53 protein-coding genes and 1 other annotated feature (2 of these 54 running past the window's edge) are annotated in these 57,671 nt (G+C 36.1%); of the genes, 3 read left to right on the top strand and 50 right to left on the bottom strand.

The window, feature by feature from the left end:
- The 4 genes from sdaAA to D8M06_RS01165 all read right to left on the bottom strand — a co-directional run.
- On the bottom strand, positions 1-441 hold the 5' portion of the coding sequence (gene sdaAA / locus D8M06_RS01180) for an L-serine ammonia-lyase, iron-sulfur-dependent, subunit alpha (protein WP_121202527.1). 438 nt of this gene lie to the left of the window's left edge; only the first 441 of its 879 coding nucleotides appear in the window; its start codon is at positions 439-441; the stop codon falls past the left edge of the window.
- A gap of 32 nt (positions 442-473) precedes the next feature.
- Positions 474-1,136 (bottom strand): L-serine ammonia-lyase, iron-sulfur-dependent subunit beta, encoded by a 663-nt coding sequence (gene sdaAB, locus D8M06_RS01175; RefSeq protein WP_121202526.1) that lies wholly within the window; start codon positions 1,134-1,136, stop codon positions 474-476.
- Between the two features lie 196 nt (positions 1,137-1,332).
- Positions 1,333-2,994, bottom strand: a complete 1,662-nt coding sequence (locus D8M06_RS01170; RefSeq protein WP_121202525.1) for a DAK2 domain-containing protein — start codon at positions 2,992-2,994, stop codon at positions 1,333-1,335.
- A gap of 31 nt (positions 2,995-3,025) precedes the next feature.
- The gene (locus tag D8M06_RS01165; protein WP_121202524.1) at positions 3,026-3,388 is read right to left on the bottom strand and encodes an Asp23/Gls24 family envelope stress response protein; all 363 of its coding nucleotides are present in this window, start codon (positions 3,386-3,388) and stop codon (positions 3,026-3,028) included.
- Between the two features lie 313 nt (positions 3,389-3,701).
- On the opposite strand from D8M06_RS01165, the gene rpmB reads away from it, so the two are divergent.
- On the top strand, positions 3,702-3,890 hold the full coding sequence (gene rpmB, locus D8M06_RS01160; protein WP_121202523.1) for a 50S ribosomal protein L28: 189 nt from the start codon (positions 3,702-3,704) through the stop codon (positions 3,888-3,890).
- 665 nt (positions 3,891-4,555) lie between these two features.
- Here the strand turns inward: rpmB and spoVM are convergent.
- The 15 genes from spoVM to D8M06_RS01080 all read right to left on the bottom strand — a co-directional run bounded on the left by spoVM (position 4,556) and on the right by D8M06_RS01080 (position 21,425).
- The gene (gene spoVM / locus D8M06_RS01150) at positions 4,556-4,639 is read right to left on the bottom strand and encodes a stage V sporulation protein SpoVM (protein ID WP_121202521.1); all 84 of its coding nucleotides are present in this window, start codon (positions 4,637-4,639) and stop codon (positions 4,556-4,558) included.
- A 28-nt stretch (positions 4,640-4,667) separates the two neighbouring features.
- Complete coding sequence (locus D8M06_RS01145; RefSeq protein ID WP_121202520.1) at positions 4,668-5,321, bottom strand: thiamine diphosphokinase; 654 nt, start codon at positions 5,319-5,321, stop codon at positions 4,668-4,670.
- Between the two features lie 6 nt (positions 5,322-5,327).
- A complete protein-coding gene (gene rpe, locus D8M06_RS01140) occupies positions 5,328-5,984 on the bottom strand; it encodes a ribulose-phosphate 3-epimerase (RefSeq protein WP_121202519.1) in 657 nt (218 codons plus the stop codon).
- A gap of 2 nt (positions 5,985-5,986) precedes the next feature.
- Positions 5,987-6,868, bottom strand: coding sequence for a ribosome small subunit-dependent GTPase A (gene rsgA, locus D8M06_RS01135; protein WP_121202518.1), 882 nt, complete (start codon positions 6,866-6,868; stop codon positions 5,987-5,989).
- The gene (pknB, locus tag D8M06_RS01130) at positions 6,869-8,950 is read right to left on the bottom strand and encodes a Stk1 family PASTA domain-containing Ser/Thr kinase (RefSeq protein ID WP_121202517.1); all 2,082 of its coding nucleotides are present in this window, start codon (positions 8,948-8,950) and stop codon (positions 6,869-6,871) included.
- Positions 8,947-9,708: a Stp1/IreP family PP2C-type Ser/Thr phosphatase gene (locus tag D8M06_RS01125; protein ID WP_121202516.1), complete on the bottom strand. Its 762-nt coding sequence runs from the start codon at positions 9,706-9,708 to the stop codon at positions 8,947-8,949. The genes pknB and D8M06_RS01125 overlap by 4 nt, the downstream gene beginning before the upstream one ends.
- A gap of 83 nt (positions 9,709-9,791) precedes the next feature.
- Entirely contained in the window at positions 9,792-11,141 is a 1,350-nt protein-coding gene (rsmB, locus tag D8M06_RS01120; protein WP_121202515.1) for a 16S rRNA (cytosine(967)-C(5))-methyltransferase RsmB, read from the bottom strand.
- Position 11,142: 1 nt separating this feature from the next.
- Positions 11,143-12,081, bottom strand: coding sequence for a methionyl-tRNA formyltransferase (fmt, locus tag D8M06_RS01115; protein WP_121202514.1), 939 nt, complete (start codon positions 12,079-12,081; stop codon positions 11,143-11,145).
- Between the two features lie 83 nt (positions 12,082-12,164).
- Positions 12,165-14,573 carry a primosomal protein N' gene (gene priA / locus D8M06_RS01110; RefSeq protein ID WP_121202513.1) on the bottom strand — a complete coding sequence of 803 codons (2,409 nt, stop codon included), beginning with the start codon at positions 14,571-14,573 and terminating at the stop codon, positions 12,165-12,167.
- Positions 14,570-15,778, bottom strand: a complete 1,209-nt coding sequence (gene coaBC / locus D8M06_RS01105; protein WP_121202512.1) for a bifunctional phosphopantothenoylcysteine decarboxylase/phosphopantothenate--cysteine ligase CoaBC — start codon at positions 15,776-15,778, stop codon at positions 14,570-14,572. The genes priA and coaBC overlap by 4 nt, the downstream gene beginning before the upstream one ends.
- Before the next feature lie 196 nt (positions 15,779-15,974).
- Positions 15,975-16,175, bottom strand: coding sequence for a DNA-directed RNA polymerase subunit omega (gene rpoZ, locus D8M06_RS01100; RefSeq protein ID WP_121202511.1), 201 nt, complete (start codon positions 16,173-16,175; stop codon positions 15,975-15,977).
- Entirely contained in the window at positions 16,172-16,792 is a 621-nt protein-coding gene (gmk, locus tag D8M06_RS01095) for a guanylate kinase (protein WP_121202510.1), read from the bottom strand. The genes rpoZ and gmk overlap by 4 nt, the downstream gene beginning before the upstream one ends.
- A 32-nt stretch (positions 16,793-16,824) precedes the next feature.
- On the bottom strand, positions 16,825-17,085 hold the full coding sequence (gene remA, locus D8M06_RS01090; RefSeq protein ID WP_121202509.1) for an extracellular matrix/biofilm regulator RemA: 261 nt from the start codon (positions 17,083-17,085) through the stop codon (positions 16,825-16,827).
- A 131-nt stretch (positions 17,086-17,216) separates the two neighbouring features.
- Positions 17,217-18,098 carry a YicC/YloC family endoribonuclease gene (locus tag D8M06_RS01085; RefSeq protein WP_121202508.1) on the bottom strand — a complete coding sequence of 294 codons (882 nt, stop codon included), beginning with the start codon at positions 18,096-18,098 and terminating at the stop codon, positions 17,217-17,219.
- 675 nt (positions 18,099-18,773) lie between these two features.
- Positions 18,774-21,425: a calcium-translocating P-type ATPase, SERCA-type gene (locus D8M06_RS01080; protein WP_121202507.1), complete on the bottom strand. Its 2,652-nt coding sequence runs from the start codon at positions 21,423-21,425 to the stop codon at positions 18,774-18,776.
- 93 nt (positions 21,426-21,518) lie between these two features.
- On the opposite strand from D8M06_RS01080, the gene D8M06_RS01075 reads away from it, so the two are divergent.
- Positions 21,519-23,225 carry an Rqc2 family fibronectin-binding protein gene (locus D8M06_RS01075; RefSeq protein WP_121202506.1) on the top strand — a complete coding sequence of 569 codons (1,707 nt, stop codon included), beginning with the start codon at positions 21,519-21,521 and terminating at the stop codon, positions 23,223-23,225.
- Positions 23,226-23,377: 152 nt separating this feature from the next.
- On the opposite strand, the gene proC is transcribed toward D8M06_RS01075, so the two are convergent.
- Both proC and D8M06_RS01065 read right to left on the bottom strand, forming a co-directional pair.
- The gene (gene proC / locus D8M06_RS01070; protein WP_121202505.1) at positions 23,378-24,175 is read right to left on the bottom strand and encodes a pyrroline-5-carboxylate reductase; all 798 of its coding nucleotides are present in this window, start codon (positions 24,173-24,175) and stop codon (positions 23,378-23,380) included.
- 967 nt (positions 24,176-25,142) lie between these two features.
- Positions 25,143-26,003 (bottom strand): LysR family transcriptional regulator, encoded by an 861-nt coding sequence (locus tag D8M06_RS01065; protein ID WP_121202504.1) that lies wholly within the window; start codon positions 26,001-26,003, stop codon positions 25,143-25,145.
- A gap of 106 nt (positions 26,004-26,109) precedes the next feature.
- On the opposite strand from D8M06_RS01065, the gene D8M06_RS01060 reads away from it, so the two are divergent.
- Complete coding sequence (locus D8M06_RS01060) at positions 26,110-26,883, top strand: class I SAM-dependent methyltransferase (protein ID WP_121202503.1); 774 nt, start codon at positions 26,110-26,112, stop codon at positions 26,881-26,883.
- Positions 26,884-27,098: 215 nt separating this feature from the next.
- On the opposite strand, the gene pyrE is transcribed toward D8M06_RS01060, so the two are convergent.
- The 29 genes from pyrE to D8M06_RS00915 all read right to left on the bottom strand — a co-directional run.
- Positions 27,099-27,713, bottom strand: coding sequence for an orotate phosphoribosyltransferase (gene pyrE, locus D8M06_RS01055; RefSeq protein ID WP_121202502.1), 615 nt, complete (start codon positions 27,711-27,713; stop codon positions 27,099-27,101).
- The gene (pyrF, locus tag D8M06_RS01050) at positions 27,713-28,411 is read right to left on the bottom strand and encodes an orotidine-5'-phosphate decarboxylase (RefSeq protein ID WP_121202501.1); all 699 of its coding nucleotides are present in this window, start codon (positions 28,409-28,411) and stop codon (positions 27,713-27,715) included. The genes pyrE and pyrF overlap by 1 nt, the downstream gene beginning before the upstream one ends.
- Positions 28,411-29,319 carry a dihydroorotate dehydrogenase gene (locus D8M06_RS01045; protein ID WP_121203068.1) on the bottom strand — a complete coding sequence of 303 codons (909 nt, stop codon included), beginning with the start codon at positions 29,317-29,319 and terminating at the stop codon, positions 28,411-28,413. Before D8M06_RS01045 ends, pyrF begins: the two co-directional genes overlap by 1 nt.
- Positions 29,319-30,074, bottom strand: coding sequence for a dihydroorotate dehydrogenase electron transfer subunit (locus D8M06_RS01040; RefSeq protein WP_121202500.1), 756 nt, complete (start codon positions 30,072-30,074; stop codon positions 29,319-29,321). The genes D8M06_RS01045 and D8M06_RS01040 overlap by 1 nt, the downstream gene beginning before the upstream one ends.
- Positions 30,071-33,280, bottom strand: coding sequence for a carbamoyl-phosphate synthase large subunit (gene carB / locus D8M06_RS01035; RefSeq protein ID WP_121202499.1), 3,210 nt, complete (start codon positions 33,278-33,280; stop codon positions 30,071-30,073). Before carB ends, D8M06_RS01040 begins: the two co-directional genes overlap by 4 nt.
- Positions 33,273-34,373, bottom strand: coding sequence for a carbamoyl phosphate synthase small subunit (locus tag D8M06_RS01030; RefSeq protein ID WP_121202498.1), 1,101 nt, complete (start codon positions 34,371-34,373; stop codon positions 33,273-33,275). Before D8M06_RS01030 ends, carB begins: the two co-directional genes overlap by 8 nt.
- Positions 34,366-35,655 (bottom strand): dihydroorotase, encoded by a 1,290-nt coding sequence (locus tag D8M06_RS01025; protein ID WP_121202497.1) that lies wholly within the window; start codon positions 35,653-35,655, stop codon positions 34,366-34,368. Before D8M06_RS01025 ends, D8M06_RS01030 begins: the two co-directional genes overlap by 8 nt.
- Complete coding sequence (locus D8M06_RS01020) at positions 35,609-36,535, bottom strand: aspartate carbamoyltransferase catalytic subunit (RefSeq protein WP_121202496.1); 927 nt, start codon at positions 36,533-36,535, stop codon at positions 35,609-35,611. Before D8M06_RS01020 ends, D8M06_RS01025 begins: the two co-directional genes overlap by 47 nt.
- 151 nt (positions 36,536-36,686) lie before the next feature.
- Positions 36,687-37,229, bottom strand: coding sequence for a bifunctional pyr operon transcriptional regulator/uracil phosphoribosyltransferase PyrR (gene pyrR, locus D8M06_RS01015; protein WP_121202495.1), 543 nt, complete (start codon positions 37,227-37,229; stop codon positions 36,687-36,689).
- A gap of 183 nt (positions 37,230-37,412) precedes the next feature.
- A complete protein-coding gene (locus D8M06_RS01010; protein ID WP_121202494.1) occupies positions 37,413-38,324 on the bottom strand; it encodes an RluA family pseudouridine synthase in 912 nt (303 codons plus the stop codon).
- The gene (lspA, locus tag D8M06_RS01005) at positions 38,321-38,791 is read right to left on the bottom strand and encodes a signal peptidase II (RefSeq protein ID WP_121202493.1); all 471 of its coding nucleotides are present in this window, start codon (positions 38,789-38,791) and stop codon (positions 38,321-38,323) included. Before lspA ends, D8M06_RS01010 begins: the two co-directional genes overlap by 4 nt.
- Before the next feature lie 644 nt (positions 38,792-39,435).
- Entirely contained in the window at positions 39,436-42,186 is a 2,751-nt protein-coding gene (ileS, locus tag D8M06_RS01000; RefSeq protein ID WP_121202492.1) for an isoleucine--tRNA ligase, read from the bottom strand.
- 55 nt (positions 42,187-42,241) lie between these two features.
- Positions 42,242-42,467 (bottom strand) — a binding site (T-box leader).
- 57 nt (positions 42,468-42,524) lie between these two features.
- Positions 42,525-43,028 carry a DivIVA domain-containing protein gene (locus D8M06_RS00995; protein ID WP_121202491.1) on the bottom strand — a complete coding sequence of 168 codons (504 nt, stop codon included), beginning with the start codon at positions 43,026-43,028 and terminating at the stop codon, positions 42,525-42,527.
- A gap of 93 nt (positions 43,029-43,121) precedes the next feature.
- Complete coding sequence (locus D8M06_RS00990; protein WP_121202490.1) at positions 43,122-43,898, bottom strand: YlmH family RNA-binding protein; 777 nt, start codon at positions 43,896-43,898, stop codon at positions 43,122-43,124.
- Positions 43,899-43,935: 37 nt separating this feature from the next.
- Positions 43,936-44,202, bottom strand: coding sequence for a YggT family protein (locus D8M06_RS00985; RefSeq protein WP_121202489.1), 267 nt, complete (start codon positions 44,200-44,202; stop codon positions 43,936-43,938).
- Between the two features lie 3 nt (positions 44,203-44,205).
- Positions 44,206-44,637 (bottom strand): cell division protein SepF, encoded by a 432-nt coding sequence (locus D8M06_RS00980; protein WP_121202488.1) that lies wholly within the window; start codon positions 44,635-44,637, stop codon positions 44,206-44,208.
- 30 nt (positions 44,638-44,667) lie between these two features.
- Positions 44,668-45,339, bottom strand: coding sequence for a YggS family pyridoxal phosphate-dependent enzyme (locus tag D8M06_RS00975; protein WP_121202487.1), 672 nt, complete (start codon positions 45,337-45,339; stop codon positions 44,668-44,670).
- A 24-nt stretch (positions 45,340-45,363) separates the two neighbouring features.
- Entirely contained in the window at positions 45,364-46,173 is an 810-nt protein-coding gene (gene pgeF, locus D8M06_RS00970) for a peptidoglycan editing factor PgeF (RefSeq protein ID WP_121202486.1), read from the bottom strand.
- 63 nt (positions 46,174-46,236) lie between these two features.
- Positions 46,237-46,518, bottom strand: a complete 282-nt coding sequence (locus tag D8M06_RS00965) for a YlmC/YmxH family sporulation protein (RefSeq protein ID WP_338322938.1) — start codon at positions 46,516-46,518, stop codon at positions 46,237-46,239.
- Positions 46,519-46,633: 115 nt separating this feature from the next.
- Positions 46,634-47,419 carry an RNA polymerase sporulation sigma factor SigG gene (sigG, locus tag D8M06_RS00960; protein ID WP_121202485.1) on the bottom strand — a complete coding sequence of 262 codons (786 nt, stop codon included), beginning with the start codon at positions 47,417-47,419 and terminating at the stop codon, positions 46,634-46,636.
- A gap of 122 nt (positions 47,420-47,541) precedes the next feature.
- A complete protein-coding gene (sigE, locus tag D8M06_RS00955) occupies positions 47,542-48,267 on the bottom strand; it encodes an RNA polymerase sporulation sigma factor SigE (RefSeq protein ID WP_121202484.1) in 726 nt (241 codons plus the stop codon).
- A gap of 15 nt (positions 48,268-48,282) precedes the next feature.
- A complete protein-coding gene (gene spoIIGA / locus D8M06_RS00950; RefSeq protein ID WP_121202483.1) occupies positions 48,283-49,203 on the bottom strand; it encodes a sigma-E processing peptidase SpoIIGA in 921 nt (306 codons plus the stop codon).
- A 737-nt stretch (positions 49,204-49,940) separates the two neighbouring features.
- A complete protein-coding gene (gene ftsZ, locus D8M06_RS00945; protein WP_121202482.1) occupies positions 49,941-51,086 on the bottom strand; it encodes a cell division protein FtsZ in 1,146 nt (381 codons plus the stop codon).
- Positions 51,087-51,164: 78 nt separating this feature from the next.
- On the bottom strand, positions 51,165-52,448 hold the full coding sequence (gene ftsA / locus D8M06_RS00940) for a cell division protein FtsA (RefSeq protein WP_121202481.1): 1,284 nt from the start codon (positions 52,446-52,448) through the stop codon (positions 51,165-51,167).
- A gap of 396 nt (positions 52,449-52,844) precedes the next feature.
- Positions 52,845-53,645, bottom strand: coding sequence for a cell division protein FtsQ/DivIB (locus D8M06_RS00935; RefSeq protein WP_121202480.1), 801 nt, complete (start codon positions 53,643-53,645; stop codon positions 52,845-52,847).
- Between the two features lie 172 nt (positions 53,646-53,817).
- Positions 53,818-54,930 carry a stage V sporulation protein E gene (gene spoVE, locus D8M06_RS00930; protein WP_194074604.1) on the bottom strand — a complete coding sequence of 371 codons (1,113 nt, stop codon included), beginning with the start codon at positions 54,928-54,930 and terminating at the stop codon, positions 53,818-53,820.
- 74 nt (positions 54,931-55,004) lie between these two features.
- Positions 55,005-56,354, bottom strand: coding sequence for a UDP-N-acetylmuramoyl-L-alanine--D-glutamate ligase (gene murD, locus D8M06_RS00925; RefSeq protein WP_121202479.1), 1,350 nt, complete (start codon positions 56,352-56,354; stop codon positions 55,005-55,007).
- A complete protein-coding gene (gene mraY / locus D8M06_RS00920; RefSeq protein ID WP_121202478.1) occupies positions 56,351-57,337 on the bottom strand; it encodes a phospho-N-acetylmuramoyl-pentapeptide-transferase in 987 nt (328 codons plus the stop codon). The genes murD and mraY overlap by 4 nt, the downstream gene beginning before the upstream one ends.
- A gap of 42 nt (positions 57,338-57,379) precedes the next feature.
- Positions 57,380-57,671 carry the 3' portion of a UDP-N-acetylmuramoyl-tripeptide--D-alanyl-D-alanine ligase gene (locus tag D8M06_RS00915; RefSeq protein ID WP_121202477.1) on the bottom strand. Its footprint extends 1,067 nt past the window's final position, so 292 of the gene's 1,359 nt are visible here — the last part of the coding sequence; its start codon lies off the right edge, out of view — the gene reads right to left on this strand; it ends in the stop codon at positions 57,380-57,382.

The following is a 57,671-nucleotide window of genomic DNA, read 5'->3' as shown; positions in this document are numbered from 1 at the left end:
AGCCGTAAACAAGTAGCGTATCATTTGCTCACGAGTAGGGTTTAACTGATTTTTCACAGCAAAAAGCGTACCTGGAACACAACCAGCACTTCCAGCAGTCGGAGTAGCACAAATAGTACCCATTGCCGCATTTACTTCGTTTGTACCCATGGCTTTACTAACTGCATCCAATAACAAATTACCGGACAAAGGAGTTTTCTGTTCCATATAGTTCTGAATTAAAACCGCATCACCTCCAGTTAAACCTGTAACGGACTGCACTCCTTTTAAAGAATCACTAATAGCACTTTCCATAACCTGCAAGTTTTTTTCCATTTCATCATATAGTTCTTTTCTAGTTTTTTCTTTTACATCTATTTCCTGTCGTATCATCACTTCAGAAATCGAAATACCATCCTTTTCAGCAATCTCTACTAGCTCAGAAACTGTTCGAAATAACATATTAGTCTCCTCCTTATTAACCTTTTTAGTGGTTAACTCACAATCTTCGTAATTCGATTAATATGGTCAGCTTCCTGCAATTCTCTTAAAATGGTATCATCGATATTTTGATCTACTTCAATAACCATGAGTGCTTCTTTTCCCACATCTTTTCGATTTACTTCCATATGTCCAATATTAATTTGATATTTTGCTAAGATTTTAGTCACAGAGGCAATTGCCCCAAATCTATCATTATGCATGATTAAAATAGCAGGATGATTTCCAGATAATCGCAGGTCAAAACCATTTAATTCTGTTATTTCAACCTTTCCGCCACCAATAGAAATTCCTACTAATTCTAGTTTTTCATTGTCATCACCAACAATGAGCCGTGCAGTATTTGGATGATTACTTGAGGCGCTATCCTCAATAAACTCTATTTGTAATCCTTTTTCATTCGCTAAGTTTAAAGCATTGTTCATTCTTGAGTCATCCGTAGCAAAACCTAATAATCCTCCAGCTAATGCAAAGTCAGTTCCATGGCCTTTATAGGTTTTTGCAAATGACTCGTAAAGATGAATTTTTGCCCATTTTGGCTGTTTTCCAAAAAGAGTGCGAGCAGCTAATCCTATTCTTGCAGCTCCAGCTGTATGTGAACTTGATGGCCCTATCATTACCGGACCAATAATATCAAAAACAGAATTATATTTCATGATTAAAACACCTCTTTTCTTACTAGCCTTTTGATTATAAAGGCTAGTTATTGTAAATTATATCAAAAAGTATTGTAATAAGCATTTATAGATTTGGTTAATTAATCCTTGTTTAACTATATGCACATTTCCTCCGTAAAATAAAAAATTCGTCTTTCTTTTTAGAAGGACGAATTTTTCATTGGAAATACAAGGCTTATTCAACTGAAAATATATAGGAATATATTGGCTGATTTCCACTATGAACTTCAATTTCTACATCTTCATAGTTCTCTTCAACAAAACTTACAAGTTCTTCAACTTCTTCTGAATCAGCATCTTCTCCATATAAGATGGTTAAGATCTCATCATCTTCGGTGATCATTTCTTGTAGTAATAATTTGACTGCTTCTTTTTGATCAGCATGTGTAGCTTTAATATTTCCATCTACAATACCCATGTAATTCCCTTTTTCTATAGTTATTCCTTCGATTTGTGTATCTCGAACTGCATAAGTTACCTGACCAGTTTTAACGTGTTTTCTAGCTTCATCCATTGCTTGTTGATTAGAAGATAAATCCGCATCAGGATGGAATGCTAGCATAGCGCTTATCCCTTGGGGAATAGTTGTTGTTGGGACAACCGCTACATTATCCTCTGCAATTTCTGCAGCTTGATCTGCGGCCATACGAATGTTTTTATTGTTTGGTAAGACAATAACATTATGCGCATTTGCTTGCTTAATAGCATCTGCAATATCTTGGGTACTTGGATTCATCGTTTGACCACCTTCAATTACAACCGATGCACCAAGGCTTTCAAGCAAACCTTTAATCCCTTTACCCATGGCCACTGTAACAATCGCATAATCTTTCTTTTCTTTTGGAGTTGCTTTGGTTGGTTTATCGCCTACAATTGCCGTGTGTTGCTCACGCATATTTTCAATCTTCATATTTATCAAACTCCCGAAACGCTGACCTAGAGTCAAACAAGTCCCAGGTGTTTCTGAATGCACGTGTACCTTCACAATATCTTCATCAGATACAACTAATAGAGAATCGCCTAATTCACTTAATTCATTACGAAACTCTTGTTCATTAAAAGGATTATTAGCAAGTTTATCCTCTTCAAATTTGACCATAAACTCTGTACAATAACCATAGACAATTTCAGAAGTATCCATAAAGTCTTGCGTAACTTTATGATGTTCTGCATTGACCATGTCTTCCATATCAATATCGGAAGTATCTTCAGGAAGCTCTTCCCCTTTTAATGCAGCTAAGAAACCTTCATAAATAGTTACTAGGCCTTGTCCACCAGAATCGACAACACCCACTTCTTTAAGAACTGGCAATAGATCCGGAGTTCTTTTTAATGAAGCTTTTGCTTCTGTTAGAATTTTTTCCATTAAAACAATTATATCTTTTTCCGATTTGGCCGCATTAACTGCTTCTTTCCCAGCATCTTTTGCAACCGTCAAAATGGTTCCTTCCACTGGCTTCATTACTGCTTTATAAGCAGTATTAACACCAGATTGTACTGCTTCAGCAAAGTCCTCAGCAGTTAAACTTTCTTTTTTATCCATTCCTTTTGCAAACCCTCGAAATATTTGGGATAAAATAACACCAGAGTTTCCTCTAGCTCCCATCAGCAAACCTTTTGAAAATGCATTTGCAACATCCGAAGCATGGTCACTATTTATTTTTTTTACTTCACCAGCTCCTGAAGTCATGGATAAATTCATATTAGTCCCTGTATCACCATCAGGAACCGGAAAGACATTTAAAGCATCTATTTTTTTGGCGTTATTGGTTAAATGGTGTGCACCAGTTAAAATCATTTGTGTTAATACAACGCCGTTAATCTTTTCAACCGTCACAATACTTCCTCCTCAAATTACGTAAAAGAAACTAATCCCTCGCTACTCGAACTCCTTGAATATATATATTAACAGAGTCAATAGCTAAACCAAGTGATTGATTCAATGCGTATTTCACTTGAGATTGTACATTACTTGCTACTTCGGAAATCTTTGTACCATAGCTTACGATAATATACATATCTATATGTAATTTTTCTTCTTCTTGTCGTACAATAATACCTTTTGAGTAATTTTCTTTTCTTAAAATTTCAGCAATACCATCTCTAATTTGACTTTTTGAAGCCATACCGACGATACCATAACATTCTACTGCAGTACCCCCAGCTATGGTAGCTATTACATCATTCGTAATGGTAACTTGACCATCATTTGTATTTAACTCAATGGACATTATAATCCTCCTTGAACACCTACTATTAATATAAGCAAATTATACTATAGGCTAAACATTTTTAAAAGAATTAGAAGCAAATTGGCAACAACTTGCACTACGTGAAATATAAATCTGCAATAAATCCCCTTATAACAATGGACGATTTGTATAAATCTGTCAAGTATTTATGCTTTATCATTACTATGGTTAATCTTACGTTATATTTTATCCTATTTTGGCATATTAATGAAAGATTCGATTGCATTCTTCCCCTACTTGTGATAAATTGTATAAGTAATAATGACATTTGTTAGAGTTAGGAGGGAATAACATGGCTAGAAAATGTGTTGTAACTGGACGTAAAACAAACAGTGGTAACCAACGTTCTCACGCTATGAATTCCAATAAGCGTAAATGGAAAGCTAATGTACAAAAAGTACGTATTATGGTAGATGGAAAACCTAAAAAAGTTTATGTATCTGCACGTGCACTTAAATCAGGAAAAGTAGAACGCGTTTAATATACGTTAACATTAGTTATTGGACAAAGAAACACTCTAATTGAAGAGTGTTTTTTTGTTGTTATCATTTAAAAGGTTCTTTGTATAATTACAGTTTGTTTTAGAAGTTGTTAGAAACCCCTGATCTATTTAATTAAGAATAGTTTGCTCTCGCTTACACTGATGAAAGTTTTGTGCTTGGATTCGCTCCGGCAGAATACTTCGCTTTCCGCGGGCACGGCCTCAGCCTCCTCGCGGAAAAACCATAACGCGGAGTCTTCGTAATCTGCCACCCCGCTATATTACTTGCTATAGATATTTATAAGCTATGTCACGTTTGGGGTTGTTGTTCCTCCTGAAAACCAATTTTTCTAGTTAAAATCAAGTAGAGCAGGAACTTAGCGGAGGAAATACACGGAGACTCCTTGAAAAAAGAAAACCACTTTTTTCTGCGTGCGATGTAACCCTGCCGAAGCGTTCCTTGTCCTGCGGGAAGAAGAGCATCGGTGAGACTGCTGAGTGCGTCAGCACGGAGGAGGCTTACCAACTCCCCGCGGAAAGCGTAGTTTATTTCCGTAGCGGACATATAGCAGTATTCTTAATTAAAGTAATCAATAGTCTATACATATTACGGCACAAACAAAAAAGCACTCTTGCCATTTTCCTCAGACAAGAGCACAATGTTATTACTTATCCTTTTTAAAAACACCAATCACAATCTTTACGAATCCACCTATAAATTTCGGGAGTTTAATAGTATAAAATTTCATAAGTGCCCTCCTCTTTAAGTAATTCCGATTATCCAGGAATTACACTGCGACTCTTTACAACTAATAATATGCCTTTCCTATAAAAAAAAGTACCATAATTTGAAATAAGCTTATTAGAAATACATTGAGTAGAGCCCCAAGAGATTGTCTTATCAGTAAGAGGATAGTAAAAATTAGTTAATGTGATACCTTCTACTTTCTCTGAAAAAGGTATAAAAGAAATATACGGATAGCTTTCATCCTTTAGAACCCTATGCTCACCAGGAAATGTCAATTCCATCTGGTTCATTGAATCCATTAATATCGCATTAATCCCTCTTTTTCTAATTAAATAAAGAAGTTGAATATTAGCAAGTTCATGGTCCAGTCTACCGCCTGTTACACCTAATAAGTAAATAGTTGACACTTCAGATTCATATGCCTTTTGTATGGCAAGCTCTAAATCCGTTTCATCTTTTTCTGGGGGATGTTCTTCAAAGACCTTCGTATTTTCTTTTATTTTATTCTTTTCCACTTCATTAATGGAATCGAAATCACCAACAGCATAGTCAATAGGAATATTACTCTCAGCTAGATATAGCGCTCCACGATCGGCACCAATCCATATATCTATGTCTACATCCAGCTTACGTAAATCAAGCAGCTGCTCATAAGGACCGTTCCCAATAATTGCGCACTTCATGCATTATTACCTTTTCGTCGCATGGAGAATGTTTTGAATAGCCTCTCGTCTATTTTCCGCATTAAATACAGCACTACCAGCAACTAATACGTCCGCACCTGCATCCGTACATAATTTTGCCGTATCAACATTAACTCCACCATCGACTTCGATTTCAAAGTCTAAATTAAAGTCTTCTCGCCATTTAGCTACTCTCTCTATCTTAGATAAAGTACTTTTGATAAATGACTGACCTCCAAAACCTGGATTCACGGTCATAATTAGTACCATATCTATATCAGGTAATATAGGCAATAACACGTCGGCAGGTGTTGCTGGATTGATGACAACTCCTGCCTTTACACCGTTTAATTTAATAAGTTGAATGGTCCTGTGTAAGTGTTTCGTAGTTTCCTGATGTACCGTAATAATTGAAGCACCGCTTTCAGCAAATACTGGTATATATTTATCAGGGTCTTCAATCATTAGATGTACATCTAGAGGAAGTTTTGTAACAGGTTTAATCGCCTCTACGATTAATGGCCCTATGGTAATATTAGGAACAAAATGGCCATCCATTACGTCTACGTGGATGTAATCCGCTCCCCCTTTTTCTACATCTTTAATTTCTTCTCCAAGCTTTGAAAAATCAGCTGATAATATGGAGGGTGCAATTTTTGTCATATCTAATACCTCGGCTTTCTGGATTGTATTTCTTCTAAGAAACTTATATAGTGATTATATCGAAATTTCTCTAATTCGCCATTACTTAACGCTTCTTTAATGGCACACTTCGGCTCCTTATGATGTAGACAGCCTCTAAATTTACAATCCTCACGTCGCTCTCGCATTTCCGGAAAATATCCAGTTAAATCTTCTGCTTGAATTTCTGTAAAATCCAATGCACTAAAACCAGGGGTATCCGCAACTAACCCACCATGAACTTTAAGTAGTTCTACATGTCTAGTTGTATGTTTTCCTCTTCCCAAGCTTTCTGAGATTTCTGCAGTTTCTAAGAGAAGAGTCGGTTGAAGAGCGTTAATGAGTGAAGATTTTCCTACACCAGACTGCCCTGCAATAACAGTGACATTATCTTTAAAATAGGAGATTAAGTCTGGAAAATACTTTGAATCCTTTGTCGAAAGAAGCTCAACCTGATAACCAATGTTTTGATAAATCTTTTTATAATTACCCATTTCTGCTTTCTTGTCTTCAGATATTGCATCCATCTTGGTGATAAAGATAATGGGTTCTATATTTTTTGATTCGATTAATACTAGGAATCGGTCAAGCAATTTGGTGCTGAAATCAGGTGAAATGGCAGAACTGACGATGATTGCTTGATTGATATTAGCAATCGGCGGTCGAACTAGTTCATTTTCTCTCGGCTCAATTTCCATAATATATCCTTCATTTGTATCTTTAATATCGAATTCAACAAAATCCCCGACAAGAGGAGTAATCTTTTGATTACGAAAAACTCCTCTTCCGCGGCACTGGTAAATTTTATTTTCCGACTCGACATAGTAAAACCCACTTAATGCTTTTATAATTCTGCCTTCTGCCATTTATTCACCTTCCTTATACTCAATAGTTTCTTCTTCAATGGTTTCCCCATCACGAGTTACTCTATACCTTGCACTACTGTCCGGTGCAATTGTTAATGTAAACGATACTTCATCATCGCTCGTTATAGTCTTCCCATAATCTTCAGCCGGAACAGAAAAATCATGATTCATATCATCAATATATACTTGAACAACCTGTTCGATTGGTTCCTGATTTTCCTGTTGCTCCCCATTTTCCCCATCCGAAACTTCTTGTTCGGGTGGATCATAAGGAATAGGAACTGTTATGGTTTTATTCATTGGTGGCAATTCTTCTGGTCCTCTGGAAATAATCACATTTACTGTGTCACCCGTTTGTAGTTTAGTTCCAGTTGCAGGACTATGACTAATCACCCGTCCCTCTGCTACAGAATCAGAATGCTTGGTTTCTTTATTCATTTGTAGATTATTCTCTTCTAAATAGGATTTAGCATCTTCCTCTAACATATTTGCCAAGTTGTTAAGTTCAATTGGTTCAGGACCCTTACTAACAACGAAACTTACTCTAGTTTCACTAGGTACCACTAAACTGCCAGGGCTAGGAGAAATCTGAGTAATAATTTCACCTTCACTTTCATCCGAATACTCTTCTCTAGGATAAAAATCTGTAAATCCTTCTATCTCGAGTTTATGTTTAACCTGACTGTAGTCCTGGCCTTCATAGTCACCAAACTCTATTTTTTCCTTTCCTGAGCTCACATACAAAGTTACGGTCGATTCTTCTTTTACCGTTCTTCCAGCTCTTGGTTCTGTCCTTACAACGAAGCCTTCCTCAATTTCCTCTGAAGGAATTTCTTCTTCTTCAACGACTAATTTTAAGTCCTCTAATAGATCTGCTGCCTCATCAGCTTCCATTTCAATGATTTCAGAAGGAATTGTAACCTCTTTAGGCTGTAATATTCCTGGAATAGCAAATAATGCTACTATACCCGCAACCAAAAGGAGCAAAATAACAGACACAATAATGGGCCATTTTCTTTTCTTCGTTTTTTTCTGCTTTTTAACTTTCTTGTTTTTTTTCTTTTTGCCTTCATTTGTATTAGTGCTTGGTTGACCATCTTCCAGATTATCTTCTGGATAATTTTTCGTTACTCCGTTGGTATGGTGTACCAACGTTTCTTGATTATAGTCGTTGTTCATTTGATTATCGGTAATAATCGGAATCGCTTTTGTCTCTTCTCCAACTTCTATAGGTGGAGTATAAGGAGCCTCATTTATTTTATCCGGATGCAAAGCAGTCTCAATGGCATCTTCCAAATCATAAATGGTTTCATAACGATGAAATGGATCCTTAGCAGTTGCTTTTAAAACAATATTCTCAACACTCTGTGGTATATCCTGATTAAACCGCCTGACAGAAGGGGTTTCACTCTGTAAATGTTTTAATGCTATAGACACTGGTGACTGCCCCGAAAATGGTAATCTACCCGTCAACATTTCAAAAAGAACAATACCTAAAGAATAAATATCTGATTTTTTGGTAGCCATCCCACCTCTTGCTTGCTCAGGAGACAAATAATGTACAGAACCTAATATAGAATTTGTTTGTGTTAAAGCAGTAGCACTTAGAGCAATGGCAATGCCAAAATCTGTTACTTTAACTTGACCAAAGTTATTTATTAAAATATTTTGTGGCTTTATATCGCGATGAACAAGTTCGTTGGCATGGGCATGGGCAATTGCAGACGTAATTTGTTTTATAATGTCCAAAGATTCCTGGACCCCTAGCGGACCATAACTCTGTATGTATTCTTTTAATGTCATGCCATCTATGTATTCCATAACCATATATAGTAAATGGTCTTCTTCCCCAACGTCATAAATACTTACAATATTAGGGTGAGAGAGGCTTGTTGCAGATTGTGCCTCTCGGTCAAACCGAGCAATAAACTCTTGATCATTGGCATATTCCATTCTCAACGCCTTGACAGCAACATCGCGTTCTAGAATAACGTCCCTAGCCAAGAAAACGTCTGCCATTCCACCACTACCAATTTTGGTTTTTATTTTATAGCGTTCATTTAACAGGTGACCTTTCCTCACTCCGAATCACCTTCTTTCCAAAATCCTCCATTTTTCGATAATAATATTAAAGAAATATTATCTTCTCCACCTCTATTATTTGCCAACTGTACCAATTCTTTACTTGCTTTCTCTAAGTCCTCATTCTGTTTGATTATTTCTAATAACTCTTCATCTAATAACTTATCTGTGAGTCCATCTGAACAAAGAAGTAAGATATCTCCTTCTTCTACAGTAATAGTCTTTATGTCTGTGTCCACTTCAGCTTCGGAACCTAGTGCTCTCAATACTACATTTTTTCTTGGGTGATGGACGGCATCTTCTTTCGAGAGTTGTCCTGACCGTACAAGTGCATTAACCAGAGAATGATCTTCTGTGATTTGTTTAAATCCATCCTGGTTTAATAAATAACAACGACTATCTCCTATATGGCCAACTGTAAGAAAATCATCCACATAGATAGTTACAACAATAGTTGTGCCCATCCCTTCACATTCTTTATTTTCTTGTGCATGAAGGAATAATTTTTCATTGATTTCATCCATTGTTGCCCGTAACCATTCTTCTATTTTTTCAGGTTTATCGAAGGCACTGGTTTTTTCCCATTTTTCTTGAAGTAAGGAAATAGCCATTTGACTTGCTACGTCACCTGCTTGATGGCCGCCCATTCCGTCAGCTATTACAGCAAGCATATGATTATGGGAATTATAATAGATGCCACCAGCATCTTCATTATGGCTTCTTACCTTACCTCTATCAGTTAGGAATGTTCCTTTCATGTTATCCCCCCTCAAATCTTACATTTACGGTAATACAATTTCTAAAACAAGTATTACACAAAATCCGTTATAAAAGTACATAATTATCCAATTTTTTTGAAACGGGTCAAGAAAAAACCGTCTGTTTGATAATCCTGAGGAAATATCTGGAACCCTAACTCTGTTATCCCAGTAGCTTGCCTGAAACTTGTAGGTAAATTTTCAAAGAATGATGAATCAATTTCATAATCCTTGTGGCTTTCTAAAAATCTTTGAACGACTTTTTCATTTTCTTCTACATCAACGGTACAAGTACTATAAATTAATAACCCACCTTTTCGAAGCAACGGTGCAATACTGTGTAATATCTCTAGTTGAATCTTTGAAAGATTTTCAATATCAGACTCCCGCTTGTTATATTTTATTTCAGGTTTCCCACGAATGACTCCTAAACCTGAACAAGGAGCATCTACTAAAATGCGATCAAAACTTGCTACTTCATGAACATCCTTCAAATTTCTTGCATCAGATGGATTAGTATCGATAATTGTTAAGCCCAATTCCTTTGCTTTCTTATCAATTAAATTTACTTTCTTTTTATGCAAGTCATATGCATGTATAACCCCTTTATTCTCCATCTTTTCTGCTATATGGGTTGCCTTGCCACCTGGGGCACTACATGCATCTAGTACTTTCATGTTAGGTTCTGCTTCAAGCATTTCCCCTACCAACATCGAACTTTGATCTTGTATAGTTAACATACCTTTTTTAAACAAATCAGTAGTAAGAATATTCCCTTCTTCGACAATTATTCCTTGATCGGAAAAGTCGGAAGTTTTCACTTTAAAACCAAGTTCCCCTAACTGTTCCATCGCCTTTTCCCGGCTGATTTTCAGTGGTTGTACGCGAACTACTTGAACCTTTCTAGTTATATTGGCTTCACACATTTCTTTTGTTGTTTCATAACCATATTCCGATATCCAACGTTTGACCAGCCATTCAGGATGGCTAGTCTCGATGGAAAGTCTCTTGGCATTGTCCTTTATAGAGGACGTATCAGGGACACCTTTACGCTGTACATTTCGTAAAATCCCATTAACAAAACTTGCAATTCCTTTATGACCGCGTTTTTTGGCAATTTCCACTGCTTCATGTATGACAGCATGATCAGGAACCTTGTCCAAATATACCATCTGGTAAATAGACATACGTAAAAGCATTCTTACCCATAAGTCGATTTTCTTCTTAGAACTTAAGAAGCTGTCAATATAAAAGTCTAATGTTAATTTTCGTTGAAGAGTTCCATATACTATTTCTGTTAATAGCTTTTCGTCTTTATGTTCTATCCGCTTTGATTTGATTTCATTATCAATTAGTAGATGACTGAACCCTGCATCTTTTTCCGTTCTAATTAATAGATCCAGTATAGAACTTCGTAGTTGATAATTTTTCATATTAATCACCTAAAATAATGCCAGTTTTAATTCGATCACTTGACCCGCGCAAATAATCTTTTACAAGCATCCTTTTTTTACCAGCTGGTTGTATTTCTGTTATTCTAATACCTTTATTATCTCCACATACTACGACAAATGCATCCTCTTCAACTTTAACAATTTCCCCTGCTTCCCCTGTATAGGTAGAATTATCGGGTATACCCCACCATATTTTCATATTCTTTCCTCCATAAGTAGTGAAAGCAACAGGCCAGGGATGTAATCCTCGTATGTGATTGTAAATTTCTCTATGCGATTTTTTCCAGTCAATTTTTTCTTGTTCCCGTTTAATATTAGAAGCAAAAGTTGCCTTGGAATTATCCTGTTTTACGGATGATACTTCCCCTGTGAAAATCTTTGGTAAAGTATCAAGTAATAAATCTGCACCAGCTGCAGATAGTTTATCATGCATTGTTCCAACATGATCGGCCTCTTCTATTGGTACTTTTACTTGGGAAAGGATATCTCCAGCATCCAATTTTTCTACCATATACATGATAGTAATACCAGTTTCTTTCTTCCCTTGCATAATTGCATAATGAATGGGCGCTCCTCCACGAAGTTCTGGAAGTAAGGAAGCATGTACATTAATACATCCATACTTTGGAGTATCTAATAGTTCAGTAGGTAGCAATTGACCATATGCCGCTGTAACAATCAGGTCTGGTTCAAAGGAAAGGATCTTCTTGTACTCATTTCTTAATTTCTCGGGTTGAAATACAGGTATTTGGTGCTTCTCGGCTTCGACCTTAACAGGGGGAGGAGTAATTTCTTTCTTTCTCCCTTTAGGTCTATCAGGTTGCGTTACCGCTAATACCACTTCATATTCGGATTCAATTAAAGCTTGTAATACGGGCACGGAAAAATCAGGTGTCCCCATAAATACGATTCTTTTCATTTAATTACCTTCTTTCTTAATGAGAACGTGTTTGATCAATCTGCTTCTATTATTACTAACAGATTTTAACCTAGTTGGATTTCTTACATTAAATGATATGGTTGTAAATCTACAGAGATTATAAGATTGTTCTTGCGTACATCATCTGAGAATTGATCTAAAATTTTATTAAGATAAACCCGCAAATCCGGCTCATTTCTATATTTAATCATACACTGGTAACGGTACCTATCCTTAATACGAGGGATTGGAGAAGGGGTCGGTCCTAATACCACCGTGTTTTGATTTACTTTTTGCAAGAGTAAATGGACAATTCTTTGGGCTGTTTGAATTACTTTAACTTTATTTTCGTGAGTTATAGTAATCAGTGCCAAGAAATAATATGGTGGGTATTGAAACTTCTTTCTCATTCCCATTTCCTTTTTATAAAACTCTAAGAAATTATATTCACTAGCAAGTTTTACACTATAATGTTCCGGAGTATACGTTTGAACTAATACCTGGCCAGTTAACTCATGTCTTCCAGCACGGCCACTAACCTGTGTCAGCAATTGGAAGGTCTTTTCACTGGATCTAAAATCTGGTAAATTTAACATTGAATCTGCTGTAAGCACACCAACTAATGTAACATTTTCAAAATCAAGTCCTTTTGCAATCATTTGTGTTCCTAGTAATATATCAGCTTTTCCTTCACCAAATTCTTTTAATATTTTCTCATGAGATCCTTTTCTACGAGTAGTATCTACATCCATTCTCAAGAGACTTGCCTCTGGAATTAGCTCAGTTATAGCTTCTTCCACTCGTTGTGTTCCAGTTCCAAAATAACGGATTAAATCACTATTACATTCTGGACAAATGGAAGGAACTATTTCTTCATAGGAACAATAATGACATTTTAGACGATTTGTATTTTTATGATAGGTCAACGCAATGTCACAATGAGGACAATCATTTACATGACCACAATCTCTGCACATAACAAATGTTGAGTATCCTCTTCGATTTAATAACAGAACTACTTGTTCCTTATTCCTTATACAATGTTCGATACTTTCTTTTAGTTTCCTAGAAAACATGGTACGATTCCCAGCATGGAGTTCTGCTCGCATATCAATAATGTCTACGTGTGGCATTGGCTGGTCATTTGTCCGTTTGTTTAAAGTAGCTAGACTGTAAACTCCTTTCATAGCTCTAGCATAGGACTCTAAGGTTGGGGTGGCACTCCCTAGTACAACAGGACAGTTATGATTTTGTCCACGTTGAATAGCAACATCCCGTGCATGATATCGAGGTTGGTCCTCCTGCTTATAGGTCGTTTCATGCTCTTCATCGATAATTATAATTCCCAGATTCTCAAAGGGGGCAAAAATTGCAGATCTAGCACCGACCACAACTTGTACTTCTTTTCGGTGAATCCTGCGCCATTCATCATATTTTTCTCCCGCAGAAAGTGCACTATGCATAACCGCCACACTTTTGCCAAATCTGCCTTTAAAACGATTGACCATTTGTGGAGTTAAAGCAATTTCTGGAACTAGCACAATGGCTTCTTCACCTTTGTCAATTACATCTTGAATTGATTGCAAATAGATTTCTGTCTTACCACTTCCAGTTACACCATGCAACAAAAACACATCATGTGTATTATTTTTAATTGATGCTAGGATTGGTTTAATTGCTTGCTGCTGTTCCTCTGTTAGTTCTAATGCTGTTGTCCGCTCAATTTCTTCATCATTGTATGGATTACGATATACTTCTTCTTTGTATGTTTCCAACAACCCTTTATCTACTAAACTCTTCACTGTTTGATTCGTCGTTTGAAACTGTTTTAACACTTCTTTTTGGGGAATTGGATGAGTATTTTCAATAAAATAGCCCAATACTTGCTTTTGCTTTTTAGCATTTTTGGGAAAGTCGATGAACGCTTCCTCCATCATATGGGTTTCTCGTGCAGGCTTTACCATTAGTACTTCTTTTTTAGTTACCTTTGATTGAACTTGATAATGAACAGATAGGTCACCAGCTTGAACAGCCTTTTGTAATTGATAGTAACTTAAATTTGCATTCTCAAATTCTTCGTAAGCTATAAAATCTCTACCTGCAAATAAATATTCCAATGGATCTGGCAACTTCTCATCAGTCATTCGAACAAGCTCTTTTTTGTACTTAGATTTAAGAACTTGCGGTAACATAGCCTGTAGTGCAACGATTGACAAACTAAGTGTTTCATTAGCTACCCATTTACCTAGGTCCAGTAGCTCCTTTGTCAATACAGGTGTTAAATCCAATACATCAATGATATTCTTTAGCCGTTCAAACGATGATTCAGAAACTCTATCTACCACGAATCCCATAATTTTTCTGGGTCCAAAAGGAACAATAACCCTCATGCCCGGTTTAAGTATTTCCTGAAATCGTTCAGGAATAGAATAATCAAATGTTTGATTAATAGAACTTGCAGGAACGTCTACAATCACTTTTGCTATATTCACTGCTTATCATCCTTCATGTCCCGATGAATAAAGTTTATTAATTGCTTAGCTACATTCCTTTTGGATGCTATGGCAATATTTTCTTGTTTGTTTGAGGCATTGATGTAAGTAACTATATTCGTATCTCCACCAAAGCCAGCACCTTCTTGGGCCACGTTATTGATAACAATAGCGTCTAAATTTTTCTTTTTTAACTTTGCTAGTCCATATTCAATTGGATTGGTTGTTTCGGCAGCAAACCCAACTAAAAATTGATGATTTTTTTCTTCACCTAGTGATTTTAATATGTCTTTCGTTCTTTCCATTTCAAATTGCCAGTCACCAGGTTGTTTTTTTAGTTTTTCATTATGTACTATTTTCGGCCGGTAGTCTGCAACTGCAGCTGCTTTAATAACAATATCACTAGATGGAAAGAATCGATGCATGGCTTTGTACATATCCTCCGCAGACTCAACATCTATCCTACTTATATGTTTATTTTCAGTTTTTTGATCAGTAGGTCCCGTTACTAACACTACATCTGCTCCTAGTTCAGCTGCAGCTTCTGCAATGGCAAACCCCATTTTCCCTGTAGAACGATTGGTAAAGAAACGGACTGGATCGATTTTTTCACGAGTTGGTCCTGCTGAAACCAGCACCGTTTTACCAGTTAATAATTTATTTGTGTTTTGATGCCCTTCAATTACCTTAATTATCGTTTCTGGTTCTTCTAATCTTCCCTTGCCAACATAACCACAAGCTAGATAACCTGCTCCAGGTTCAATGAAATGATAGCCCCACTCTTCCAGTTGCTTCATATTCTTTATTACAGCTGGGTGTGCATACATATGTACATTCATTGCTGGAGCTATATAAACCGTAGCTTCTGTGGCAAGTAAAGTGGTTGAAAGCATATCATCAGCAAGCCCACTAGCGAGTTTTCCTATAATATTTGCTGTCGCAGGGGCGATAATCACTAAATCCGCCCAATCAGCCAAATCAATATGTGCGATTTTCTGCGGATCTTTCTCATCGAATGTATCTGTATAAACTGGATTTCTTGACAGTGCTTGAAAAGTTAGGGGTGATACGAATTGCGTAGCGTTCTCTGTCATAATAACTTTGACATTTGCACCTTTTTGAACTAGTTTACTGGTCAACGCGCATGCCTTATAGGCAGCAATTCCTCCTGATACACCGATTAAAACATTTTTTTGATATACCATTTTTATCCCCTCTCCGAACGTTACGACATTCTCTAGTATATTTATACCATAAATTAACCATTAATTTAAGAAATGCTCTTCTAAAGGTTAAATGTTATTGACAATAAGAACTGAAAGATACCTTAAACCGATAAGAAAGCAACTGGCTCTTTATAAACAATAAAACCCCCGCAGTTGAATTAGCGAGGGCAATCATTTAATTATTTTCTTCTAAATATAGTTTTCCAGCCACTACTTCTTCAAGAGCCTGCCCTACATATTTAGCAGACTGGGGATTCTCTACTTGCAAATCCTTTGTTTCGCTAAGTTGTCTTGCACGCTTGGCTGACAGAATTACAAGGGTATACTTTGATTTTATTTTCTCTTGTAGAACATCAATGGAAGGTTCTAACATCATAATTGATCATCCTCCAATATCTTTTTATATTGCTTAGCAATACGTTCCCGTTTCAAATGCTCACTTTGAATGATGGATTCAATTTTGGATACAGCATGATCCACCTGATCATTTACCACAACATAATCATAAGCATCCATCATTTCAATCTCTTTCCTTGCTTCCTTTAAGCGGTTTAGAACTAAATCATTTGATTCTGTACCACGACCTAATATCCGATTTTTCAATTCTTCTAAACTTGGTGGAAAGAGGAAAATAAATACGCCTTCAGGAAAATTCTTCTTTACCTGCATAGCTCCTTGAACTTCTATTTCAAGAAACACATCATACCCCTTTGCTAATGTTTCCTCTACATACTTTCGAGGGGTACCATAGTAATTATTAACATATTTGGCGTATTCTAAAAGTTCATTTTCTTCTATTAGCTGTTCGAACTCTTCTTTAGATTTATAAAAATAATCTACTCCGTCTTCCTCACCTGGTCTTCTGTCTCTCGTTGTCATGGAAATAGAGTATTGCAAATCCGTAGCTTTTTCAAATAATCTTTTTCTTACCGTTCCTTTTCCTACTCCAGATGGTCCAGAAAGAATAAATAGAATACCTTTCTCATCAATCACACATTTTTCCTCCTAGTAAATGGGTTTCAGTATTACTCTTCGCTAATCTCGTCATTACTTATCACACGTTGTCCGACCGTTTCTGGCTGAACCGCCGATAACACAACATGATCACTGTCGGTAATAATAACCGCTCTAGTTCTTCTTCCGTATGTTGCGTCAATTAGTTTATTATTATCTCTAGCTACTGTAATGATACGTTTTATCGGTGCAGATTCAGGTGATACAATTGAAATGATTCGATTAGCTGAAACAACATTACCGAAACCAATATTTATCAAACTTAAACTCAAATTCCTTCCCCCTAGACCTTCATTTATGTAACTTAAATATACTTGTTAACTAAATAAAGAAATTATGTTTTCATACCAATTAATAATTATACAACAAATTATAATTAAAAAGATAGGTGTAATTCAACTATTTACTCCAAATTTTGAACTTGTTCTTTTATTTTTTCAATTTCACTTTTCAATGTAACTGTCCATTCACTAATACCAACATCCGTTGATTTGGAGCCTATCGTATTTGCCTCACGGTACATCTCTTGTGCAATAAAGTCAAGTTTTCGCCCAATGGAAACTCGATTTTCCAGAGTTTGGTTAAAGTGTTTCAAATGGCCGTTTAACCGAGTTATTTCCTCCGTAATATCTCCTTTTTCAGCCAGTAATATAATCTCTTGTTGAACTCTTGCATGGTCTACTGCTGACACTTCGTTTAGCTGTTCTTCCACTCTTTGCATGATCCGGTGACGGTACTCTTGCACAACAATTGGTCTTTGTTCCATTAACTTTGTTATGATATTCTCCACTGCATTAAGGTGTTTGTTTAAATCCTTAACAAGGAATTCACCTTCCTGTTTTCTCATCTGTTGTGCTTCTTCACATGCCTCTTTTGTACATGATTCAATCTGTTCAACTAGGTAATCAGGTTGTTTCTCATTTTCACGAATAAGGAAAATATCTGGTATAGAAGCCAATATAGAGGTAGGAATATCTCCTGATAACTGATACCTGTTCTGAGCTTCATGCATTTGTTTTATATATTGATTAAGTAAATCCCAATCTGTCTCGAGCGTTTTTTCTATAAACCCTTCTCCGTCTATACTAAGGGATAATTCTATTCTTCCTCTTTTAAAATAGCTCTTTATAATCTTCTTCAATTTATCTTCAAGCATTATTAGATGACGGGGTAGCTTGAGTGAAATATCTAAAAATCGATGGTTCACTGTTCTAACTTCCACGGTAATGTCCGAACCCTCAATCTGCATATTTTTTCTACCGTATCCTGTCATACTCATAACCATAAATATCACATCCTATTGTATTATACCATACTAAGATTATGTGCTAAAAATAATATATAATAATCTTAATAGAAAGCTCTTTTCATATCTTTTTTGCTTATTAAACATCGTAGTAGATAGAAATTGTTGATTTATTTTATTAAGAATATATAACTAATGGAGCGATTCGTTAAACACCGCTACGGAAATACACTTCGCTGAATTTGTGCTGTTCAACTTTCTTATATAATTGAGTATCTTTTAATAAATGAATAAATGATAATTCTTCTGATATTAGCCAAAAATGGTCACGCTCCTAAAAACAGTGTTGATTGGAGCGGAGGGCAGTCGACTCCTCGAAAATAAAGGGCAATTTTCTTCGTGCGATGTAATGCTGCCGTAGCCTTCCTTGTCCTGCGGGAAGAGAGGCCTAGATGAGACCCCGCAGTGCGATAGCACGAGGAGGCTCATCAGCCGCCCGCGGAAAGTGACTCCCCGGAGCGGAAATCAACAACGCACTACATTACACATTTATCTTTAATTAAGTTAATCAGGAGTCTATATAAAATATAAATTAAAGTTATAAAAATATCAGTATATCAAAATATCCTCATACCATTACATACAAAAATGCACCTGTTTTTAACAGATGCATTTTTTGTCTTTACTATAAAATTATCAATATGTTTAAATCCATTACTTTTTAAATCCAAATAAAACGGTTGGTATTGCACTTAAAGCTCCAATGAATAACCAATCTCTTAACGCTAGATCAGTCGTATGGAAAATTGGCTGAAGTGGTGGCCAGTATATAACGATAAGCAATAATAGAATCGAAGATAAAACCGCCAGTACTAAATACAAGTTACCAAAAGGATTTCGATCAAATATCGAATTTTCAGCTCTACAATCAAACACGTGAATGAGTTGTGCCATTACTAAGGTTGAAAAAGCCATGGTTTGAGCATAAACCAGATTTTCTGGGTTATTTTGATAGGTTAACATGAATGCTATTAAAGTGACTAAACCTATCAATATTCCGCGACTAATAATCTTATAGCCCAACCCTCTTGCAAAGACCCCTTCTCTTGGGTTACGAGGAGGACGTTTCATCACATTATCTTCTGCTTTATCCAAACCTAATGCCATTGCCGGTAATCCATCTGTTACTAAATTTACCCACAATATTTGAACTGGAACAAGTGGAAGAGGCATGGCCAATAACATAGCAAATAGCATTACCAATATTTCCCCCACATTAGATGCTAACAAGTAGCGAACAAATTTCCTTATGTTTTCATAGATATTTCTACCTTCTTGAATAGCTGACTTAATCGTAGCAAAGTTATCATCCATCAGTACTAGAGATGATGCTTCCTTAGTTACATCTGTACCACTAATTCCCATGCTTATACCAATATCACTCGCTTTAATTGCTGGAGCATCATTTACTCCATCTCCTGTCATCGCTACTATATGTCCTTTTTCCTGGAATGCTTTAACAATTTTCAATTTATGCTCTGGTGTTACTCTTGCAAAAACATAAGTATCTTCAATAACATCTTCCAGTTCTTCCACAGACATTTTATTTAATTGATGACCTTCTAAAACTAATCCTCTATCTGGTAAGAGGTTCAAATCTCTTGCAATTGCCCTCGCCGTATTAACATGATCACCTGTAATCATAACAGTCTTTATCCCTGCTTGTCGGCATTCTTCAATAGCAGATTTAACCTCTTTCCTAGGAGGATCAATCATCCCATAAAGACCAACAAATGTTAATTCATTTTCTAAAAAAGCAGCATCTATTGATTCATTACTAGACAATGGTCTTATTCCGATAGCTATAGTTCGCAATGCGTTATTTGCCATACTATCGATGGATCGTTCAATTTTATTCTTTTCTTCTTTTCTTAATAATGCTCGTCCATTCCCATTAATTTGATATGCCATCCTTGGTAGCAAGACATCCGGTGCACCCTTTGTAATTAATAGGCGCATCCCATTTTCATCTTCAATAACTACGCTCATTCGCTTTCTATCTGAATCAAAAGGAATCTCTTTTATTATTTTATAATTTTCGCTATCAATGGCTTTTAATCCTATTTTCCTTGCTGCAACTAATAGAGCACCATCCGTTGGATCTCCATCGACATAATATTTTCCTAGTTTCACAAATAGTGATGCATTATTGCAAAGCATCCCGTATAGCAGCATATTTTCAAGATGTGGAAAATCTCTGTTTACCTTTGTCTTATTGAGAAAATAATCGCCACGAATATCGTAACCGTCTCCACTCACATATAAATGCTTTCCATTAAGAAAAACTTCTTTAACTGTCATCTGATTTTCTGTCATTGTTCCCGTTTTATCTGAACAAATGACCGAAGCTGTACCTAAAGTCTCTACAGCAGATAGTTTTCTTACAATAGCTTTTTTCTTAATCATTCGTTGTACTCCAAGAGATAACGCTACGGTAACTATTGCTGGTAAACCTTCAGGAATTGCAGCTACTGCTAAGGAGACACCTGCCAAAAACATTTGATATGTTGGGTTCCCTTGCATGACACCAAGCACAACCACTAAGGCCGTTAACAATAAGGCAACAACAATTAATATCTTCCCTAGCTCAGCAAGCCTTCTCTCTAGTGGAGTGGTCTGTTTCTTTGTATTTGCCATTAATGATGCAATCTGTCCCATTACCGTGTTCATTCCTGTACCAACTACAATACCAATGCCTGACCCACGAGTAACTAATGTACCCATAAAGCCCATATTTGCTTGGTCTTGCGCTTCTAACTCTGGATTTTGGATAGCACTTGCATGTTTGGCAACAGGGAGAGACTCTCCGGTTAACGCGGATTCTTCTGTTTCCATGCTATTGGATTTGGTGATACGAATATCAGCAGGAATTCTATCTCCACTATTAATTCTTACAACGTCTCCAACAACTACTTCTTTTGATGGAACTTTTTCCCACTTACCATCTCTTAGTACATTTGCCATCGGTGCAGATAGCTCTTTTAATTTATCCAATGACTTTTCGGCCTTCTGTTCTTGAAAATATCCGATAAAACCATTTACCAACACAATAACCATGATAGCAATTGCATCAATGTATTCACCTAGAAGGCCAGCAATTAACGTTGCTGCTAATAAAACAAGTACCATGAAGTCTTGGAACTGTTTTAGAAAAATCAGCCATTTAGGTGTATGTTTTTGCGATTCTAGTTGATTTGATCCATACTGTTTACGTCGTTCATCAATTTGTTTTAACGACAGTCCTTTTGTAGACAAAACATGCAATTTTTGCTCTACTTTTTCTACATCTAATTGATACCACTTCATCTGCATTCCTCCGGGATAATTGTTATACTCTCTAATGGATATCTATGCATACTTGTCCTAAAAAATGCTATAATTATGGGAGGAGGTGACCTGATGGGATTCGATGGTATAGTTACTAGAGCAGTAACAGAAGAATTAAAAAACCAAATTACTCCAGGAAGAATTACAAAGATATACCAACCTACAGATACAGAACTTGTCTTCACTGTGCGCAGTCGTGGTAAGAATCACAGTTTACTATTATCGATTCACCCAACCTATGCGCGCTTTCATATAACAAATGATACATATACCAATCCAAAAGAAGCACCTATGTTTTGTATGATACTGAGAAAGCATTTGTCAGGTGCGACAATTGAGGATATTCAACAACATGGAATGGAACGGATTGTTACGTTTACACTAAAATCAAGAAATGAGATTGGAGATATTAGCCAAAAACTTCTCATCATAGAATTGATGGGTAAACACAGTAATGTCATGCTCGTGGATAAAGAGAAAGGTCACATTATTGATAGCATTAAACATATTTCCATGGCTCAAAACCGACACCGTACTATTCTACCTGGACAGAAGTATATTTTGCCTCCTACTCAGGGGAAGTTAAATATTCTTGAAATAACTGGTGAAGAATTCATAAAACGCTTGGATTTTAACGCTGGTAAAATGGACATGCAAATAGTTCAAACCCTTGATGGATTTTCTCCATTTATTGCAAAAGAGATTGTTAATAGAACTAATCCAGGATCGCTTCAAGTATATTCGGAGAAATTTAATGAACTGAAAGAGCAAATTCTGGATAATAATTATCAGCCAAGAATTTATCGTAATCAGAAAGAAGACTTTCACGTTATCCCGGTTCATTCCTTTAAGGGAGAAACAGAAATCTTTGAAGATGTAAACATTATGTTAGATACCTTCTATTCTGGAAAGGCAGAGCGAGATCGTGTCAAACAGCAAGCAAAGGACCTATACCGTTTTATAAAAAATGAAAAGAATAAAAATGAACGAAAACTAAAGAAACATCAAAAGACTATCAAAAAAGCAGAAAACGCAGATGAATATCAACGCTTAGGAGAACTTCTGACTGCACATTTACATCTTATTTCAAAAGGGGATAAAGAAGTAAGCGTCATAGATTACTATGACCCGGACCAGAAGGAAATCACCATACCAATTAATTCGAATAAAACTCCTAGTGAAAACGCACAAATCTTTTTTAAAAACTATCAAAAACTCAAAACATCTAAGCAAATCGTTGAAAAAGAAATAGAGAAGACTATGGAAGAGATTCACTACTTTGACCAATTATTACAACAAATTGACGTAGCGAGTGTTGACGATATTGAAGAAATACGTGAAGAGTTAAGAGAAGAAGGCTATTTAAAAAAACAAAGAAAATCGAAGAAAAATAAAAACAAGCCAGCTAAGCCAGTACCCGAAAAATATATCTCAACCGACAATACAGAAATTCTCGTTGGCAAAAACAATAAACAAAACGAATTTCTAACCATGAAGCTTGCCAGACGTGATGAGATATGGCTTCATACTAAAGATATACCAGGTTCTCACGTAGTTATACGTTCTCAGGAACCAAGTGAAGAAACGTTAATGGAAGCTGCTCAAATTGCAGCATATTTTAGTAAATCCCAGAACTCTTCTACTGTACCCGTAGATTATACAAAAGTACGTCATGTGAAAAAGCCAAACGGGGCTAAACCAGGATTTGTTATTTACGAAAATCAAAAAACATTATTTGTTACACCATCGAAGGAAATGGTAGATAAATTAAAAAAATAATATAAGCGCAAGTATCCTATATCAAGGAGACTTGCGCTTTATATTCTCGGTAGATATTCTACATAATCATACAATTACCAAAAAAGAAACTAAATTACTGCAGACAAACGAATAATGGTCTTAACAACTTATAGGTAGAAAGATCGTACGAATTAATCTCCTAATTTCTCCATATTGGCTCGTACAGCCTTAATTACAGCAGAACGAAATCCACTATTTTCTAGTGCTGCAACAGATTGAATGGTTGTTCCTCCAGGTGAGCAAACGTCATCTTTTAGTTTTCCTGGGTGCTCTCCTGTTTCTAGTACCATCTTCGCTGAACCAAGTAATGATTGTGCTGCTATTGTATATGCTTTCTCTCTAGGCATACCATATAGTACAGCAGCATCTGCGAGTGCTTCAATATATAAAAATCCAAAGGCAGGTGATGATCCTCCAACAGCACTTGCAATATCCATCGTATTTTCGTCAATAATTTCTACTCTGCCAAAACTTGAAAATAACCCTCTAATTTCTTCCTTTTCTTCTTCTGTGACAAATTGATTCAGACTTATACTTGTCATGCCTTCCCCAACTTCAACTGGTGTATTCGGCATCGCTTTTACTAGTTTGATTTTTCTTTGAAATCGTTCTTCATTTTGTGCTAATGTTTGCCCTGCTGCAATAAGAATAACGATTGCATCTTCCCACAAATCATCTTTGATTTCATCAATAACTGATGGATACATATCCGGAGTTACAGAGAGGAAGACAATGTCACAGTTTTGTGCGACAGATTTATTGTTTTCTGCTATATGAATTTCATAGTGTTGTTGTACATCTATTAGTTTTTCCATCGACCGATTGGAAGCATACACATTTTCAGGGTTTGTATACCCGGATGTTACAATACCACCAATAATCGCTTTTGCCATGTTGCCACAACCAATGAATCCTATTTTACTTTTCAATTTAAAAATCCTTCCCTTGCTAGTAACTAGACAAATAATAAGTTTAATATATTGCTAGTTTGATAGCAAGTAGCAAAGGTAAGAATAAATTCCGTTACCTCTAACTGGCCAATAATCAGTTCATTGCGCCCTTTTCTAAAAGATCGTTGCTTTTATCATGACATTTCTTTTCATTATTAACATAGAGTCCTGATATCTTTAATTCAGAATACTTCTCTGTCTTCGCTACGGAAACACACTACGCTTTCCGCGGGGAGCTGGTGAGCCTCCTCCGTGCTGAAAAGCTTGTGCGCCTGCGTCTTCCAGTAATGCTTCGAAGCGGGCTTTCTCGGCGCAAGGGAACAAGGAAGATTATTCAAGTAGGTCCCTCACTACGAAGTCTCACCGATGCTCTTCTTCCCGCAGGACAAGGAACGCTTCGGCAGGGTTACATCGCACGCAGAAAAAAGTGGTTTCTTTTTTCAAGGAGTCTCCGTGTATTTCCTCCGCTTAGTTCCTGCTCTACTTAATTTTTACTAGGAAAAATTCTGTATTCTAGGAGGACCAACTACCCTAAACGTGAATCTATGAAGTTTAGCTTTAATAATATCTAGTGCATGTAAAATAGCGGAGGCAGAATGCGGAGACTCCTGCGGGAAAAGCACGTGTCCGAAGACCCCGCAGGACAAGGAAAGCTTCGTCAGCGAAACATCACACGCAGAAAATGTGCTCTTCTTTTTCAAGGAAGTGGGTTTCTTCCGAGGAGGCTGAGGCCGTGCCCGCGGAAAGCGAAGTATTCTGCCGGAGCGAATGCCAGCAGAATACATTCATAAGTGTAAGCGAGAGCTAACTATTCTTAATTAAATAAATCAGGAATCTCTAACAACTGTAAAACTTCAAAAAGCAACAAATGATACAAAAAGAGCCATTAGCCAGTACAATTACCTTCATCTTTAAAATAAAGGAATGAGTACAAACAAGTAAATAATTACAAATATTTCGTATTAGTCAACGTATTTATAAAATGCTCGACTTGTGGAAGATGACGAACACCCTCCTGATAACAAATCCAAGTATCCCTTGTGACGGGTTTTCCATTTAATTTCAATGGAACATGAGGATACTCTTCCTTCATGGAATCTGATACACTCTCAGGAAGAACCGCCATGCCAATCCCTTGTTTCATAAACTGTTTACATGTTTCAATTTGATCTACAGTCATCATTTTTAATGGTTTAATATGCTCCTGGTGATAGTACAGCCAATTATCGACTTGTTCATGCATACTGTCATCACTTTTAAAGGAAATTAATGGGCGTTCTTTTATAATATCTTTAGGAAAATCCTCCGTATCAAATATATACAACGGATCTGAAAATAAGCGAATGCAATTACTATCCTTTAGTTTATCTCCACGAATAATACTAACATGATAATTTTTATAATCCCTTCTAATATCTTCACTGATACCAGTTACAAGATCAATCGTTACTTTTGGAAATTGAGCCGTATATTTTCCTAGTATTGCTGGTAAAAAGCGTTGACTAATAAGAGAGGAGCAAGCAATAGATAAGGTACCCTGGACTTCATTGCTTGATTTCTCTAACTGTGTTTTAAGTTCATTCTCCTGTTCCACTATATTCTTTGCAAAGTCTAAGATAATCTCACCGCTTGGAGTGGGCATTAATTGCTTAGATGTTCGTATAAAGATCTTTTCACCAAAATAATCTTCCATATATTTGAGTCTCTGTGTTACGGCAGGCTGAGAAATTAAAATAAGCTTCGCTGTGCCACGTATTGTCCCTACTTCATTCAGTTTTAATAATAATTCGTAGTCTTCAATTTTCATAGATGACTTCCTTTGATAAGTATTGGTTATTACTTCTGATTATAATTCAATATTTTACTTATTACATATTCCATCATATGATAAAACTAGGAAAAAGAAAAGAGGGATGGACTTGAAGGAAAAAGAGTTTGTCAAGCAAGTCTTTTCAAAAAATAAAGAAGCATACTTTACTAGCAGCACTCATGCAGATGGCTCTGACTTAGAACTTCTAGTAGAATGGCTCTCACCTCGTCACGACTTCACTATGCTGGATGTTGCAACTGGTGGGGGCCATGTGGCTAAACAGCTTTCTCCACATGTACAGACCGTCTTTGCAACAGATCTTACAAAGGACATGTTAGAGAATACAAAAATTCACTTGAATGATTATTCTAATATACACTATATCGTTGCGGACGCAGAACAATTACCATTTTTAGACCAAAGTTTTGATATGGTTACTTGTCGGATTGCAGCTCACCACTTCCCTAACCCAAATAAATTTATTAAGGAAGTTCAACGGGTATTAAAAGTAGGTGGAAAGTTTCTTTTTATTGATAATGTTGCACCAGAGGATAAACTACTTGATCCATTCATAAACAAGTTAGAAAAGATGAGGGATTACAGTCATGTACGATCCCAAACTATAACAGATTGGGAAACGCTTTTTAAAAGTTATAACCTAACTATAACCAAACAAATCAGCAGAAAGAAACAACTTCCTTATGTCGAATGGATAAACCGGACCCTGGATTCATCAGTAGACAAAAAGCGAGTGAAAAGTCATATTCTAAACTCTTCAAACAAAGTAAAAGAATACTATATGGTCAACATATTCAATAATAACATTCAATCATTTACAATTGATGAATGGATGGTTATGGCAGTAAAAGTATTATAAGGCTCTTTTCGTATAGTTTGTTGCTTTTTGAACTTTACAGTTGATAGAAACTGCTGAATTATTTAGATAAGAATTTTTTAATTAAGAATCGTGCTTTATATCCGCTACGGAAATACACTACGCATTTCCGCGGGCGGCTGGTGAGCCTCCTCGTGCTGTCGCACTGCGGGGTCTCACCGATGCCTCTCATCCCACAGGACAAGGAACACTGATTTTTATAAATTATTTCGCCAATTTATAAGCTTCAGTTTCTCCTCCTCGCATAATTCTCCGTCTTCAACCAGTGCATCTACTAATTCATCAAAGTTTGTAATCGTTTCAAATGGAAGATTTCCATCAGCAAACTGCACCTTGGATTTCTCTAGACCATATGTAAAAATAGCAAAAACACCTAGTACTTGTGCACCCTCTTCTTGCAATGCTTTTGCAGATTCTATAGATGAACCACCAGTAGATATTAAGTCTTCTATTACAACAACCTTTTGGCCTTTATGAATTGCACCTTCGATTTGATTTCCTTTTCCATGTCCTTTTGGTTTTGAACGGACATAAACCATTGGAAGATTTAGTCTGTCTGCTAACCATGCGGCATGGGGGATACCTGCTGTTGCGCAACCAGCAATGACATCCGGTTTTATTTTCATTGCTTCTATTTTGTGAACAAATGCTTCTGCGATTTTGCGGCGTATAGTTGGATAGGTCATCGTTAAACGATTGTCGCAATATATTGGTGATTTAATTCCAGATGTCCATGTGAAATAATTATTTGCATTTATCTGCACGGCTTTAATTTCCAATAAATCTCGAGCTAGTTCCTGGCTTAACTTCATCAAATGTTACACTCCCTTAGCGCTTTTTCATATGCTAATCTTGGATTTTCTGCTTGTGTAATACTTCTTCCAATAACAAGAATATCTGATCCATTCTCTGTTGCAAACTTGGGTGTAGAAATCCTTTTTTGATCATTAGACTCTGAATCTGCCAAACGTATTCCTGGAGTTACTGTTAAGAAATCCTTGCCACAGTTCTCTTTAATTTGCTTGGCTTCATGAACAGAACATACCACGCCATCTGCTCCATTATTTTGGGAAAATTTAGCGAAGTAAACTGCATTTTCTATTATATCTCCCGGAATCAATAATTCATTATTTAATACCTCTTTATCCATAGATGTCAGGATGGTAACTGCTATTAATCTAGTTGGATAACTACCATTTGCCAGGCCCTCATTTGCCGCCTGAATCATCTGACTCCCCCCGAGAGCATGCACATTGACGATATCCACACCAAGTTCCGAGAGATTTCGCATCGCACGTTTCACAGTGGTAGGTATGTCGTGAAGCTTTAAATCTAGAAAGATAGAATGATTTCTTCTCTTTAATTTTTCTATTACTGCAGGTCCTTCTCGATAAAATAGTTCCATTCCCACCTTTACCGGAATACCATGAAACTCATTTACTTCCAAAAATTTTTCGGTTTCTTTCCAAGTAGGGAAATCAAGCGCAGTGTATATAAAATCTCTTTCCATTAAAAGACCGCCTTTCCGATTGCATCTTGCACCGAGTTAATGCCATACTTTTCTAACGTACTAGGTAAATTATCAATAATTTCCGAGCAAATAAAAGGATTTGTGAAATTAGCAGCTCCCACAGCCACAGCACTTGCTCCTGCAAGCAGAAATTCCAGTACATCTTCTGCATTGCTAATTCCACCCATACCAATAATAGGAATAGACACTTGCTGTTTTACTTCATAAATCATTCGAATTGCTATCGGCTTAATCGCTGGACCTGATAACCCTCCAGTTTTATTGGAGAGTAGTGGTTTTTGAGTTGGTAAATGAATTTGCATGCCAGTTATGGTATTAATCATAGATAAACCATCTGCTCCTGCTTTTTCCACTGCTTTTGCCATCGAAACAAAATCTGTTACGTTAGGAGATAACTTAACATATACTGGGAGATTACTGGCCTCCTTTACCTTTTCGGTAACTTTTGCTGCCATATATGGGTCTGTTCCAAACTGAATGCCACCTTCTTTAACATTAGGACAAGAGATATTTAACTCTAATGCACATACATCCTTTGCCTCATTAAAAGTACTCGCTACGAATTCATACTCTTCCAAAGTACTTCCTGCTACATTAGCAATAATAGCGGTGTCATATTTTGCCAGAAATGGCACTTCATTTTCTATGATTTTTTCCACCCCAGGATTCTGTAGACCAATAGCATTTAACATACCCGATGAAGTTTCAGCTACACGTGGTGTATCGTTCCCCAGTCTTGCTTCACCAGTTGCTGCTTTCATAATTACTGCACCCAATTTGCCTAAATCATAAAACTGACTGTATTCTCTTCCAAAACCAAAGCAACCAGAAGCTGGCATAACGGGATTTTTTAAGTTTAAACCAGGTAAATGAACTTCTAAATTCATCATAGTACAACCTCCAAGACATCAAACACAGGTCCATCACTACAGATCTTTTTATAACCTTCTTCTGTTTGTGCTGGTACTACACACGCATAGCAAGCACCAATACCACACCCCATACGTTCTTCCAATGAAATAGATCCACGCTTACCTTCCAGTGTATTTTTTACTGATTTTAGCATCGGGATTGGACCACAAGAATAGTAGTGATCAAATCCTCTAACTTTGCATAAAACATCTGTCACAAAACCTTTAGCACCATATGAACCATCATTGGTAACAATATGGGTTTTTCCTAGTTCTTTAAACTTCTCTTCATAAAAAACATATTCCTTTGATTGAAAACCTAAAACGGACACAACCTGTATATTACGTTCACTATACTTTTTACCAAGAGAATACATAGGAGGAACTCCAATCCCACCTCCTATTAATAACGCAGTATCTCCTTCTTCCAAACACATATCAAAACCATTACCACTTGGTCCGAGAACATCTAATAACATGCCTTCAGTAACCTTAGCCAATTGTTCGGTTCCATCCCCGAGTTTTTTGAAAAGAATTGTTACAGTCTGTCTATCCTTATTTATATCAGCAATAGAGATTGGTCGTCTTAAAGTATGCCCGTCAAGGAAAATATGCAGAAACTGTCCAGGTACTGAAGTCTCACTTATATACGTATTTTGTAACACCATTTCTGTTGTGTCTTTCGCAACTTGTCTAGATGAGATAACACGCATCTTTTCTTTTTTTATCATAGTACCACTGCCTCTTTGCTATTTTTACTAATCATTGGTTTGGCACTAAATGTAGTGGAATCAATAACATTTAGTATTGCATTCGCTGTATCTAAGTTAGTTAAACATGCAATGCCATGTTCTACTGCTTCCCGGCGAATAAGGAAACCATCTGATCGCGGCTTTTTACCAGAATTTAATGTATTAATGACAAATTGGACATGGCCATTTTCAATGGTTGATAAGATGTTTGGAGCATTTGACCCTACTTTCTCTACTTGTATGACTGGAATACCTAACTTCTCTACAAAATCAGCCGTTCCTTTCGTTCCATATAACTGAAAGCCAAGCTGATGGAAACGCTCTGCAATTTCACCGACTTCTTTTTTATCCTTATCAGCAACAGTTAATAGAACGCCGCCCTCCTGAGGTATTTTTATTCCTGAAGCGACTAATCCTTTATACAAAGCTTTTTCCAATGTCTGATCATAGCCTATGGCTTCCCCAGTTGATTTCATTTCTGGACCTAAAATCGTATCTACACTTCGAAGTTTTTCGAATGAAAAAACTGGAACTTTTACAGAAACTAGATTTTTCTCTGGTAATATACCAGATTGATAACCCATATTTGACAGCTTTGTACCTAAGATACATTTTGTTGCAATATTCGCCATTGCTACCCCAGTTATTTTACTTAAAAAAGGAATGGTTCTGCTCGCTCTTGGGTTAACTTCTAAAATATAGACATCTTCACCTTTTACAATAAATTGGATATTAATTAATCCTTTCACACAAAGAGTTTCAGAGATTTTCTTTGCTGCTTCCATACATTTTTGCTTGATTGTATCATTGATTCGTTGTGGAGGATAGACAGCCATAGAATCCCCTGAATGAACACCAGAACGCTCAATATGTTCCATAATTCCTGGAACAATTGTTGTAACTCCATCACTGATTGCATCCACTTCCACTTCAATTCCTGTTACATATTTATCTATTAATATCGGATGTTCAGGGTTAATGTGATCTGATTTCTGTAAATAGCGGTGGAGTTCATCATCACTATAGACAATTTCCATCTTGCTTCCTCCGATAACATAAGATGGACGTACTAGTACGGGATATCCTATTTCATTTGCGACGTCTTTAGCCTTCTCTAAATTACGAACCGCTTTACCTTTTGGTCTTAATAGTTCAAGTTCGTCTAATAAATCTTCAAATTTATCGCGGTCTTCTGCACGATCAATAGATTCAAGGCTTGTTCCTAGAATTTGAACCCCTCTTCGCTCCAGTCCTTCTGCTAGATTAATAGCTGTTTGGCCACCGAATTGTACGATAACTCCTTCAGGTTTCTCTAGATTTACAACATGCATAACATCTTCTAATGTTAAAGGTTCGAAGTAAAGTTTATCAGAGATACTGAAGTCCGTAGATACCGTTTCAGGATTGTTGTTCATGATGATTGCTTCATATCCCAGCTCTTTTATAGCAAGTACTGAATGGACAGTTGCATAATCAAATTCTATTCCTTGGCCAATACGTATTGGTCCCGATCCTAATACTAGGATTTTCTTACTGCCTGATGCAATAGATTCATTTTCATCTTCGTATGTACTATAGAAGTAAGGCGTTTCAGACTCAAATTCTGCTGCACAGGTGTCTACCATTTTGTAAACTGGATATATTCCTTCTTTCATCCGAAAATTATATACTTCATCAATAGCTACATTCCACAGCCTGGCAATCTGGGCATCCGCTATCCCTACCTCTTTAGCTAACCGAGTTAATTCAATAGAAAACGGTCGTTTTACTAACTCGATCTCAAATTGAACAAGACGTTGGATTTTAGTTAGGAAGAAACGATCAATCTTCGTTATGTTAAAAACATCATCTACTGTCAATCCGCGACGAAAAACTTCTGCTAACACAAATATCCGTTCGTCATCAGCATTGACTAGACGTTTTACTAATACCTCTGTTTCTTCTGTTTCTAATGCTTTTTGCCACAATTCCTCTGTTCCACTTTCCAGTGAACGTATTCCTTTTAATAAAGATTCCTCCAAGTTACGACCAATTGCCATTATTTCTCCAGTAGCTTTCATTTGTGTTCCCAGTTTGCGATTCCCCATGGTGAATTTATCAAATGGGAAACGAGGTATTTTTGTAACAACATAATCTAGAGATGGCTCAAACATAGCGAATGTCGTACCAGTAATTGGATTTATAATTTCATCTAAAGTATAACCAACTGCTATTTTTGCCGCTACTTTTGCAATAGGATAGCCAGTTGCTTTAGATGCAAGTGCTGACGATCTGCTTACCCTTGGGTTTACTTCAATAATATAATAATTAAAACTGTTTGGATCTAATGCTAGCTGAACATTACACCCACCTTCAATTTTTAGGGCACGAATGATTTTTAATGACGCATTACGCAGCATATGATATTCTCTGTCACTCAAAGTCTGAGAGGGCGCAACAACAATTGAGTCTCCTGTATGGATTCCAACCGGATCTACATTTTCCATGTTACAAACAACGATTGCCTGATCATTCTTATCGCGCATTACTTCATATTCTATTTCTTTGTATCCAGCAATATTTCTTTCAATTAGACATTGTTTAACAGGGGATAAAGTGAGACCATTTCTAGTAATTTCTTCCAGTTCTGCTTTATTATAGCACATTCCTCCGCCAGTTCCGCCAAGTGTGTACGCAGGTCGAACAATTAATGGAAAGCCTATACGCTCCGCAAAGTGGAGAGCTTCTTCTACCGTATGAACAATACTGCTTTCAGGTACAGGTTCCTCTAATTCTTGCATCAAGCATCTGAATTTTTCCCGATCTTCCGCTTTTTCAATGGCTTCTAAAGAAGTACCAAGTAATTCAACACTATATTTGTTTAGCACCCCAGATTCTTCAAGTGCAATTGCTAAGTTCAACCCCGTTTGGCCTCCTAAAGTAGGGAGCAAGGCATCTGGCTGTTCTTTACGGATTATCTTTGTTAAGAACTCGATTGTGAGTGGTTCCATATAAACTTTATCTGCAACTGTATGATCGGTCATAATTGTTGCAGGGTTCGAATTTGCTAAGATAACCGTATAACCTTCTTCTTTCAATGACTGACAAGCCTGTGTTCCAGAATAATCAAACTCAGCAGCCTGACCAATGACAATAGGTCCAGAACCAATAACAAGTATTTTTTCTAACTTTATATTTTTAGGCATAGATTTCAACCTCTTTCTGTTTTTGATTCTTTTGAATCATCGTTAAAAACTCATCAAACAAATCATTTGTATCCTCTGGACCTGGTGATGACTCGGGATGATATTGTACAGAAAAAGCTGGATATAGACTATGTTTAATCCCCTCAACTGTCTTATCATTTAATGCAACTTGTGTTAACTCTAGACCTGTCCCTTTCAGTGAGGCTTCCTGAACAGCATAACTATGATTCTGTGATGTCAAGTAGGTTTTATTAGTACGAATATCTTTTACTGGATGATTAGCTCCTCTATGTCCAAATTTCATTTTTTCGGTATCCGCACCATTTGCTAGTGCTAATAGTTGGTGTCCTAAGCAAATACCGAAGATAGGAATCCTACGAATCACTTGCTTAATCATTTCAATAGGTTCTGGAACATTTTTCGGGTTTCCAGGGCCATTCGTTAGCACCATACCATCCGGTTTTAGCCGTAAAATATTTTCTGCACTATAGTTATACGGTACAACGGTAATGTGACAATCCCGCTTTGTCAATTCACGCAATATCCCATGTTTGGCACCTAAATCAACCATAACAATTCTTTTTCCACGTCCAGGAACAACATAAGGTTTAATAGTTGAAGTACGTTTTACCTGATTACTCGGCAAATTTGTAGTTTTCAGTTCACTAAGATGCTTTTCCTTTGAATGATCTATGTCAGCAATTATCCCCTTCATCGTCCCATGCTTCCGAATGATTTTGGTTAGCTTTCTAGTATCAACTCCTGATATTCCTGGTATATCATGGGCCTTTAGAAACTGGTCTAAACTCTCTTCACTTCTGAAGTTGGATGGGTCAGAACTTAATTCCTTTACAATTAACCCATTAATAAATGGTGTAACTGTTTCAAAATCGTCCCGATTAATACCGTAATTTCCAATAAGTGGATATGTCATCGTAATAATTTGGCCACAATACGATGGATCAGTAATTACTTCCTGGTATCCTGTCATTCCTGTGTTAAACACAACTTCACCTGTCTGCGAACGTTCACTACCAAAACCAGTTCCATTAAAAACTGTTCCATCCTCAAGTATCAACTGTCGCTTAACCATGTAAATCCCCCTCATCGATATAGACAACTTTACCTTCAACCATCGTCAACACCGGCTTACCATAAACGTTCCAATTATCAAACGGTGTATTTCTTCCTTTTGAATGAAAAGTCTCTTTATCTATAATCGTATTTTTCTCTAAATCTACAACTGTAATATCTGCTACACTACCTTCTTCTAATCTTCCATAAGGCAGTTGAAATACTTCTGCTGGTCTGATAGTTAACCAATCTACCAATTGTTTTAACGTAACTTTACTCGTCTTTACGAGATGGGTATATAACAAACTAAACGCTGTTTCTAAACCCACAATTCCGAATGGTGCATCCATCATGCCAGTAGTTTTTTCCCAAACAGCGTGTGGCGCATGATCCGTTGCAATACAATCTATGGTTCCGTCAAGTAAACCTTCAAGTAAGGCTTCTTGGTCTTTCTTCCCGCGAAGAGGTGGATTCATTTTAAAATTCGTAGAGGCTATCGTAATATCCTCTTCATTTAGTAGCAAATGATGTGGAGTTACTTCCGCAGTAACATTTATACCTGCTCGTTTCGCATCACGAATGACACGAACAGATTCCTTCGTACTAACATGACAAACATGATAATGACTACCAGTTGCTTCAGACAGCAATACATCTCTTGCAATCTGTACAGATTCACTTATTGAAGGTATACCAGGCAGATTTAGAGATTCACTTACTTTCCCCTCATGTACAACCCCGCCATAGACAACCGAATTATCTTCACAGTGTGCAACAATTGGAGTTCCTACAGCTTGAGCGCGTTTCATTACTTCAAACATCATGTCTGTTGTTTGTATTCCGACTCCGTCATCTGTAAACGCAAAAATGCCCATTTCAGCAAGTTTTTCTATATTCGTTAATTCTTCACCCTTTAGATTTTTCGTAATGGATGCATATGGCAACACCCTTACTTGTGCATCCTCGTGTATTTTGTCAAATAGCGCCTCAACAGATTCCACATTATCTAGGACCGGATTGGTATTAGGCATTGCACAAACAGTAGTAAAACCACCATGAGCGGCAGCTTTCGTACCCGTTAGAATTGTTTCTTTATGCTCTCCACCTGGTTCTCGCAAATGTATATGAACATCGATAAACCCCGGTAAGACAAGCTTGCCTTCTAAGTTTATTACTATATCTGCTTCTTCGGTAATTCCAGGTTGAATTTTCTTTATCGCTTTATCCTCGATTAAAATATCACAAGATTCCATTTCATTTGACGGCAGCATACGTTTTGTATTCTTCAAGATTTTTTTCACGAATAATCCCCCATTCTTCTAATAAATACATCATAATTGCCATTCTTATATAAACCCCATTAGCCATCTGTTTGAAGATTCGTGATTTCGAGCACTCTACTAAATCACTATCTATTTCCACACCACGATTAATCGGTGCTGGATGCATAATAATGGCGTGCTTTTTCATTTTTCTTTCTCTTAATCTGGTTAGTCCATATAAATCTAAATAATTCGATGTTTCTGTTTTATGCACATGTCTCTCGTGCTGAATCCTTAATAGCATCATGACATCACAAATTTCCACTGCCTCGTCCATCGAGATATACGTTCCAGGCAAGTCGTCATCCTCAAATCCTGGTGCTGCGCAAAGATACACTTCTGCACCTAATTTCTGTAATGCTTGCATGTTGGATTTTGCTACTCGACTATGTTTGATATCTCCTACAATAGCTACTTTCAAGTCTTTAAAGGATGCATATTCCTGATAAATGGTTAAAAGATCAAGCATACATTGTGTTGGATGTTCCGCTTTTCCTGCTCCTGCATTAATTATAGGAATCGATAATTTATTTTCCAGATCTTTAAACCATTTATCCGACTCATGTCGAATCACAAGCATATTAGCCCCAATTGCTTCAAATGTTTTGACTGTATCATATAAGGACTCACCTTTTAATACGCTAGATGATTCCGAATGAAAATCTAATACTTCCAAACCTAACTTTTTTTGAGCTACGGTAAAACTCATTTTTGTCCTTGTACTCGGTTCAAAAAAAAGATTTGCTACAAACACTTGATCTTTTATCTTATAGTTTTTCAAACGATAATACTCTGCTCTTTGTAATACGTTAAAGATCTCTTCTTTCGAAAGCTGATCTGCAGAAATAAAGTTTTTCATAGCTCCTCCTTAAATTGCATGAATAATAAAAAAACCTCTTTGCATAAAAGGCTGCAAAGAGGTAGACGTGTAGATTCATAAATATCATACACGCTATCTAAAACAACCTTCTAAATCTCTCTGGATTTAATTAAAAGTTGAACGTATTATTTTATTTTTCATAAATAGACACCATTTCGGCGTTATCTGTTTCATATAGTTGAACAACAATAATTTCCTTTTCAGAAGTTGGAATATTTTTCCCGACATAATCAGCTCTAATTGGCAATTCACGGTGCCCTCTATCTATTAAAACTCCTAATTGAATCAATGATGGTCTTCCTATATCCATAACAGCATCTAATGCTGCACGTACCGTTCTACCAGTAAAAAGGACATCATCAATTAAAACTACTTTTTTGCCAGTAAGTTCGACAGTAATATTAGTTGATTTTAGTTCTGGGTCTGCACTCTGTGTAGTTTTTTCTAAATCATCCCGATATAATGTAATATCAAGCTCCCCAACTGGAACCTCTATAGATTCAATTTGCATAATTTTTTCTTGGAGACGTTTCGCAAGTGGAACTCCTCTTGTTTTCACGCCTACAAGAACGAGATCTTCTCCACCCTTATTCTTTTCTAATATCTCATGAGCCATTCTTGTGAGGGCACGATTCATTGCAGCAGCATCTAATAATTCGGTCTTCTTCTTCATTTAGCCTGCACTCCCTTACTGCTAAAATTTTTCCATAAAAAATCCCTTCTTCCATGAGAAAAAGGGATTTTGAATATACTTATAGTTAAAGTATTATTCCGTTCCTTTGTTAGCCTCACGGGACTAATGTTTAAAAGGGCATTTATTTAACTGAACCTATTATTTCAAACTCATAACGTGATGTCAATACATTTTTTGAATATAGTTTAGTGTTTCCTTAAAATAGCTCGGTGCTTCCATTTCAAATTCCAACCATTTGTTTGTTCTTGGATGGGTAAAACCTAACACTTTCGCATGTAATGCTTGACCATTTGTATCTAATGTTTTTCTTGGTCCATACTTTGGATCTCCAACAAGTGGATAACCGATATATTTCATATGCACACGTATCTGATGCGTTCTTCCAGTTTGCAGTTGACATTCTATATGGGTATAATCTGGATAACTGTTAAGCACACGGAAATGCGTAACTGCCGGCTTACCTTGATCAACAATCCCCATCTTTTGTCGATCTTTAGGATCTCTTCCTATCGGAGCATCAATTATTCCAGTCTCGTGAGGAATTTCACCATGTACAATTGCTTCATATTTTCGCTTCATATCTTTCGATGATAATTGCTCAGATAAATTAGTATGCGTGTAATCGTTCTTTGCTACAACCAATAATCCACTTGTGTCTTTATCGATACGATGAACAATACCAGGTCTCTCTACTCCATTTATACCTGATAAATCATGGCAGTGATAAAGTAAGGCATTAACTAAAGTACCACTTCCATGCCCTGCAGATGGATGAACAACCATTCCTTTAGGTTTATTAACCACTAACAGATCACTATCTTCATAAACAATATCCAATGGAATATTCTCTGGGGTTAGTTCCAGTGGTTCTGTTTCTGGGATAGTCCATTCGATTTTATCACCCATAAGACATTTATAATTCGCTTTAACTTTCTCGTTATTTACAGTCACATGCCCCTTTGTTATCCAAGTTTGGATTTGTGAACGAGAATTTTCCGGATTTATTTCTGATAAGATTTTATCAATTCGATTTTTAGCCTGGTCATCTGTAACAACATGTTGATGAGAACTCATGATTTGGATTTTCCTTTCTTTAATTCATCAAGAATGGTAGCAATAATAAAGAGAATAACTCCAATTGTTAATGCAGAATCCGCCACATTGAAGATTGGGAAATTATAATTCAATATGTAGAAATCAAAAAAGTCAACTACTTCTTGTCTAAATAAACGATCAATGAAGTTACCAATTGCTCCTCCTAATATAAAGCTTAACCCTAAAGCTAACCATTTATCATTTCGTGCATACTTTTGCATGTAATAAATAACACCTATTACGACAATCACTGTTACAACATAGAAAAAGCCCATCTTTCCTTGCAAGATTCCCCATGCTGCTCCTTGATTGCGATGTGAGGTCAAATAAAAAAAGCCTTCCACCATACTAATACGTTCACCTAACTCCATGGAAGTTATAACTATCCATTTTGTTATTTGGTCAATTCCAATAATAATGAGTGCAATGATGTAATACCAAAACATCAGATATCCCCCGATTCTTCTTTCTAAGGTCTTATTTATCTTATATGTTATGCTACAATTTTTCAAGAATAAGCGTTAACTGCAGAAACTTGCTTCTTGGTATTTGGCCTATTCATAGTTTAGATTAACTTTAATGCATAGTTGATATAAAGTGCTGATTTATTTAATTAAGAATAAATACCTAATGGAGTGCGTTGTTGATTTCCGCTCCGGGCAGTCGCTTTCCGCGGGCGGCTGATGAGCCTCCTCGTGCTATCGCACTGCGGGGTCTCATCTAGGCCTATCTTCCCGCAGGAGTCGACTGCCCTCCGCTCCAATCAACCTGCTTAATAGTAGTGGCTATATCTATAGAGCCTTTATAACACGCTTGGAAGTTAAAAAGCACTAAATTAGCGAAGGAAATACACGGAGACTCCTGTGGGATGAAAAGCCTAGGTGAGACTACGTAGAGCGATAGCTCGGAGTAGGCTCAGCAGCGCCCGCGGAAAGCGGAGTGTATTTCCGTAGCGGGTATATAGCAGTATTCTTAATTAAAGTAATCCACAGTCTATACAAATTCTGTATTAACAACAAGTTTTTAGAACTTATAAAGTCAAAAAAAATGCTCCCCAAAACTCTGGGGAGCTTTTTATTATATGTCTAATCTAAGCAGTATAGTTTTCTTTAACAATACCAGCACAGCGAGTACATAATTCTGGATGATCATGATCTTCGCCTACTGTATCAGATGATACCCAGCAACGTTCACATTTTTCACCGGGATGGTTTTCAACGGTAACATCAACATAACGGTATTCTTTTGCACCTTCTGTAGTATCAGCAACAACCGCTTCAGATACAATCAATAATTGGTGTAAGTATTCCATCGACTCTAATACTTTCTTTGTATCTTCATCTTTAGGCACAATAGTTACTCTTGCTTCTAATGATTTACCAATTACTTTTTCATTACGAGCTTCTTCTAACGCTTTAAGAACATCGTCACGAACTTTCATAAAGTGAGTCCATTTTTCTTCATCAAAGTCAGCTAGTTTTCTAGGCTCTGGCATATCCGTTAATTGTACACTTTCTGCTTCTACTCCTGGAATGAACTCCCATACCTCATCTGCAGTATGAGGTATAATTGGAGACAATAACTGTACAAGGGTTTTAAGGATTTCATAGTAACCAGTTTGCAAACTACGGCGACGTTTATTATCTGCTGCTTCGATATATAGGATATCCTTTGCAAAATCTAAATAGAATGAGCTTAAATCTACTGCACAGAAGTTATGAATACTGTGGTAAATAGGAGAGTACTCAAATCTATCATAACTTTCTCTAACACTTGCAACCAATTGCTGTAGACGATTTAACATGTAACGATCTACTTCTTCTAGATCTGCATCTTCCACACGGTCCGTTTTTGGATCAAAGTCAGCCAAGTTTCCAAGCATAAACCGGAACGTATTACGGATTTTTCGATAACTTTCTGAGATTTGTCTTAGAATATCATCGGAAATACGAACATCTGCTTGATAATCAACAGAGGCAACCCACAAACGTAAGATATCCGCTCCATACTGTTTCAATACTTTTGACGGAAAAATAACATTTCCTAATGATTTACTCATTTTACGACCGTTACCATCCAAAACAAACCCATGGCTTACAATATTCTTGTAAGGTGCTTTACCTGTTACAGCAACGGATGTTGAGATAGAAGAGTTAAACCATCCTCGGTACTGGTCACTTCCTTCTAAATATAAATCTGCTGGTCGCTTATGCCCTTCCCTAGTTAATAATACAGCTTGGTGAGAAGAACCGGAATCAAACCAAACATCCATGATATCTGTTTCTTTCGTGAATTTACCATTCGGACTATGCTCAGAGGTGAATCCTTCAGGTAGCAAATCTTTCGCTTCTCTTTCAAACCATACATTAGAACCATATTCAGCAAACAAGTTTGAAACGTGATTAATCGTTTCATCGGTAATTATTGGTGTTCCATCTTCTCCATAGAATACAGGAATAGGTACACCCCATGTACGTTGACGAGATATACACCAATCTTCACGGTCACGAACCATGTTATATAACCTAGTTTCTCCCCAGCTTGGGTACCAGTTAATCTCCTTAATTTCGTCTAAGATATCTTGACGGAAATCTTTAATCGATGCGAACCACTGTGAAGTTGCACGGAAAATAGTTGGCTTTTTCGTACGCCAATCATGTGGGTATGAGTGTGTAATGAATGACATTTTTAATAATGCATTATTCTGCTCTAACTTTTCAGTTACAACTTTATTGGCATCGTCATAGAACATTCCCTCAAAACCTGGCGCCTGTTCAGTAAATACACCCTTATCATCTAATGGTGATAAAGCTTCCAGACCATACGTTTTTCCAACAAAGAAGTCATCTTCCCCATGTCCAGGTGCAGTATGAACGCAACCAGTACCAGCATCAGTGGTAACATGCTTACCTAGCATTACAATTGAATCACGATCATAGAATGGATGTTTAGCAACAGCTTTATCTACTTCTTTACCTTTAAACGTTTTTATTACTTCTGGGTTTTCCCAACTTAACTCATCTGCTACTGTTTCAAACAATTCATGAGCAACTACAAAATTGTCTCCTCCAACTTTTGCTACTACATAGTCTAAGTCAGGATGTAAACTAATTCCTAAGTTTGCAGGAATGGTCCAAGGTGTTGTTGTCCAGATAATAATTTTATCCCCTTCATCTAATACACCTTTTCCGTCTGTTACATTAAATGAAACATAAATAGATGGAGAACGTTTATCATGGTACTCAATTTCTGCTTCCGCTAGAGCAGACTCTGATGATGGAGACCAATAAACTGGTTTTAACCCTTTGTAGATATACCCCTTCTTAGCCATTTCACCAAATACTTGAATTTGTGCTGCTTCAAAGTCTTTAGTTAAAGTGAGATAAGGATTATCCCAGTCCCCTCTTACACCCAATTGTTTAAATTGAGACCGTTGACCATCAACTTGACCTAATGCATACTCCGCACATTTTTGTCTAAATTCTGAAATGCTCATTTTTTTACGATCTACTTTTTTATTTTTTCCTAAAGCTGTTTCGATAGGTAAACCATGCGTATCCCATCCTGGAACATATGGAGCATGATACCCACTCATCGATTTTTGTCTGACAATAATATCCTTCAAAATTTTATTTAACGCATGACCAATATGCAAATCACCATTCGCATATGGAGGTCCATCATGTAATACAAAAGAAGGTCTTCCTTTCGTTCTTTCTTGAACCTTCTCGTAAATTTCATTTTCTTCCCAAAGTTCTTGTCTCTTTGGTTCTTTATTTGGTAAGTTACCACGCATTTTAAATTTTGTCTTAGGCATTAGTAACGTGTCCTTATAATCCATCTTGCTTCCTCCTTATGTTCAATCATATACTAAAAAAGCCTTCTCAAATCCCCCTAAAAGGGACGAGAAGACTCGCGGTACCACCCTTATAAATTTAAAATAAGATTATTTTAAATTCACTCGAAATCCTTAACGGGGATGAACCGTCCAATACTACTTATTTTTCATAATGGATACTTTGGAGTGATATTCTAAAAGCATTACTGTATCAGGCTTTCACCATACCCTGATTCGCTTAAACAGTAAACTCGCTTCTATACTGTCTCCATCAACGTATTTTAAATTATTTTATTACCTTGTTTAAGAATTATATGTAAAATTCCAGATTTCGTCAAGATTTACGATTCATTTTCAATTAATTCAAGTTCTTCCGCCATTTCTGTATCAAATAAATCATCCCAATCATTTGTTTCAATCATTTCCAGTTGGGCTTCAACTAACATCTTTAATCGTGTACGGAATACTTTTGCCTGCTTTTTTAACTCTTCGACTTCTATGGAAATCCGTCGTGATTTACTTAAAGCCTCATTAATAATACGATCTGCATTTTTCTCTGCTTCTTTAATTATTAATTTAGATTCCTTCGTAGCACTATTCTTCACATCTTCAGCTGTTTCTTGAGCTACTAAAATAGATTTATTTAACGTTTCTTCAATATTTGTAAAATGTCCTAATTTCTCATTAAGCTGGGTCATTTTTTCCTGTAAGTCTTTCTTCTCTCTAATTACTAATTCATAATCTTTGATTACCTGATCTAAAAATTCGTTCACTTCATCTTCATCATATCCACGAAAACTTTTTGTAAACTCCTTATTGTGAATATCTAGCGGTGTTAATGGCACATTGGCCACCTCCTTAGGAAATTATAATCACATTATTTGCTATTAATACCTATTATTCGACAAAAATAAATTATTTCCTGCAAAAAAAACGAATTAATTTAGTATTGCTACAGTTAGCTTCCACTTTTCTTTTTTTGTTTGACCATTAATTTTAACTAATTTACTGCGTCCTTTTCCTCGGAGTGAGAGCAAGTCACCCTCTTGTAGAGGAAATTTAGCTTCCTCAACAACTTTAAAGTTCACCTTAACATATTGCCTTTTTATATATTCTGCTGCATCTTTTCGAGAAATATGATAGATTTCTTTTAATACAGCATCTAATCTTAATGAAGAAACAGTCTTATCCATCTCTATCCAGTTTTTTTCCACCTCAATAAGCGAGGTAAAAGGTTTTTCCCCAAATTCAATATTAGCTTTCTTAATTGAATTTAGATTGGTGAGTACATAAAAAGCTATTTCTTGAGCTGTAACTATTTGAATGACGCCATCTTTGACTAAAATATCTCCCAGTTTTTTTCTTTTTACTCCTAAGGACAAAAATGCCCCCATCACATCTCGATGTTCAAGGGTTACAAATTTGTCCTGGTACTTCGCCTGGAGTAAACTTAATTGATATGTATCTTGCTCAATCTCCTCATAAAGAGGTGCAATAACGGCACGTTTCCTTTCACTATGGACTCCGCCACCGTTGAAATAAAGCTTTAATTCATCATGGTTCGTACCAATTAACATTTCTATAATTTGTTGTTCCCTCGGATCTAGAAAATCTGTTAGTTTTGGTATAAATGTCCTTTCAACCTGTTCTTTCCATGATAAAACCTGATCAATAAAGCTATGTTCATCTTTTCGAAAATGCTGATAAATATCCATTTCAGACTCCTATTTTTGTTTGTTATTTATCATTCCATTAGAATAGGAACATTCTAAAAAACTCATATAACCCCATTCTAGCTAAATGCAGAACAAAAATTGCTATAATAGGAGATAAATCAATCATTCCAAGAGGTGGAATAAATTTACGAAATACTTCTAAGTAGGGTTCACAAATTCTCCCTAACATTTCACCAAATGAAGATTCTCGTGCTCCTGGAAACCATGACATGAATATATAAATAATGATTCCCCAACTGTATATGTTAAGTGCTAAATCTAAGATTTGAAAAATTTGAACCATCTATTACCATCCTTTATCATAATCATCTTCACTAAATAAACTATCTGTTATGGATCCAGAAACATCAATATTCTCAGGTGTGCATAAAAATGTTTCAGCACCGAGTTTCTGAATATCACCGTTAACCGCATATACTGTCCCACTTAAAAAATCAACAATTCGTTTTGCCTGATTGCGGTCAACGCGTTGTAGATTAATTACAACTGCACGTTTATTAACAATATTATCAGCTATCTCCTGTGCCTCATTATACGTTCTTGGCTCGCATAGCACAACTTTGGAATTCGGTTGCTGAACACTTGTCAAACTAACAACATTTTGATTCTTTTGTTTCGAATGTATTGGATTTGTTTCAGGTATTTGTTCTTCCTCAACATATTCGTACTCATAATCCTCTTCAACAAAAAAATTCTTTATTTTATTTTTAATACTCATTTCATTCACCTCACAATAAATATACAGATATTACTTACCTACTAACTTGGAACCTATACGTATATGTGTTGCACCTTCTTCGATGGCAATGGAATAATCATTACTCATCCCCATAGATAAATACTCACAAGGTGCATGGGAATAGTTTTTTGTTCTCACTTCATCTCTCAGTTCGGCTAGCTGTCTAAAAACTTTTCTTATTTCATGTTTATCATCGATGTGAGGTGCCATAGTCATTAAGCCAACGACCTGAATATTTGGAAACTTTTTAATCTCTTCAACAAATGAAATAACTGCTTCTTTAGCTAGTCCATGTTTAGACTCTTCTCCACTTACATTAACTTGAACAAAACATTTAACAGGCTTCTCCGCACGTTTGTTAATCTCTTTTGCTAATGACACTCTATCCAGGGAATGCAAATAATCTACCTTGTTAATAATATCTTTTACTTTTCGTGATTGAAGGGTCCCTATAAAGTGCCAGTTTGCTCTATTCCCTATTTTCTCGTATTTTTCGAGAAATCCTTCATTACGATTTTCTCCAAGATTTTCAATTCCTGCGTCAATAGTCTCTTCTGCTCGTTCTATTGTAACATATTTCGTGACTCCTATTATCATTATTTCCTCAAAACTACGATTACTTTTCTCACAAGCTCTTTTTATATTGGCTTCTATTTCTGTTAAATTCTTAGCTACATCCATTTAAAATCTCCTCCCTAGACAAGTTCAAGCTAAATATCCTAGGAAACCAAGCATTCTTCCTGTTTTTCCATTGTCTCTTCTGTGTGAAAAAAACAACGCATTATCTTTATATGTGCAATAATTTGTCACTTCTATATTATGACGTAATATACCATTTTGTAAAAGGATTTCTACATTTAACTGTTTTAAATCTAATAAAAAGTGATTATTTTCTTTGGGAACTACTGTTTTTTCTAGATATTTGCTATCAATATTCATTATTACATTCTCGTCTACCTCATACATTTCTCTTGAAATACAGGGACCGATAGTTACTAAAAGATCTTTTTTGTTGACACCTTTCTCAGTCAAAGCATGAACCATTTTTTCTGCCATATAATTAACCGTACCCTTCCAGCCGGCATGAGCAATTCCAATATATTCTGTGACCGGATCAAAAAAGTATAATGGGACACAGTCAGCAAAAAATGCCGTACATAACACTCCCTTTTCGTTCGTGATTAAACCATCTATTCCTTTAAGAGAGCTATCATAAGATAACGATCCTTTTCCTATATCATTATGATCAATCAATTTAATATTTGTTTGATGTACTTGTTCACCAGAAACCCATTGTTTAAGGGGCAGTTGTATTTTTCCTGCTAGTGTGTGCCGATTTTGTATCACATGTCTTTGATTGTCCCTCACATGAAAACCAAAATTATAAGAATGAAATGGAGGATTACTAATTCCTCCATTTCTAGTTGTAAATCCTGCTATTAATTTCGCGTTTAATTGTTGCCATTTTTCTATATGTAAGTAAGAAATATCACTTTGTCGAAAGGGTTCATTCATTTTTATCCTTATCCTCCTACATATGCTTTTGATATATTTTATCACATTTTGTAGTGTTTAGTTCTATTTATGCGTATTGGATTGCGCTAACAGCAGTGGTCCTTTAGCTTCTCTTACCAAAATAACATCAGACCCAATGCGTACAATCTGATCCCAAGGAATGATAATTTCGTCGGATTTACTAAAGAAGTTACCTTTTTTATCCCGTACTAACAATATAAATGCTTCAATCCTCCCGGTACTTGGATTAATTTCAAGGTCATAAATATTTCCAAGTCTTCTTCCGTCCTCAATCAAAATGACCTCTTTTAGTTGTAATTCTGATAACGTAACTATAATAATCACCACCTTAATATGAATATATGCATGACTAGTACAATATTTTCGTAGAGAATTAAAAAAGGAAGAGGTTTTCGTAAACCTCTTCCTAGCTATAGTTAAAACACTATCATTGCAAATATTAACCTTCAAACATCTGCTTATTCATTTGGCTAATAGCCGCTTTTTCCAATCTCGAGACTTGTGCTTGTGATATCCCGATTTCATCTGCAACTTCCATTTGCGTTTTCCCTTGAAAAAAACGTTTATTTAAGATCATTTTTTCCCTTTCATTAAGCTTGTACATTCCTTCTTTTAGAGAAAGTTTATCAACCCATGATGAATCTTTATCTTTATCATCACTAATTTGGTCCATTACAAAGATTGGATCTCCACCATCATTATAAATTGGTTCAAATAATGATACTGGATCTTGTATCGCATCCATTGCAAATACAATATCCTGGTGAGGAATTCCCATTTCCTCTGCTATTTCCGCTGGTGTTGGTTCTTTTGAAGACTTATTAATCAACTTTTCTCGCACTTGTAATGCTTTATAAGCGATATCTCTAAGTGATCGTGAAACTCTTATAGGGTTATTATCTCGGAGATACCTTCTAATTTCTCCGATAATCATAGGAACAGCATACGTGGAAAATCTTACATTATGTCCTAAATCAAAATTATCAATTGACTTCATTAATCCAATACAACCAACTTGGAACAAATCATCTACGTATTCTCCGCGATTATTAAATCTTTGTATCACGCTTAGTACTAGTCTTAAATTACCGTTTACTAGTTCTTCTCGTGCAGAAATGTCCCCTTCTTGTTGCATTCTGACAAATAATTCTCTCATTTCTTCGTTGCTGAGTACTGGTAACTTTGATGTATCAACACCACATATCTCAACTTTATGTCTAGTCATATGTTTACCCTCCCAGATGGTGATGCTGTTCATGGACAGTATCTCCCCCCAGGAGGGTTTTTATGCAATGTCAGGAACTTGAAAAAAATACCATTCGCAGTCTAAGCCTATGATATATAAGGCTAAACCATTTTATTAAATTCTTTTTTCAAACGCCTAATAATTTTCTTTTCTAAACGAGAAATATAGGATTGAGAAATCCCTAACATATCTGCTACATCCTTTTGTGTTTTTTCTTCTTCCCCTATTAATCCGAAACGTAACTCCATTATTTGCTTTTCTCGATCATTTAACTTAGATAGCGCAGCTTTTAATAGACTTTTATCAACATCCGATTCAAGGCCCTTTGTAATAATGTCTTCATCTGTCCCTAGTACATCAGATAATAGTAATTCATTACCGTCCCAATCAATGTTAAGTGGTTCATCGAATGAAACTTCAGATTTTAATTTATTATTTCTGCGTAAGTACATTAATATTTCATTTTCTATACATCTGGATGCATAGGTTGCTAATTTTATCTTTTTTTCTGGATTAAATGTATTAACTGCCTTTATGAGTCCAATAGTACCTATACTAATTAAATCCTCTATATTTATACCTGTATTCTCGAATTTACGAGCAATGTATACTACTAAACGAAGATTTCTTTCGATTAAAATTGATCTCGCAGTCTTATCCCCTTTTGGAAGCAATACTAACAACTCCTGCTCTTCTTGCTTTGAAAGTGGGGGAGGTAGTGCTTCACTCCCGCCTATATAGTAAATTTCATCAGATTTCACACCTAATTTAACAAGTAGTTTATACCACTTTAATCGTAACTGCAGACGTAGTTTCCATAATTTCACATTCCATCTCCCTTTCTATGCTGAATGGATTGTTGTTAATTGAATAATTTGTGGATGAAGTAAGCAATGGTAGCTTTCATCCTTGGTCAACCCAGCAAACTGAATGCCTATTAATAGCTTACTTGTTTTGATTTTTTGTTCGCCATAATCAACCATTAAAAAGTCTGGTCGAATAGCAAACATATACATATGGCTCCCCTGTACTCCTTTATAGGGTACAATTTGAATACTATTTTCCCAACCTTTAGGAAGCTGGTCTAAGTCAAACTCATCATTTGCCTTTTTTAAACATTGCCATTCGTCCTCTGTAAACCATTGTTTAAGAAATGTTTGATCACAAATAATAACTGGCTTTTTAGTTAATGGATCCACCAATTGATTACCACTATCTATGTAACCCGTTGTAGAAAAACTCTTATCCTTAATTTGGATGGTTACAGAATATAGTTGGTCATACCGAATTTTTTCAGTCACGTGCTTGTCCATACGGGATTTTGTAAAATACCACACAATAGGAAAGCAGATAATAATAAATAACCAGCTAACCGGATCTCCATAACCTTTATTAAACGTAACCATACCACCAGATGATACCGCAATTGGACTATTTATGAGAAAATGTAACGCTAGTAGTCCACCTCCTATGGCAAAAGTCGTAAAATAAAATAATAAAAGTAATTTCAAATATCGATAAACCGTTATAAAACCAAAGGAACATAATATAATAAAAAGAGAATATATTAATTTGCCAAAAACACCTGTCAAAAATGACTCAGGGTAAAAAAGTGTAATTGGTACAATCAATGATGCAATGAATGCTCCAAAGGTTACTCTAACAATCTTAGTATTATCTCTTGCTAATGCCTTAGTGAGTAATAAAAGCATAAAATCTAAGGAAAAATTTAGTGCCCAAACTGCATCTAGATAGATTGTCAATTATCTCTTCCTCTCTTAAAAGAGGACGGTACTCTTTTATTTAATAAATTATGTTGTGTTGGTTAGGATTTAATTTGAAGTATATCCAATATTGGAAGCAAAGTCTGTCATTTCTTGTATGCAGAAATAGGCTTATTTTAACTAGTTATTGAAAAGTTTGTCGTGCTCATATATAGAATGTGGCTAATAGGCTTGGGTACAAGGTTTATTATTGTCGAAGGATGGTTATAAAAAGATTTATTTAGTTATGTAGAATTACAAAGTTACATTTTATATAGACTATTGATTACTTTAATTAAGAATATTGCTATATGTCCGCTACGGAAATACACTACGCTTTCCGCGGGCGCTGCTGAGCCTACTCCGAGCTATCGCTCTCCGTAGTCTCACCTAGGCTTTTCTTCCCGCAGGACAAGGAAAGCTTCGTCAGCGAAACATCGCACGCAGAAAATGTGCTCTTCTTTTTCAAGGAAGTGGGTTTCTTCCGAGGAGGCTGAGGCCGTGCCCGCGGAAAGCGAAGTATTCTGCCGGAGCGAATCCCAGAACAAAACATTCATTAGTGTAAGCGAGAGCTAACTATTCTTAATTAAATATATCAGGAGTTCCTATCAACTACTTACTAAAATTCTCTTAATCAACAAATAGCTTTTGTTATGATCAAAATAAAAGATATCTAAAAAATACTATTAAAAAAGCAAACGAGCGATTGTATCACTCGTTTGCTTTTAGTATAAAGATTATCTTCTATTTCGATTACGATTTCTTAAGAAGGTAGGAATATCTAACTCGTCCTCTTCTTGTCTTGGTCTTTGTACCTGTTCACGTTCTCGTTCGCGCTCACGCTGTACAGGTTCTTCTTTAGTTGCTGCATGTTGGTTGTGGCTAATAACAGGACGTTGTTGTCTTGGTTTCATTTCCTGTTTTTTGTTTAATTCATCAAAGCCTGTTGCAATAACGGTAACGACTATTTCATCGTTCAGATTTTCATTAATGACAGATCCAAAGATAACATTAACTTCTTTGTCTGCTGCAGATGTAACTAAATCAGCCGCTTCTTGAACTTCATAAAGGCTTAAGTTGGTACCACCAGTAATATTCATTAAAATACCGTGAGCCCCATCGATAGAAGTTTCAAGCAATGGAGAAGAAATTGCTTTTTTCGCTGCTTCCGTTGCCCTTGTCTCACCGGTTGCAATACCTATTCCCATTAATGCAGAACCTTTATCAATCATAATCGTTTTCACATCAGCAAAGTCCACGTTAATTAAACCAGGTTTTGCGATTAAATCAGAAATACCCTGTACACCTTGGCGCAGAACATTATCTGCTTCACGAAATGCCTCTAACATTGGTGTGTTTTTGTCAACTATTTCCAACAAGCGGTCATTTGGTATAACAATTAAAGTATCAACCGCTTCCTTCAAAGCATCAATACCTGAAACCGCCTGAGTAGAACGTCTTCTTCCTTCAAATGAGAAAGGTCGAGTTACTACTCCTACAGTTAAAGCACCCAAATCCTTTGCAACTTGAGCAATTACAGGTGCAGCTCCAGTACCAGTTCCTCCGCCCATTCCAGCAGTGACGAATACCATATCTGCTCCTTGAAGTACTTCTTCAATTTGTTCTTTACTTTCCTCGGCAGCTTTTTTTCCTACTTCAGGGTTAGCACCTGCCCCTAAACCTCTAGTTAATTTTCCGCCAATTTGTATTTTAAGCTCTGCTTTTGAGAGATTTAATGCTTGAGCATCCGTATTAACAGCAATAAACTCAACACCTTCAACACCATGATCAATCATTCTGTTGACAGCATTATTTCCGCCACCGCCAACACCAATAACTTTTATCGTTGCCAGTTCATCCATATTGGTATCAAACTCTAACATATTTAGTTCCTCCTAATTTCTATGTAAAATCCCAAGAGTTTTATAGAATATTTAACTATTAAATTATTCTATGGTCTTTTAATCAAAGAACCATTTAAATAGATTCCCAACTTTTCCAGGTTCTTTCTTCTTTTTCTCTTTTGGTTCTTCTGAATTTATTTGTTTTGGATTACGCTTTGGTTTAGGCTCATTAGTTTCTGCTCTTACTGCAGGATATAATTCTTTACCTTGAATCCTTGCATTTCGATGCGCAAATTGCAGAATTCCTACACCAGCAGTAAACTGAGGTTCTCTTACACCTATGTAATCTGGAATTGCAATACGGACATTAGAACGGAATAAATCCTGAGCAAGTTCTAAAACTCCTGGCATTGCCATAGTCCCGCCTGTTAGCACGTATCCGCCAGGTAATTCCTGATAACCCATTTTACGAATTTCTCTTTCTGCAAATGCATATATTTCTTCAAGTCTCGCTTCTATCATATCAGAAATATCTAGCTGGTTGAATGTTTCTCTATTATTGCTTCCAATGATAGAAACTTCAAACGTTTCTTCTTCTTGAGCATCATCATAAAATGCATGTCCATAATTTAATTTCACATCTTCTGCTTCTTCTGTAGACGTGCGCAAACCAATGGATAAGTCCTTGGTGATATTATTTCCACCTAAGTTGACAACACTAGTTCCCTGCAAATGATCATTTTCAAATACAGATATTGTCGAACATCCGCCACCAACTTCTATTAATGCCACACCCATGTTTTTCTCATCAGGAGATAATGCTATCGTACCAGTAGCTAGTGGTTGCAGGCAAATATCTGCTATTTCTAAATTCGCCCGTTCCACACATTTTAGAATATTATGGAGAACAGTTTTAGAACAAGTAATAATTGTTCCTTCCATTTCTAACCGGACACCTATCATTCCTCGTGGATCTGAGATTTCATCCAACCCATCAACAATAAATTGCTTAGGGATGACATCAATTATTTCACGTTCCGGTGGAATAGAAACTACTTGTGCACCATCAATCACTCTTCTAATATCTTCATCACTAATTTCCCGATTTTCGCTTTGAACAGCTACTACACCATGACAAGGTTGCAGTTCGATATGACTACCATTAATTCCTACGACAACTCTCTCGATATGCATGCCTACCATTCGTTCTGCTTGCTCTACTGCATTTCTAATGGATTGTACTGTTTGATCAATGTCGACAATTGCACCTTTTTTCATTCCATTGGATTTTGCAGTACCTACTCCAATAATGTTTAATGAATCGTTTAATACTTCTCCTATTATTACTTTAATTTTTGATGTTCCTATATCAAGACTTACTAATATTTCACTGTTATTCAAAGAAAGGCACCTCCAAATTCAAAACGTACACACATTCATGGATTTTAACAAAAACTAATTACTCGTTACATGGCATGGCGGAGTAACTAAGATGATTACTCCCTTACACTGTTATGTTCTCCCACAGAAATACTAATTAAAGGAATTATCTTAACGCGACGAGTAGGTTTTTATTTATCCATGTTTAATTACAAGTATGGTATTTCATACATTCCAATTAATTCATTTTTTCAGGTTAATAGATTAAGAGAAAAAAAGTAAATATATATAGGTATTTCCACAAAAAAAAGCGTATTCCTTTAATTTTTTTGAAAAATCTTTTCTCTTTTCTAATCTTTATACCTTTGATTATATAGATTCGTTAAAATTTCAGTTTTTAATGGGTTTGATAAACCATTACTCAAGTGATTCTTCTGGAATTTCTTCCAGATCATTTTCATCAGAAGCGTTTGGTTCAAATGATTCAAAGTAAACTCCTACACCAATATGTATAATCCCTTCTGCATCAGGTTCCAATTGCGAAACAATCGATGGATAGACTTTCATTCTTTCTGAAAAATTACGAATTGTCCCATCCACCATATAACCATCATTCATATATATAAAGATGTTATTTTCGTTATCTTCTGTTGGTTTCCAATGAATTTCAGAGATGAGATTAGCAATACTTCCGGGTAATTCATTTAATTCTTTCGCCATTCGGGTTATAACTTCATCATTTGAAAAGTCAACAAGCATCGGTGAATTTCCATTGTAGGTAGCTTGTCCCATATCATTCAATACAACTCCAGTGGCAAGAATTGGAAAATAATTATTTTCGTCCTTTAAATATCCGATAACATTATGTTCGGTTATCTCGATATTTACAGTCCATGGTAAGTTCCTGCTTACTTCAACATCATCTACAATAGGATTATTTTTGATTGCCGTTTTTATGGAACCAAAATCAATCATCCAAATATTTGTATCAGATGATAGTTGACTTAGATGAATGATTTCACTTTCATTCATGTGTACATTCCCTTGTACATTTATCGTCTTAACATGACTCAAAGGCGATTGTACATAGACGATTACCGATATTAAGAAGAAAAAGATTGATAGATAAAAAATTAAACGTTGATTTGCTTTTTTTTTGCGTGCTTGTTTTAATTTTGGAATGCGATCCTCAATTGAAACAATATTTTTTTTACTCATCTCCATTTCTTCCTTTTTAGAAAATTAAAAGAATAAACGGCATTTAATATGCCGTTTTATTCAGTTACATGAATTATATCATAAAATACAGGTAAACATACAGTGCACATTCATGAGTTTATCAAGTTTTTTACTAAAATCGCCTGCCAAATTTTTCCGTAAGTAATCAATACTATATCTTAGAGTAAATACTGATATTTAATAATATTCCTACAGAGCAGAGTGTTAATGTTAGAGACGATCCTCCATAACTTAAAAATGGTAACGTAATTCCCGTTACAGGAATTAATCCGATTACTACACTAATATTAATCATAGCTTGAACTGCTAACATGGAAACTATTCCAAGAGCAAGTAGACGGCCAAACAAATCTGGAGCTTCCAGCGAAACTTTTATTCCTCTCCATAATAATAAACCAAAAAGCAGGATGACTATAGTTCCACCGATAAAACCTAATTCTTCACCTATAATAGCAAATATAAAATCATTTTGTGGTTCTGGCAAATAGAAATACTTTTGTAAACTATTCCCTAATCCAAGCCCCATTAAACCACCTGGTCCAATCGCATATAAAGACTGTATAATCTGAAATCCATCCCCAAGCGGATCTTCCCAAGGATTGAGAAAAGCTGTAATTCTATCCATACGATATGGAGCAGAAGCTATTAAACCTACTAAACCAAAAACGCCCAATGCAGCTAGTCCAAAAAAGTGCGATAGCCTTGCACCTGCAACAAAAATCATTACCATACAAGTGAGAACCAGAACCATACCTGTTCCCAAATCCGGCTGCAACATAATTAAGCCAAATGCAGTAAAAACCAATAAGAGGCATGGCAAGAATCCCTTTTTAAAAGAGGTGATGTATTTTTGTCCAGTGGCAAGTAAATTTGCTAAGAAGATAATTAATCCAAGTTTCATAAACTCTGAGGGCTGAATACTAAATGAACCAACACCTATCCAGCTTTGTGCTCCTCCGCGCACTAAACCTATTCCTGGTATTAGCACAAGTATTAGTAATATAAAACATATCAGCAGTATCATTTTTGAATACTTTTTCCAGGTACTATAAGGAATGAACATGAAAAAGAACATTGCAATGACACCCGCACCTGCAAATAGCAATTGCCTTTTCAGATAAAAAAATTGATCATCAAACTTATACTCTGACCAGACATAAGATGAACTGTAAACCATTACCACTCCTACCAATAGTAAGCCAATAATAACCGATAATAAAAAATAATCGGGTTTACTCTGATCATCCAGACGTTTTTTAACCAAAAAAACACCCCTTTACCTAGAATGGATAGATAGGGGCATTCTTCTATAAAATTAACTATTTATACAAGCCCCTCCTACAATAGTTTATGCACGGCTTGTATAAACATGTCACCTCTTTCTTCAAAAGTACGATACTGATCCCAACTCGCACAGGCAGGTGATAACAAAATCGTATCTCCTTCATCTGAAATAGAAAATGCTCTCTCTACAGCTTTTTCTATATTTTCGACCGTCTCAATTACCTCAATACCTTCATTTTGACCTAGTTGCCTCAATTTATGCTTCGTCTCACCGAAGACTACCATTGCTTTGACACGCTTTAAATATGGAGCTAAATCATCAAACTCATTTCCTCTATCTAACCCTCCTGCTAATAATATAACTGGTGTATGGAAAGAGGATAAAGCTTTCTGAGTTGCCAAGATATTTGTAGCTTTTGAATCATTATAGAATAAACGTCCTTGGATATTATCTATAAATTGAAGTCTATGTTTCACTCCAGCAAATACAGATAAAACCTTTTTAATACCTTCATTGGTGGCTCCGTTTAATTTAGTTGCGGCGATTGCAGCTAAGATATTTTCCAGGTTATGTTCACCCACTAGTACAATGTCTTTAAGATCAATAACCTTTTCATCCTTAAAATAAATACTCTCTTCATTTAGCCATGCACCCTGATCCATTTTTCTTTTAACAGAAAATGGCACTAAGTTTGCCGTAACATTGCCTAATTCTGCATTAATTGTCGGATCCTCCGCATTATATACTAAATAATCATCACTCGTTTGATTTTTAAAGATATTAAATTTAGCTTGTTTATAGTTATCAAATGTCTTGTGATAATCTATATGAGCTTCAAAAATATTTAATAAAACAGCTATTCTAGGCCGGAACGTTTCCACGCCTTGTAATTGAAACGAAGATAACTCTAACACCATTGTTTCATTTTCTCGTAATGACTGCGCGACCTCTGTTGCTACAATTCCAATATTGCCAGCAACTTTTGCCTGCTTATTACTTTCATTTAAAAATTCCGTTATCAGAGTTGTTGTTGTTGTTTTTCCATTGGAACCGGTAATGCCGATAATGGAGTCACCAGCTAATCGATAAGCAATCTCGATTTCAGTAATAACTGGAATCCCCCTTTTTTCAGCCTCTACAATAATTGGATTTTCATAGGGAATTCCTGGATTCTTAACAATTAGTTTCATCCCATTTAGTACTGAAAGTGGATGAGAACCAACTATCACTTCTGCTCCCATCTCTTGTAATTCCTTTACTTCCAAGTCCTCTTCTTTTAATTTCATATCATTCACTTTTACAGCTATTCCATTTGCTAACAGTATTTTAGCTGCAGCCGTTCCACTTTTAGCTAAGCCTAAAACAAGGACTTTCGAAAATGGAAAATCAATCAGTTTTCTCAAAGTAAGCCCACCTCAATATATATGCCTAACACAGCAAAAATAAGTCCAACTAACCAAAATGTAGTTACAACACGCCATTCAGACCAACCTAATAATTCATAATGATGATGTAAGGGGCTCATTTTAAACACTCGTTTACCAGTTGTCTTAAATGAGATAACTTGAATAATAACGGATAATGTTTCAAGTACAAATACCCCTCCAATTATGACTAAAAGGACTTCTGTTTTCGTTAAAATTGCTACTGCTGCTATAGCTCCACCTAATGCCAATGAGCCAGTATCTCCCATAAATACTTTAGCTGGGTGTGCATTGAAAACTAAAAAGCCTAACAAAGATCCGACTACCGCTAAAGAGAATATAGCTATTTCCGAATTAGCTCCTAGGAACAAGGCCAATATCGCATAAGCACCGAAAGCGATAGCAGCTGTTCCTGCTAATAGCCCGTCTAAACCATCTGTTAAGTTTACGGCATTGGATGCACCAACAAGAATAACAATAATTAAAATGGCATAAAACCATCCTAAATCCCATTCAATTCCAGTTCCAGGGATTTGAATATATGTAGAGAAACCTTCTTGTCTTAGTATAAAGAAAAATATAAGCGCAATTATTATTTGTCCAAGCATTTTTTGTTTGGAAGTCAAGCCTAGATTACGCTTCATTGCTACTTTAATAAAATCGTCTAAAAACCCTAATATTCCATATCCAACCAGAACAAATATTAGTAACCAAAATTCAAAACTTACATTATTTTCATTCACTTTATAAACCATAATGATAGATGTAATAATAATCCCCAAAACAATCATAATTCCACCCATTGTAGGGGTGCCGGTTTTTTTAATGTGTGATTTTGGTCCTTCTTCTCGTATACTTTGACCAAATTTCAACCTTCTTAATAAGGGGATGAAAATGGGAGATAAAAGGACGGTAATTAGAAATGCTATTGCAATTGTTACTAGTATGATAGTTATATCCATAATTATTCCTCCTCGTACCCTAACCGTCCGCTAAGATGCTGGTTAATTTATTAATTCCTGTATAAGTGTTTCAAATTTTAATCTTCTTGAAGCTTTAAATAAAACTAGTGTATCTTCTCTCATATACGGCATTAGAACCTCTAACAATTCCTCTTTGCTAGTTAAATGCTGTGAATGGATTGTATTATTTCTTTCTATAGATTGTGTAATAAGTTTAGCATATTCTCCCAAAGTAAAAACTGCAGTAATTGGTGATTCTATAACATCAGCAACAGATTCATGCAAATACTCTGCATGGTCACCAAGTTCTAATACATCCCCTAAGACAAGTACT

The organism is Oceanobacillus halophilus (genome assembly GCF_003628505.1).
Taxonomy (GTDB): Bacteria; Bacillota; Bacilli; order Bacillales; family Amphibacillaceae; genus Oceanobacillus; species Oceanobacillus halophilus.
This window is presented reverse-complemented; position numbering and strand designations above follow the sequence as displayed.

What these genes read in the sequence shown, in the direction of transcription:
- sdaAB (WP_121202526.1), bottom strand. Translation starts at nt 1,136, where the DNA reads ATGAAATATAATTCTGTTTTTGATATTATTGGTCCGGTAATGATAGGG.
- D8M06_RS01165 (WP_121202524.1), bottom strand. Translation starts at nt 3,388, where the DNA reads ATGTCCATTGAGTTAAATACAAATGATGGTCAAGTTACCATTACGAAT.
- rpmB (WP_121202523.1), top strand. Translation starts at nt 3,702, where the DNA reads ATGGCTAGAAAATGTGTTGTAACTGGACGTAAAACAAACAGTGGTAAC.
- spoVM (WP_121202521.1), bottom strand. Translation starts at nt 4,639, where the DNA reads ATGAAATTTTATACTATTAAACTCCCGAAATTTATAGGTGGATTCGTA.
- D8M06_RS01145 (WP_121202520.1), bottom strand. Translation starts at nt 5,321, where the DNA reads ATGAAGTGCGCAATTATTGGGAACGGTCCTTATGAGCAGCTGCTTGAT.
- rpe (WP_121202519.1), bottom strand. Translation starts at nt 5,984, where the DNA reads ATGACAAAAATTGCACCCTCCATATTATCAGCTGATTTTTCAAAGCTT.
- rsgA (WP_121202518.1), bottom strand. Translation starts at nt 6,868, where the DNA reads ATGGCAGAAGGCAGAATTATAAAAGCATTAAGTGGGTTTTACTATGTC.
- D8M06_RS01125 (WP_121202516.1), bottom strand. Translation starts at nt 9,708, where the DNA reads ATGAAAGGAACATTCCTAACTGATAGAGGTAAGGTAAGAAGCCATAAT.
- rsmB (WP_121202515.1), bottom strand. Translation starts at nt 11,141, where the DNA reads ATGAAAAATTATCAACTACGAAGTTCTATACTGGATCTATTAATTAGA.
- fmt (WP_121202514.1), bottom strand. Translation starts at nt 12,081, where the DNA reads ATGAAAAGAATCGTATTTATGGGGACACCTGATTTTTCCGTGCCCGTA.
- coaBC (WP_121202512.1), bottom strand. Translation starts at nt 15,778, where the DNA reads ATGGTATATCAAAAAAATGTTTTAATCGGTGTATCAGGAGGAATTGCT.
- rpoZ (WP_121202511.1), bottom strand. Translation starts at nt 16,175, where the DNA reads ATGATGTTAGAACCTTCCATTGATGTTCTACAAGAGAAAATAAAATCA.
- D8M06_RS01085 (WP_121202508.1), bottom strand. Translation starts at nt 18,098, where the DNA reads ATGGTTATGAGTATGACAGGATACGGTAGAAAAAATATGCAGATTGAG.
- D8M06_RS01080 (WP_121202507.1), bottom strand. Translation starts at nt 21,425, where the DNA reads ATGAAGTGGTATCAATTAGATGTAGAAAAAGTAGAGCAAAAATTGCAT.
- D8M06_RS01075 (WP_121202506.1), top strand. Translation starts at nt 21,519, where the DNA reads ATGGGATTCGATGGTATAGTTACTAGAGCAGTAACAGAAGAATTAAAA.
- D8M06_RS01065 (WP_121202504.1), bottom strand. Translation starts at nt 26,003, where the DNA reads ATGAAAATTGAAGACTACGAATTATTATTAAAACTGAATGAAGTAGGG.
- D8M06_RS01060 (WP_121202503.1), top strand. Translation starts at nt 26,110, where the DNA reads ATGGACTTGAAGGAAAAAGAGTTTGTCAAGCAAGTCTTTTCAAAAAAT.
- pyrE (WP_121202502.1), bottom strand. Translation starts at nt 27,713, where the DNA reads ATGAAGTTAAGCCAGGAACTAGCTCGAGATTTATTGGAAATTAAAGCC.
- pyrF (WP_121202501.1), bottom strand. Translation starts at nt 28,411, where the DNA reads ATGGAAAGAGATTTTATATACACTGCGCTTGATTTCCCTACTTGGAAA.
- D8M06_RS01045 (WP_121203068.1), bottom strand. Translation starts at nt 29,319, where the DNA reads ATGAATTTAGAAGTTCATTTACCTGGTTTAAACTTAAAAAATCCCGTT.
- D8M06_RS01040 (WP_121202500.1), bottom strand. Translation starts at nt 30,074, where the DNA reads ATGATAAAAAAAGAAAAGATGCGTGTTATCTCATCTAGACAAGTTGCG.
- carB (WP_121202499.1), bottom strand. Translation starts at nt 33,280, where the DNA reads ATGCCTAAAAATATAAAGTTAGAAAAAATACTTGTTATTGGTTCTGGA.
- D8M06_RS01030 (WP_121202498.1), bottom strand. Translation starts at nt 34,373, where the DNA reads ATGGTTAAGCGACAGTTGATACTTGAGGATGGAACAGTTTTTAATGGA.
- D8M06_RS01020 (WP_121202496.1), bottom strand. Translation starts at nt 36,535, where the DNA reads ATGAAAAACTTTATTTCTGCAGATCAGCTTTCGAAAGAAGAGATCTTT.
- pyrR (WP_121202495.1), bottom strand. Translation starts at nt 37,229, where the DNA reads ATGAAGAAGAAGACCGAATTATTAGATGCTGCTGCAATGAATCGTGCC.
- D8M06_RS01010 (WP_121202494.1), bottom strand. Translation starts at nt 38,324, where the DNA reads ATGAGTTCTCATCAACATGTTGTTACAGATGACCAGGCTAAAAATCGA.
- lspA (WP_121202493.1), bottom strand. Translation starts at nt 38,791, where the DNA reads ATGTTTTGGTATTACATCATTGCACTCATTATTATTGGAATTGACCAA.
- ileS (WP_121202492.1), bottom strand. Translation starts at nt 42,186, where the DNA reads ATGGATTATAAGGACACGTTACTAATGCCTAAGACAAAATTTAAAATG.
- D8M06_RS00990 (WP_121202490.1), bottom strand. Translation starts at nt 43,898, where the DNA reads ATGGATATTTATCAGCATTTTCGAAAAGATGAACATAGCTTTATTGAT.
- D8M06_RS00985 (WP_121202489.1), bottom strand. Translation starts at nt 44,202, where the DNA reads ATGGTTCAAATTTTTCAAATCTTAGATTTAGCACTTAACATATACAGT.
- D8M06_RS00980 (WP_121202488.1), bottom strand. Translation starts at nt 44,637, where the DNA reads ATGAGTATTAAAAATAAAATAAAGAATTTTTTTGTTGAAGAGGATTAT.
- D8M06_RS00975 (WP_121202487.1), bottom strand. Translation starts at nt 45,339, where the DNA reads ATGGATGTAGCTAAGAATTTAACAGAAATAGAAGCCAATATAAAAAGA.
- pgeF (WP_121202486.1), bottom strand. Translation starts at nt 46,173, where the DNA reads ATGAATGAACCCTTTCGACAAAGTGATATTTCTTACTTACATATAGAA.
- sigG (WP_121202485.1), bottom strand. Translation starts at nt 47,419, where the DNA reads ATGACTAGACATAAAGTTGAGATATGTGGTGTTGATACATCAAAGTTA.
- ftsZ (WP_121202482.1), bottom strand. Translation starts at nt 51,086, where the DNA reads ATGTTAGAGTTTGATACCAATATGGATGAACTGGCAACGATAAAAGTT.
- D8M06_RS00935 (WP_121202480.1), bottom strand. Translation starts at nt 53,645, where the DNA reads ATGAGTAAAAAAAATATTGTTTCAATTGAGGATCGCATTCCAAAATTA.
- mraY (WP_121202478.1), bottom strand. Translation starts at nt 57,337, where the DNA reads ATGGATATAACTATCATACTAGTAACAATTGCAATAGCATTTCTAATT.